Source organism: Streptomyces sp. NPDC002676 (genome assembly GCF_053592455.1).
Genome location: NZ_JBSFVT010000007.1, coordinates 57,475 through 108,949, shown reverse-complemented (window position 1 = coordinate 108,949; position 51,475 = coordinate 57,475). Strand labels below are relative to the sequence as shown.

The window sequence follows — 51,475 nt, the reverse complement described above, 5'->3', positions numbered from 1 at the left end:
GAACCCGCCACAGCCTCCGCCCAACCAAGCCCCCCCGACAACACCCGCCAGCCCCGCCGAGGCCGACCCAGAGCACAGCCCACGCCGAACCCGCCACAGCCTCCGCCCAACCCAGCCCGACCCAGCGACACCCGCCAGCCCCGCCGAGGTCGATCCAGGCACAGGCCACGCTGGGCCCGCTGCGGCTTCTGCCCGCCGAGCCCGACCTGGCGATCCCCGCCGGTCCCGCTCGGGCCGACCCGGGGGCCCCACCACCTGAGCCCGCGCGAGGCCCGGCCTCGCCGAGGCCACGCGGGGCCGTCGGCCGCCTGAGCCTCATCTGGCGAAGGTCCGGTGCCGCCGAGCTCAGCCCACGCGGACCTCTGGCCGCCCGGGGCCCCAGCCACACTGAGCCGGCCCGGCTGATCGCTCGGGCCGGTCCTGGTTGGATGGGTGTATGGACCCCGCTGAGGAGATTCTCGACGTCGTCGACGAGCAGGACCGGGTCGTCGGGCAGGCGCCGCGTGGTGAGGTGTATGCCAGGGGGCTGCGGCACCGGTGTGTCTTCGTGCAGGCGCGGGACGCGGACGGGCGGCTCTTCGTGCATCGGCGCACGGCGACCAAGCTGGTGTTCCCCTCGCTGTACGACATGTTCGTCGGCGGGGTCGTGGGCGCCGGCGAGTCCTACGACGAGGCGGCGCTGCGGGAGGCCGAGGAGGAGCTGGGCGTACAGGGGCTGGCCCGGCCGGAGCACCTCTTCACGTTCCTGTACGACAACGGGGACGGGCAGAGCTGGTGGTCGGCGGTGTACGAGGTGCGCTGCGAGCTGCCGGTGCGCCCGCAGGCGGAGGAGGTCCAGTGGTACGGCTTCCTGCCCGAGGAGGAGGTCGAGCGGCGGCTCGGCGACTGGGAGTGGGTGCCGGACGGGCTCGCGGCGTACGAGCGGCTGCGGGCGTTCCGGGCGGCCCGCTGACCCGCCGGTAGGGTCCTGAGGCGTGATGGGATTCGTACGGAACCTGCGGCTGTGGTTCGCACCGGAGCAGGTGCGGGCGGAGGGCGGTACGCCCGACTACCGCTTCTCCCTGGCCAACGAGCGCACGTTCCTGGCCTGGCTGCGCACCGCGCTCGCGCTGATCGGCGGCGGGTTCGCGGTGGACCAGTTCCTGCCGCACCTGCGCTGGGCCTGGCGGGCCGGGCTGGCCCTCGCACTGCTCGGCGCCGGGGTGCTGTGCTCCCTGCGCGCGGTGAACCACTGGGTGCGCTGCGAGCAGGCCATGCGGCGCGGCGAGGATCTGCCCGCCTCCCGCTTCCCCGCGATGCTGAGCCTGGTTGTCGCCGTGGTCGCCCTCGCGATGGTCGTCGTGGTGCTGGCCGGATGGGCGGGGTAGCCCCGGCGGGCGGCCGGGACCCCGGGCTGCAGCCCGAGCGCACCCGGCTGGCCTGGCGTCGTACGACCCTGTCCGCCTCCGTAGCCGCCGTACTCGCCGGGAAGACCGCGCTGCACGGCGGTGCGACGCCCCTCGGCGTCGTGATGTGCGCGCTGATCTCCGTGCTCTGGCTGGGCTTCCTGTGGGTGGCCCACCGCCGGATCCACGCCCTCGCCGCACACCCCCGGCCGCCCGTGCTGTCGCCCCGGTACGCGACGGCGGCGGTGCTGTGCACGGTGGCGACGGGGGTCTGCGCCGCCGTACTCGTGATCTAGCTCATGGTGCGGGCCGTACTCGTGCGCTCAGTCCTCCCACTCGACCGTCACGACGATCTTGCCGCGGGTCCGGCCCTCCTGGCTCACGCGGTGCGCGTCCGCCGTCCGGTCCAGCGGGAAGGTCTCCTGGACGTGCACGGACACGACTCCCTGTTCCGCCAGCTCGGACAGGTGCCGCAGGTCCTCGGCGTCGGGGCGGACGAAGCAGTAGCGACCGCCGTGGCCCACCACGTCCGGGTCGGCGATCGAAGCCATCCGGCCCTCGGGGGCGAGCAGCTCGGCCGAGACCCTCAGCGTCTCGCCGCCGACCGAGTCGAAGACCGCGTCCACGCCGCCGGGCGCGAGGCCGCGCACGCGGTCGGCCAGGCCGTCGCCGTAGGTCACCGGCTCGCCGCCGAGCTGCCGTACGAAGTCGTGGTTGCGCTCGCTCGCCGTGCCGATGACCCGGGCGCCGAGGTGGGCGGCGATCTGGACGGCCAGGGAGCCGACCCCGCCGGCCGCCGCGTGCACCAGCACGGTCTCGCCGCGTCGGAGCTCCAGCGCCTTGACGAGCACCTGGTAGGCGGTGAGCCCGGCCAGCGGCAGTCCGGCGGCCTCCTCGAAGGAGAGGTTGCGCGGCTTGCGGGCGAGAGTGCGCAGGGGCGCGGCGACGTACTCGGCGAAGGTGCCCCGGGACAGGAAGTCCTCGCGGACGTAGCCGATGACCTCGTCGCCGACGGCGAACTCCGTGACGGCGGCGCCCGGCTGCACCACCACACCGCTGACGTCCCAGCCGGGGATCACCGGGAAGACGGCGTCGAGGAAGGGGTCGAGATAGCCCTCGCGGCACTTCCAGTCGACCGGGTTGACGCCCGCCGCGCGCACCTTGACCAGCACCTGGTCGGGGCCGACCTTCGGGTCGCGCACCTCGCCGTAGTCCAGCACCTCGGGTCCGCCGTAGTGGCTGTAGCTGATGGCCCTCATGGTCTCGACCCTCCGGGGTCGGCGCATGTCACGCAACCGGTGTGCCCCGGAGTACGGCCGTCATGTACGCCGTCGGCCTATCGTGGCCCCGGTCACGTTTGCCGTCCTGTTCGCCTCGCCCACTGGACGGCATACCGACCGGTCGGCATCATGAGTCGGGTCGTGTACACCCGTCCGTAGGAGTGATGTATGAGCGCCGACCACCCGCCCGGGCTCGATCTCGACCGGCTGCGCGCCCTGCTCGACCGTGAGCGGCCCGGCCTGGTGAACGGCCCGCTGACCGGACGGCTGATCGAGGGCGGACGGTCGAACCTCACCTACATGCTCTCCGACGGCACGTCCCGGTGGGTCGTACGGCGCCCGCCGCTCGGACATGTCCTGGCCACCGCACACGACATGAAGCGCGAGCACCGGGTGATCAGCGCGCTGCACCCCACGCAGGTGCCCGTCCCGCGTCCGGTGCTGCTGTGCGAGGACGAGGAGGTGCTCGGGGCGCCGTTCTACGTCATGGAGTTCGTCGAGGGCACCCCGTACCGCACGGCCCAGCAGCTCGCCCCGCTGGGCGAGGAGCGCACCCGGAACGCGGTGCTGTCCCTGGTGGACACGCTGGTCGAGCTGCACGCGGTGGACCCCGCCGAGGTGGGCCTCGCGGACTTCGGCCGGCCCGAGGGCTTCCTCGACCGCCAGCTGCGCCGCTGGGGCAAGCAGCTGGACGCCTCCCGCAACCGCGAGCTGGCCGGCATCGACGAGCTGCACGCGGCCCTCGGCCGCGCCCTGCCCACCTCCCCGGCCCCGGCCGTCGTCCACGGCGACTACCGCCTCGACAACGTCCTGATCGGCGCGGACGACCAGATCAAGGCCATCCTCGACTGGGAGATGTCGACGCTAGGCGACCCGCTCACCGACCTGGGCCTGCTGGTGATGTACTCCGCCCCGCTGGGCCTGCTCGACTCGCCCGTCTCCACCACCGCCGAGGCCCCGGGGCACCCCTCCCCGCGGGAGCTGGTCGAGCGGTACGCCGCGCGCTCGGGGCGCGACGTCTCGGCCGTCTCCTGGTACACCGCGTTCGCCTGGTTCAAGCTCGCGGTGATCCTGGAGGGCATCCACTACCGCTACACGCAGGGCAAGACGGTCGGAGGCGGCTTCGACCGGATCGGCGAGCTGGTGCCCGTCTTCATCGACCACGGACTGACCACGCTGCAGGAAGGCTGACGGACATGCACTTCGCGTTCGACGCGCGCACCGAGGAACTGCGCGCCAAGCTCCTCGCCTTCATGGACGAGCACGTCTACCCGGCCGAGGCCGTGGCGGAGGAGCAGCGGGCCGCGCTCGCCTCCCCCTGGGACACCCCGGCCGTGGTCGAGGAGCTGAAGGCCGAGGCCCGCAGGCAGGGCCTGTGGAACCTGTTCCTGCCGGACGCCGAGTACGGCGCCGGGCTGACGAACCTCCAGTACGCACCGCTCGCCGAGATCACCGGCCGCTCCCCGCACCTGGCGCCCACCGCGACGAACTGCGCGGCGCCCGACACCGGGAACATGGAGGTGCTGGCGCAGTTCGGCAGCGAGCAGCAGAAGAAGCAGTGGCTGGAGCCGCTGCTGGCCGGTGAGATCCGCTCGGCGTTCGCGATGACCGAGCCGGAGGTCGCCTCCTCGGACGCCACCAACATCACCACGCGGATCGAGCGAGCCTCCGACGGCACGGACGAGTACGTCATCACCGGCCGCAAGTGGTACATCTCCGGGGCGATGAACCCGGACTGCAAGATCTTCATCGTGATGGGCAAGACGGACCCGGACGGTGCGGACATCCGCCGCCAGCAGTCCATGGTCCTGGTCCCGCGCGACACCCCGGGCGTCACCGTGAAGCGCGCGATGCAGGTCTTCGGCTACGAGGACCACTCGCACGGCGGCCACGCCGAGGTGATCTTCGACCAGGTGCGCGTGCCGATGTCTAACCTGATCGGCGAGGAGGGCGGCGGCTTCGCCATCGCGCAGGCCCGGCTCGGCCCCGGCCGCATCCACCACTGCATGCGGCTGATCGGCATGGCCGAGCGGGCCATCGAGCTGATGTGCCGGCGCGCGGTGTCCCGTAACGCCTTCGGCAAGGCGCTGGCCCAGCAGGGCGTGGTCCAGGAGTGGATCGCCGACGCCCGGGTGACGGTGGAGCAGCTGCGGCTGCTGGTGCTGAAGACGGCCTGGCTGATGGACACCGTCGGCAACAAGGGCGCCCACACCGAGATCCAGGCCATCAAGATCGCCACGCCCCGGGCGGTCACCGCCATCCTCGACCAGGCGATCCAGCTGTACGGCGCGGGCGGCGTGAGCCAGGACTTCCCGCTGGCCGAGCTGTACGCGGCGGCGCGCACCCTGCGGCTCGCCGACGGCCCGGACGAGGTGCACCAGCGGTCGCTGGCGCGGCGGGAGCTGAAGAAGTACCTCTGACGTCCGCTACGGGCGCAGGGCCCGCATGAGCAGGTCGGCCAGGTGGTCGGCGACCTCCTGCGGGCTGAGCGGGCCGTCGGGGCGGTACCAGGTCGACAGGTGGTGGACGGATCCGAAGTGGTAGTCCACCACCAGGTCGGCGGGGGTCGCGGTGGAGAAGACGCCCTCGCGCTGGCCCTCCTCGACGAGCGCGCGGAAGCGTTCGTGGTAGCGCCGGCGCTCGGCGCGCACCTGCTTGCTCTTCTCCGGGCTCAGGTGGTGCATCGAGTAGAAGAAGATCATCGTGTCGTCGAGGTTCTCGATCGTCGTGACGACGACGTCCGCCGCCGCGTCCCTGAGCCTCTTCTCCACGGGCGCGTCGGCGTTCGCGAACATGTCCAGCCGCTCCTGCTGGAGGCGCAGCACGCGCGCGTACACCTCGTGCAGCAGGTCGTCCTTGGAGCCGAAGTAGTGGTACAGCGCCCCCTTGGTGACGCCGGCCGCCTCCACGATCTCCTGCACCGAGGTGCGGTCGTAGCCCCACTCGGCGAAGAGGCGGGTGGCGGCGGCCAGCAGCCGCTGCGGAACAGGCGTCCCGTCTCCGTCCGTCATCCTGGGCACTGCCGCCACCTGCCTTTCCGTGAGTTTCTGCCGAGCGTGGTCTACGAGGTCGGCCGATCGTCGTGCGCGCGGGAACGCAGTTCCCGTCGGAGGATCTTCCCACTCGCCGTCATGGGCGGGTCGGGCAGGATCTCCGCCTGACGCGGGTACGTGTATGCGGCCAGTCTCTCCCTGCAGTACACCGCGAGTTCATCCGGGTCCGCCCCGGGGCCCGGACGGGCTCACCGGGCTGCCTCCCACTTCTGCTGGATGTGGTTCATGTTCGCCAGCCAGCGGTCGGGAGTGCCGGCCCGCGCCTGGTAGTACTCGGCGACCTCGGGGTGCGGCAGGATCAGGAAGCGGTCCTCCGCCATGCCCCGGAACAGGGCCTCGGCGACGTCCTCCGGCTCGATCGCGGTGGGCCGCAGGACCAGGTCGCCGACGGTGCCGGTGGCGGCCAGCATGTCGGTGCGCACGCCCTGCGGGCAGATCGCGTGGACGCTGACGCCCCGGTGGCGGTACGTCAGCGACAGCCACTCGGCGAAGGCCAGCGCGCCGTGCTTGGTGACGCTGTAGGAGGGGGCGCCGATCATGGTGAGGAGTCCGGCGGCCGACACGGTGGACACGAACCGGCCCCGGCCGCGCTCCAGCCAGTCCGGCAGCAGGGCGTGGGCCGCGCGCACGTGCGCCATGACGTTGACGTCCCAGGACAGCGCCCAGGACTTCTCGTCGAGGGGCTCACCGGGGCCCTGGTCCTCGAAGGCGACGCCGGCGTTGGCGCAGTAGACGTCCACGGTGCCGCCGAGCGCGTCGCGGGCGGCGCCGACGACAGCGGAGGCGTCCCCGGGCACGGCGATCCCGCCGATCTCCTCGGCGACCGCCTTCGCCCTGTCCCCGTCCAGGTCGTTCACGACGACCCGGGCCCCTTCCTCGGCGAACCGTCGCGCCAGCGCGGCCCCGATCCCCCCACCGGCTCCGGTGACGACCACTCCCGCGTCCTGCACGGCTTCCACCATCGGTCTCCTTACGACACGAGCTCGCGCGACGCTCGACGCGCGACGACTGTGGCGGCCCAGACTAACCAGTCGGTATGTCGCTGGGGAAGGGTTGACACCCCGGGGCGCGGGGCTGTGTCGATATGCGGCTCCGCCGCGCGGGCAGGACCAACCACATACGGCCCGCACGTTCCCACACACGGAGGTCCCCCCATGCACCTGTCCCGACGGAGCCTTCTCGCCTCGGCAACGATGACGGCCCTGCCGGCAACACGCGCCACGGCCGAACCACGCGAGCGACTGCACACCGGCTTCGAGCGCCTCTCGGCCGACGGCTACTCCCTCCTCGACGGCCAAAAGGTCGGAATCGTCACCAACCCCACCGGCATCACCCGCGACGTCCACCACATCGTCGACGTGATGCACGCCGACCCCCACGTCAAGCTCACGGCGGTGTTCGGCCCCGAGCACGGCTTCCGCGGCACCGCCCAGGCCGGCGGTTCCGAGGGCCGTTACGACGACCCGGCGACCGGACTGCCCGTCTACGACACGTACTTGAAGAGCGGCAGCGCTCTCGCCGACGTGTTCACCGCCTCCGGCGTCGACACGGTCGTCTTCGACATCCAGGACGTGGGCGCCCGCTTCTACACGTACATCTGGACCCTGTACGACTGCATGGAGGCGGCCCGGCTCGCGGGCAGGCGGTTCGTCGTGCTCGACCGGCCGAACCCGGTGACCGGCCGCTCCGCCCAAGGGCCGGTCCTGCACAAGGAGTTCGCGACCTTCGTCGGCCGGCAGCCGATCGCGCAGGCGCACGGCATGACGGTGGCCGAGCTGGCCCGGCTGTTCAACGGGGAGTTCCTGGGCACGCCCGTGCAGCTGGAGACCGTACTGATGACGGGCTGGAAGCGCGATCACTTCTACGACGCCTCCGGGCTGCCCTGGGTGCCGCCGAGTCCCAACATGCCCACCCCCGACACGGCGTTGGTGTACTCCGGCACCTGCCTCTTCGAGGGCACCAACCTGTCGGAGGGGCGGGGCACGACCAGGCCCTTCGAACTACTCGGCGCCGAGGGCATCGACGGACGCTGGGCCGCCGCCGTCGGCGAACTCGGGCTGCCGGGCGTGCGGTTCAGAGAGGCGTACTTCGCTCCGGCCTTCTCCAAGTTCCAGGGCAGGACGGTCGGGGGCGTACAGATCCATGTGCACGACCGGGCCGCCTACGACCCCGTACGCACCGGGATCGCGCTGCTCGTGACCGCGAAGAGGGTGTGGAGCGGGTTCGCCTGGCGCTCGGACAACTGGATCGACAAGCTCACCGGTTCCGCCGGGGTACGCACGATGATCGACGCGGGAGCGGGCACGGACGAGGTGGTCGGCGCCTGGCAGGAGGAACTGGCCGCGTTCCGGAGGGTTCGAAAGGAATATCTCCTGTACAGCTGAGCCGTACTGTATGGCCAACCTCGCCCCGCCGCGGGACGATGCGCCCACAACGCACCGTTTGCGGGGTCGAGGGAGCCTGGCATGGCGGATCCGGGAATGAGCGTGACTCCCTACTGGGAGCTGACCTTCGATGCGGACGGGGACGTCGACGGCCCCGAACGCGACCAGCTGCTGGCGCAGGTCACGGGCCGCGGTGTCCGTGACCTGATCGTCTTCGCGCACGGCTGGAACAACGACCGTTCGGACGCGACCGCGCTGTACCGCGCCTTCTTCGCGCCGATCCCCGCGCTCGCGCCGAATGCGCGGATCGGGTACGCGGGCGTGATCTGGCCGTCGATGCGGTTCTGCGACGAGCCGATCCCGAACTTCCCCAGGTCCACGGTGGCCGCTCAGGCGGTGCCGGGCCCGGCGCTGGACGCGGACACCCGGCAGGCGCTGGCGGCGGCCTTCCCGGGCCGGGCCGGCGTACTCGACCAGGTGGCCCGGCTGCTGGTCGAACAGCCGCGTGGGGACGCCGCGTTGGACGAGTTCGGGCGGCTGGTGCGGCAGCTGGTCGAGCCCGCGGCGGACGGCCCGCGCGTGATGGGCGCGGCGGACACGGCGGGGCCCGCCGAGGAGGGCGAGCCGGCCGTGCTCCGCGGGGACGCGGCGGCTGTGTGCGAGACGTTCGCGCAGGCCCTCACCGGTCTCGAATCCGCGGGCGCGACGGCCGAGTTCAGCCTGCCGAACCCCTGGGAGGGGGCCAAGGAGGTGCTGCGGCAGGCGACGTACTACGCGATGAAGCGGCGCGCGGGGACCGTGGGCGAGCGCGGACTCGGGGCGTTCATCGGACGGTTGGCCGCTGCGGCGCCCGGGGTCCGGGTGCATCTGGTCGGGCACAGCTTCGGCGGGCGGCTGGTGTCGTTCGCGCTGCGCGGGCTGCCCGACGGGGTGCGCACGGTGAAGTCCGTCACGCTGCTCCAAGGGGCCTTCTCGCACTACGCGTTCGCGCAGCGGCTGCCGCAGGACGCGGACACGGCCGGTGCCCTCAAGGACTGGCAGCGGCGGATCGACGGACCGCTGGTGTGCTGTCACTCGCACTTCGACCAGGCGCTCGGCACCTTCTACCCGCTGGCCTCGCGGCTGGCGGACGACGACCGGTCCCTCGCCGGGGAGCTCGTCGGCGAGGTGCTGGGCGCCCGGTGGGGCGCCATGGGCCACGACGGGGTGCAGGCGGTGCCGGGCACCACCGGCATCGACCTCGCCGCGGCCCTGAACGGCGGGCTGCCCGCGTCCGGCTGTGTGAACGTCGACGCCGCCGCGGTCGTCCGGCGCGGCGGCCCGCCGAGCGGGGCGCACAGCGACATCGTGCACCCGGAGCTGGCGCGGGTGGTGCTGGCGGCGGGCCGTATCGCCTGACCCGCCGCCGGCACCGGCACCGGCTGGTACGTCACCGGTGTGAGGTGTACTCCACGACCTGCTGGAAGGTCGGCCGGTTCTGCCAGCTGATCCTGCCGTGCTTGATGCCGCCCAGGACGCGCTGGGCGATGGAGTCGGCGCACCACTGGTCGCCCGCCGAGCACTGGTCGTCGCCCGGGTAGACCTGGGCGGCGGTCAGGCCGGCGGCCTGCTTCAGGGTGCTGATCAGCGTGTCCCGGCAGGCGCTGAGGCTGCCGTCGCCGCAGTACTCGTGGGCCAGGCCGCCCTGGACGTTCTCACCGAGCACGGCCCGGATGTCCTTGTCGACATAGCTCCACCAGCCGTACTGGAAGGCGCTTCCGGCGTGCGAGCCGGTGGGGCCGTGGCCGGCGGACGGGGACTCGTCCACGGGCAGGTTGCCGGTGAACGCGCTGTACAGGTCGCTGCCCAGGCCGGGTTCGAACTCGGCCTTCACCAGCAGCGGCCACCAGGCGTCCAGGATGCGGATCGCGTCGGCGTTGGCGTACGCCTTCGAACCCGCGGAGGTCTCCGTGCGCTTGGCGCCCGCGGTCAGCCACGCCTGGAGCTTGTTCACGGCGTCGGCCGCGCTGGTGTCGGTCACGGGCGAGGAGTTGATCACCTTCAGCAGCTTCGGCAGCACGTCCTCGGCGCGCAGGTCGGCGAGGGCCGCGTCCGCCATGGCCTGCACCAGCTTGGCCCGGGTCACGCCGCCGGCCGCGACCAGCTTCTTCACCCGGTCCTCCAGCAGGTTCCCGCGGTGCACGGAGCCGTCGCCCCAGGATGCGGTCGTGTAGTCCCTGGCCTGCTTGTTGTTCCAGGAGATGTAGTAGTCCTGGTCGATGGAGTTGGGGTGGCTGGCGGGAGAGGTGTAGTCGGCGGTGTTGGTGGCCGGGTTCCAGTTCCGCCACTCGTACGCGGGCTGCGCCCAGACCGGGAACTCGGCGTCGACGCCGCTCGCCCGGACCGGGTTGTCACCGCTGTTGTAGTACGCGGTGTGCTGGGAGTCGGCGTAGAACCAGTTGAAGGTGTAGTTGATGTGCTGGGCCGCGCTCTGGAAGTCCTTCGGGCCCTTGACGTAGTCGGGGTCGTTCAGCATCTGAAAGCCGATGATGGAGTCGGCCTCGTGCAGGTAGGAGGAGCGCAGGGTGGTGTAGGCGACCTTCTTGCCGCCGACGGTCGCGCGGTACTCCACCGGCCCGTACTTCGTGCGCCATACGCGCATCGTGTACGACCCCGCGGGCGTGCCGTCGGCCGTGGTCGGTGACCAGGAGTTCTTCTGCTCGACCTGGTCCATGGCCGTGCAGGTGCCGTGGTACAGGTAGTGGTAGTCGTCCTGGCACAGCTCGACGGCGTAGGTGTCGATGATGTCCTGGCCGGAGGTGGTCGCACTCCAGGAGTAGTCCTGGCCGCGGCCGAGTTCGACGTACATGCTCAGGCCCGCGAAGGAGGCGCCGCGGGCGCTGATGCCCGGGCCCTGGATCTCCTGGAGCAGGAGGAGTTGCGGGGCGAAGTAACCGGTCTGGGGGCCGAAGACGGCGATGGGGTGGCCGCCGGCGGTGTACTTGCCGCTGACCACGAGGGCGTTGGACATGCCGCGCCGGGCGGAGCCGAGGGTCGCCTTGGCCGCCGTGGTGGAGGTCTTCTTGGCGCTCGCGGTGGCTGCGCTGCCGGTGCGGTCGTAGACGAGCGGTTCCTGGGTCACCGAGCCGGCGTCGGGCAGGGCCTGGCCCTGTGCGGTGGCGGGCTTGGCGCCGTACGGGAAGCTCTCGCCGTTGTGCAGGGTGAGGACGGCCTCGGGGTCGTTGCGCTCGCGGAAGGACTCCCAGACCTTGGTGCCCTCCTCGACGCCGTACTTGGACTGGGCGGCGAGCAGGGACATGGCGTTGCTGACCTCGCCGCCGCCTCCGGAGCCGAAAAGGGAGCCGATGACGGAGGCCAGCGCCACCAGGTCGGTGACCTTGAAGTGGGCGATGGTGCCGGCGTTGGTGATCGGGTCCTTGTGGCCGGTCAGGTCGTACTCGCCGGGGAAGTAACGGCCGCTGTCGGAGGCGTCGATGTAGGAGTTGATGCCGGCGAGGTAGGCGTTGACGTCCGCGAGGGCCTGCTGGCCGCGGGCGCCGTTGTTCGCGACGGCATTGTCGATCTGCGCCTGGAGGTCGGCCTCGGTGTACGGCGCGTTCCGGTAGAACTCCTGCTCAAGGCCCTGGTTGGCCGCCGCGCCGCCCGCGAAGGAGGTCAGCTGGCCGCGGCCCACGTGCCGGAAGACGTCCATCAGCCACAGCCGGTCCTCGGCCGCCGCGTATCCGGCGCCGAACTCGGTGCCGTACCGGGTGGTGCCTGTGATGTGCGGCACACCGGCCTTCTTGTCGCGGACGATCGTCACGTCGCTGCGGCCGGCCGGCTTCTCGGTGGAGGCGACCTGGTCGGAGGGGACACCGAACGAGGCGTCGTTGAAGAAGGTGTTGACCGTCGAGTCGGTGAGGCCCTTGTAGCCCGTGGCCAGGTTGGCGTACGGGCCGAGCTGGTCCTCGGCGTGCGAGGGCTGGGTGCCGAACATCTGGTTCAGCAGGATCTGGGCGAGGGTCGCGTTGCCGTTCTCGCCGGGCGGCAGGATGTCCGAACACTGGCCGCCGCAGTAGTCGTTGGAGGCCGTTGCGGTGGCGGCGGAGGCCGCCGCCTGGCCGAGCGGGGAGAGCAGACCGGCGACGAGGACACATACGGACGCGGTTTTCAGGAACCCGGGGAATCTGCGAGACGTTCTCAGTCCGTCAAGGGCGATGCGTGGGGTTCGCCGTGGCATGGCAGCTCCTACCGACGTGGGGTGCGCAGACGTTACCGCCGGTATCCCCGAGTTTGAAGATGAACATGCGTCATGTTTTTGGAGTCGACGAAAGAAGAGGAAGAACAGATGGAGCCGAATCGCCTGTCGATACGTCTATTCGCCGACGTCGTGCGAAGTCCGTGCAATGACGCCGAAGTGACCGAAGTACAGGTGCAGGTGTAACGGAGGTGCAAGGCGATGGCCGGTTTCCGGAGTCTGGCGAGACAGGTACGCGACCCGGACTGTGATCTGGCGCTGCGGCGGTACTCCCTGCGCAAGTGCCTTGAGAAGTTCGCCCCTTACGGGCATCGGGCGACCTGGGACCATCTGTGCTCCCGGGCGGGTTTCGACCCCGAGGACCGCTCCCCCAACCCCGTGCGGCTGGTGGCCGCGCTCGAGGAGCTGGAGGAGGCGCGTACCGTCTGGCTCGCCTACGAGACCGAGTTCACCGAGCGCCGCAGGCGAGAGAAGCACGACGGGCTGCGGCGGCCGGGCAGCGTGGACGACTGGCACCGGCTGACCTGGGGCGGGTTCGGGGTCGCCTGGTGCGACGATCCGCGGGTGCATCCCGACGAACCCCTGGCTGAGGTGCTGCGCCGGCTGATCGCCGCCCTGCGGCGGGTACCGGGCGCGTGCTGCCCGGTGTGCGGCGGCGAGCGCCTCACCTGGAAGTACGGCCTGGACCACGAGCCTTCGTCCGGTCCGGTCTGCACGGACTGCGGAATCCTGGTTCCCCGTCCCGTGCTCACACCCCAAGCCCTGGCCTACGCCAGGCATGAACGGCTGCTGATGTCCGCCTGACCAGCGGATGGAACCGGGGGTGCGCCGGGGGAGGCACCCCTTGTCAGCGGTGTCCTTGTCAGTGCTGTCCGGCACCATCGAGTCATGGTGCAGGTATGTCTCAACGGCCGCCGCACGGCCGCCGACGGCGCGCGGGTGCCGTTGTCCCCGCAGCACATGGCCGGGTCGGCGGCGGAGGCCGTCGCGGCCGGGGCCACGGAGATCCATGTCCACCCCAAGACGCCCTGCGGACACGACAGTATGTCCCCGCGGGTGCTCGCACCGACGCTCGACGCGCTACGGGCGCGGGTGCGCGTGCCGGTCGGGGTGACCACCGGCGCCTGGGCCGAGCCCGACCCGGACGCACGGCTCGCCAGAGTGCGCGGCTGGTCCGTGCTGCCCGACTTCGCCTCGGTCAACTGGCATGAGCCGGGCGCCGAGAAGCTGGCCGAGGAGCTGCTCCGCCTGGGCATCGGCGTCGAGGCGGGCCTCAGATCCGGCACCGACGGGGCGGAGCGGTTCGCGCGCTCACCGCTGGCACCGAGGATGCTGCGGGTGCTGGCGCAGGTGAGCGACCCGGACCCGGCGACCGCCGAGGCCTCGGCCCACGCCCTGCTGGCCGCCATCGGCACGGCACACGGCCGCCCGCTGCTGCTGCACGGCGAGGAGGGCGGCACCTGGCCGGTGCTGAGGCTGGCCGGACGCCTGGGCCTGGCCACGCGCATCGGCCTGGAGGACACCCTGGTCCTGCCGGACGGCCGACCGGCCCGGTCCAACGCCGAGTTGGTGAGGGAGGCGCTGGCGCCTAGGCTCTGTCGTCGCGGGGCAGGCGGGAATTTGACGACAGAGCCTACCCCTCCACCATGAGCCGCGACCCGGACTGCCGTTCACCGAACACGTCGTCCGGGTTGGACAGGACACAGGTGTCCAGGGACAGGCACCCGCAGCCGATGCAGTCCGTCAGGTGGTTGCGCAGGCGGTTGAGCTGCTTGATGCGCTCGTCGAGTTCCGAGCGCCACACCTCGGAGAGACGGGCCCAGTCCTCACGGGTGGGGGTGCGCTCCTCGGGGAGCTGGGCGAGGGCCTCGCGAATCGTGGCCAAGGGGATCCCGACCCGCTGAGCCGCCCGGACGAAGGCCACCCGGCGCAGGGTGTCACGGCTGTAGCGACGCTGGTTGCCGGAGGTGCGGCGACTGCGGATCAGGCCCTTGGCCTCATAGAAGTGCAGGGCGGACACGGCGACGCCACTGCGCGCGGACAACTGGCCGACGGTCAGCTCGTGGATCTTCTCGGGAAGCTGGGGCACTCCTCCAAGACTACCCACCGGTTCGGGCGAAGAGCCGTTGACATCGACCCCCCACCCGAGCATGCTAAGCAGTCGCTTAGAGATGCGAGCGCGAGCGAGAGGCCGGGAAGATGGCAGAACCGAGGACCTTCACCTCCCCCGACGAGCTGAAGGCCGCCGTGGGCGAGCAACTGGGCTACACGGACTGGCTGGAGGTCGACCAGAAGCGGATCGATCTGTTCGCCGAGGCCACCGGGGACCACCAGTGGATCCACGTGGACCCGGAGAAGGCCGCCGCGGGGCCGTTCAGGACGACCATCGCGCACGGCTACCTCACCCTCTCCCTGCTGCCGATCTTCGGCCCGCAGCTGATGCAGGTCGAGGGCGTGAAGATGGGCGTCAACTACGGGACGAACAAAGTCCGTTTCCCCGCCCCCGTCCCCGTGGGCTCCCGGCTGCGCTCCACCGCGACGATCACCGGCGTCGAGGAGGTGAAGGGCGGCGTCCAGGTGACCGTCACCTTCACCGTGGAGCGCGAGGGCGGCGACAAGCCCGTCTGTGTCGCGGAGTCGGTGGTCCGGTACTACGTCTGAGGGGCGGCCTGGCTCGACCCCACCATCCGCAGCACGAGGTCGGCGTAGAGCGCGCCGACCTCCTCGGGGGTGCGCGGGCCGTCCACGGTGAACCAGCGGGCCACGTCGATGCACAGCGACAGCACGGCGAGCGTCGTGCCGTGCACGTCCAGCACGTCGAATTCGCCCGAGGCCACGCCGTCCTCGATGATCCCGCGCACCTCGGCGTCGACCTGGCGACGCAGCGCGACGATCTCCGCGCGGGCCTCCGGGCCGAGCGCGTCCAGCTCGTACTGGACGACCCGCGCAGTGGTGCGCCGTCCGGCGTGCCAGCGGACGAAGGAGCTGACGGCGTCGGTCAGCCGCTCGGTGGCGCTGCCCTCGCGCCGCGCGGCCGTGCGCAGGATGTCGAGGGCCTTGTCGTGGCCGATCCGGCTGATCCGGTGGAGCAGCTCTTCCTTGGTCTTGTAGTGGATGTAGAGCGCCGCCGGGCTCATGCCGGCGCGGCCGGCGATGTCACGGGTCGTCGTCGCGTGGTAGCCGCGCTCGGCGAAGGCCTCCACCGCGGCGACGAGCAGCCGCCGGGCCGCGTCAGGGGTGACCTCGTCCCACGGCTCGACCTCGCCGCCGGTCGTCTCCTCCGCCGTACTCATCGCTCGCTCGCCCCTCTCGGTCAGGAGCACCACCATACCGCCGAAGGTGAGCGGGCGCTTAGCGTGGCCGCCGGGAGCGAGGCGAAAAGATCACCCAATACGTGTCGGAGCCTTCAGATCTTTTCGAAGGGGTCGTGCTCGGCGAGGAGCTTCTCCAGCCGCGCCTGGTCGACGCGGCTGGCGATCTGCCCGGCCTCCTGGCGGTCGCGGATCACCTTGGCGAGGGTGAAGGCGGACGTGACGAGGTAGAGGACGGCGATGGCCAGGAAGGCGCGCACCCAGGCGTCGGCGCTCAGCTGGTAGATGCCGACGGCGGTGGCGGCCATGGCGACCGAGAAGGACGCGACGGCCTGACCGTAGAAGGCGGCCGTGTTCTGCTGCTTGACGGGTGTGTCACTCATGGGACGAGCATCCGCCGGACGTGGCCCTCGCCACATCCGCCGGGATACTCAGACACGTACTCAAGTACTCACGCACTCACCTGCTCAGAACGCCGAAACCCCGGTCAGGGAACGCCCGATGAGGAGCTTCTGGATCTGGCTGGTGCCCTCGTAGAGGGTCATCACGCGGGCGTCGCGCAGGAGTTTGCCGGCCGGGTACTCGTCGATGTAGCCGTAACCGCCGAAGACCTGAAGGGCGTTGTTGGCGGCGCGGACGGCGGCCTCGGAGGCGAACAGCTTGGCCTTGGACGACTCGACGGCGAACGGCTGCGCGCGGTCGATCAGATCGGCGACCCGCCAGGTCAGCAGGCGCGCCGCGTCCACGTCGACGGCGATGTCGCTGATCAGCTCCTGCACCAGCTGGTGGTGGGCGATGGGCTTGCCGAACTGCTCCCGCTGCCCGGCGTACCGGACGGCCGCGTCCAGCGCGGCCTGGGCCAGGCCGACACAGCCCGCGGCCACCGACATCCGCCCCTTGGCGAGCGCGGACATGGCGACGGAGAAGCCCTTGCCCTCCTCGCCGAGCAGCGCCGAGGCGGGCACCCGGACGTCCTCCAGCACCAGTTCGGCGGTGGCCTGGCCTCGCAGCCCGAGCTTGCCGTGGATGGCGCGGCGGCTGAGGCCGGGGGTGGCGGTGGGCACGAGGAAGGCGGAGACGCCCTTGTGACCGGGGGCGTCCGTGGAGCGGGCGAAGAGTACGACGACGTCGGCCCAGGTGCCGTTCGTGATGAACATCTTGCTGCCGTTGATGACGTAGTCGTCGCCGTCGCGCACCGCGCGGGTGGTGAGGTTGCCCGCGTCGGAGCCGGTGCCGGGCTCGGTGAGCCCGAAGCAGCCGACGTAGGCGCCGGCGGTCAGCCCCGGCAGCCACCGCCGCTTCTGTTCCTCGCTGCCCCAGGCGGCGACGGTCTTGGCGACGAGGCCGAGGGAGACGGACACGATCCCGCGCACCGACGAATCCCCGCGGCCCAGCTCCTCGGTCACCAGGCAGTACGCGAGGTGGTCGCCGCCGGAGCCGCCGTACTCCTCGTCGATGGTCAGGCCGAGGAAGCCGACCTCGCCGAGCTTCTTCACGATGCCGCGGTCGACCTCCTCGGCGCGGTCCCAGGCGACGACGTGCGGGGCGATCTCGCGCTCCACGAAGTCCCGGGCGAGCTGCCGGACGGCGGCCTGCTCCTCGCTCAGCTCCAGGTTCACCACGTGATCACCCCACACCAGACGATCTTGAAAGCCGGACATTTAAATTAGCACTGCTAGTTTGCGTGTGCAGCCCTACTATGTGCGCCATGGCCCGACCACGCAAGCCCCTCCTCAGCACCGACCGGATCGTCGAGACGGCACGGGAACTCGTGGACACGGAGGGCCTGGCGGCCGTCTCCACCCGGCGGCTCGCCGCCGAGCTGGGGGTGAGCGGGCCCTCGCTGTACAACCACTTCCGCACCAAGGACGAGATCCTGGAAGCGGTCGCCGACTCGGTGAGTGCACAAGTCGACCTGTCGATGTTCGAGGACGGCCGGAACTGGCGGACCGCGCTGCACGACTGGGCCGTCTCCTACCGGGCCGCCCTGCGTGACCACCCGAACATCGTCCCGGTCCTCGCCCGGGGTCCCGGCCGCCGTCCCGCCGCGCTGCGCCTCGCCGACGCGGTGTACGGCGCGATGGTCGAGGCGGGCTGGCCGGCCGCCCAGGCGACCTCCATCGGCGCGCTGATGCGGTACTTCATCATGGGCTCCGCGCTCAGCTCCTTCGCGGGCGGCTTCGTGGACGACGCGAGCGCGTACGACCCCGCCGACTACCCCCACCTCGGGCAGGCGCACCTGCTGGCCGAGCAGCAGGAGAAGATCGACGCCCGCGCCTTCGAGACGGGGCTGACGGCGCTGCTGGACGGGCTGGCGCAGCAGTACGAGCAGGTACGGCAGGGCGGGTAGCCGCCGTCACGAAAATCCGGCGACCGCCGAAGTGTCCGTACCCCATGCTGGGGCGCATGACCGCCAAGACGAACGCCGCCCCACGTCAGTCGATCCTCGCCGCCGGTGCGGCAGTTGTCTCCGTCCTACTGTGGGCCTCCGCCTTCGTGGCGATCCGCAGCGCGGGGGACGTCTATTCGCCCGGCGCGCTGGCGCTCGGGCGGCTGCTCGCGGGGAGCCTGGCGCTGGGGGTCATGTGCCTCGTACGGCGGGAGGGGTGGCCGCCGAGGTCCGCGTGGCGGGGCATCGGGGTGTCCGGGGTGCTGTGGTTCGGGGTCTACATGGTTGTCCTGAACTGGGGCGAGCAGCAGGTGGACGCCGGTACGGCGGCGCTCGTCGTGAACGTCGGGCCGCTGCTGATAGCCCTGCTCGGCGCCCGGTTGCTCGGGGATCCGATGCCGCCCCGGCTGCTGGCGGGGATGGCCGTGTCGTTCGCCGGTGCCGTGACCGTGGGGCTGTCGATGTCGGCCGGGGGCGGGTCCTCGGTGCTCGGGGTGGTGCTGTGTCTGCTCGCGGCGGTGACGTACGCCGCCGGGGTCGTCGCGCAGAAGCCCGCCCTGGGGGAGGCCGGCGCCCTGCAGGTGACGACCTTCGGGTGTCTCGTCGGGGCCGTCGTCTGTCTGCCGTTCGCCGGGCAGTTGGTGAGCGAGGCGGCCCACGCGCCCGCGTCGGCGACCCTCGACATGGTGTATCTGGGCATCTTTCCGACCGCTCTCGCCTTCACGACCTGGGCCTACGCCCTGGCCCGGACCACCGCCAGCCGGCTGGGCGCGACGACGTACGCCGTTCCGGCGCTGGTGGTGCTGATGTCCTGGCTGGCGCTCGGCGAGGTGCCGAAGGCGCTCACCCTCGCGGGCGGGGTGCTGTGTCTCGCGGGCGTGGCGGTGTCCCGGTCCCGGGCGGGCGGGCAGGAGCGGCGGGTCGCGGCCGGGGAGCCGCGACCCGAGAAGGTGTCCTGAGCCGTCAGAACACCACCAGCGCCCGGCCGCCCTTGCCCGCGAGCATGTTGTCGAAGGCGGCCGGGATGCCCTCCAGGCCGATGCGTTCGGTGACCAGGGCGGACAGGTCGAGGCGGCCCTCGCGCACGTGCTCGGCGAGCACCGGAACGTCGCGGGCCGGGTCGGTGTTGCCGTAGACGCAGCCGGACAGGGTGCGGCCCCAGTGGAAGAGCTCCAGGGCGTTGAAGGTGACCTCCTGGTCCTTGCCGCCGATGCCGACGACGGTCGTACGGCCGCCCCGGCGCGTGGAGTCCCAGGCGGCGCGGATGCTGACCGCCCGGCCGACGCACTCCACGGCGACGTCCACACCCTGCTTGCCGGTGAGGGCGCGGATCTCGCGCGCGGTGTTCTCGGAGGCGAGCACGAAGTCGGTGGCGCCGGCCGCGCGGGCCAGCTCCTCCTTCGCGGGGGAGACGTCGACCGCGATGATCCGGGACGCGCCGGCGATACGCGCCGACTGGAGGGTGGCCAGGCCGACACCGCCGACGCCGAACACCGCGACCGTCTCGCCGGGTTGGACCCGCGCCGAGTAATGGACGGCGCCGTAGCCGGTGAGGACGGCGCAGCCGAGGAGGGCGGCGTCGGTGAGCGGCACCCCGTCCGGCAGGGGCAGCACGCAGGACGCGGCGACCACCGTCTCCTCGGCGAACGCGGCGACGTTCAGGCCGGGGTGGAGGTCGGTTCCGTCGGTGGTGCGGGCGTAGACGTCGGCGGCACCGTTCATCGCGTTGGCGCACAGCCAGACCTCGCCGAGCCCGCAGGCGTGGCAACGCCCGCAGGAAGGCGCCCAGTTGAGGACCACGGGGGCGCCGGGGGCCACGTCCGTGACCCCCTCCCCCACGGCCACGACGGTGCCGGCGCCCTCGTGGCCGAGGACCGCCGGGACCGGCACCCGCATGGTGCCGTTGGACAGGGACAGGTCGGAGTGGCAGACCCCGGCGGCGGCGAGGCGGACCCGGACCTGTCCGGGGCCCGGGTCGGGCAGCTCGATGCCGGTGATTTCCAGCGGGGCGCCGATGGCGGGCAGGACGGCGGCTCGTACGGCCATGGCTCGCGGACTTCCTTAGAACTGGAGGGACTTGGTCTGGAGGTACTCGGCGAGTCCGTGCGCGCCGAGTTCCCGGCCGACTCCGGACTGCTTGTAACCGCCGAAGGGGGCAAGGGGGTTGAACCGGCCGCCGTTGATGTCGACCTGGCCGGTGTCCATGCGCCGGGCGAACGCCACGGCCTCGGCCTCCTCGCCGGCCCAGACGGCGCCGGCGAGGCCGTAGACGGTGTCGTTGGCGATGCGCAGGGCCTCGTCCTCGTCCTCGTAGCGGATGATGCTGAGGACCGGGCCGAAGATCTCCTCCTGCGCGATCGTCATGCCGGGTGTCACGTCGGCGAAGACCGTCGGGCTGACGAAGTAGCCCTGCTCGCGGGGTGATTCGGGGCCGCCGGCAACCAGGCGGGCGCCCTCGGCGATGCCCTTCTCGATGTAACCGCGCACGCGGGCCTGCTGCTTGGCGCTGACGACCGGGCCGATGCGGTCGCCGTACTTGGCGGCGGCGGCCACGGCCAGCTCGACCGCCTCGTCGTACCGGTCGGTGTGGACCAGCATGCGGGTCCAGGCGCTGCATGTCTGGCCGGAGTTGGACATCACGTTGGCGACGCCGACGTTCACCGCCTTGGCGAGGTCGGCGCTCGGCAGGATCACGTTCGCGGACTTGCCGCCGAGTTCGAGGGCGACCTTCTTCACGGCCGCCCCCGCCACCGCGCCGATCTGCCGGCCGACCGCCGTGGAGCCGGTGAAGGAGACCAGGTCGACGCCCGGGTGCTCGGCGAGCGCCTGCCCGGCGACCGGGCCGTACCCGGTGACCAGGTTGAACACACCGGCCGGGACGCCCGCCTCGTGCACGGCCTCGGCGAAGAGCTGGGCGGTGAGGGGGGTGTCCTCGGCGGGCTTGAGGACGATCGTGCAGCCCGCGGCGAGCGCCGGGGCGACCTTGGCGACGATCTGGTGCAACGGGTAGTTCCAGGGGGTGATCGCGCCGACGACGCCGATCGGCTCGTGCAGAACGGTCGAGTTGCCGACCCGCTCCTCGAAGGAGTGGGCCGCGGCCAGTTCGGCGTAGGAGCCCGCGACGGCGATCGGCACGCCCGCGTGCACGGTCTGCGAGAACGGGAGCGGGGAGCCGAGTTCGGCGGTGACGGTCTCGGCGATCTCGTCCTTGCGTGCCACGAGCGCGTCCCGCAGCGCAGCCAGGCGGGCGGCCCGCTCGGCAGGGGGCGTGGCCGTCCAGCCGGGCAGCGCGGCGCGCGCCGCGCGTACGGCGGTGTCGACGTCCAGGGCGCCGCCCGCCGGGACCCGTGCGATGACCTGTTCGTCGGCCGGGTTCACGACCTCGATCACGTCCCGGCTCTCGGCGGGTCGCCAGGCGCCGTCGATGTACAGCCCGTCGTGTGCCTTCATGCTGCTTTCCTCCCGGCGTGCTCACCTCGTCCGACACATAAACTAGCGACGATAGTTTTTCTGCGCCAGACGTACCAGGCCATCATCGCCAGGGCGCCGGGCGATCACTCCTCGGGGTGGGGTTTCAGTGTGCGCCCGCCGCGCGGACGGCCACGAGGTGGGCGAAGACGACCACAGTGCCGGCGTGGCCGGTGCGGCGGTGGTAGGTGCCGCCGCAGGTGATCAGCCGCAGTTCGGGGCGGCCCCGGTCGCCGTAGACCTCACGGTCGGGGAAGTGCGACCTCTCGAAGGTGCGGACGGCGTCCACGGCGTAGACGGCGGTACGGCCGTCGGCACGCCGGACCTCGATGACGCGACCGGGGCTCAGCCGGGACAGGCCCGCGAAGACGGCGGGTCCGGTGTCGGTGTCGAGATGGCCGACGGCGACGGCGGTGCCCCGCTCGCCCGGTGAGGGGCCGTCCTGATACCAGCCGACCAGCTTCGGATCGTCGTCCGGCGGGGCAGTCATGCGGCGCTCACGGTCGAGGCGGAGGCCCAAGACCCGGGCCTGGACGCTCAGATAGGGGATGGCGAGGGCGCTGGCGCGGGAGCGGGGCAGGGGGCGGGGACTGGGGGTGGGGGTGGGGGTGGGGGGACGAGGGGCCGGCGTGGCGGGGGCGGTACTTGGCCGCCCGGCGGGGGTCGCGCTCGCCTGCCCGGTCGGTGCGGGGTCCCGCGGAGGTTGCTCACCGCCCCGGGCGTCCGCGCGGACGGTCGCGCCGGAGTCCGCGGCTGGGCCGTCGCCGCCGCCCGCGCACCGGGCGCCGCTCACCACCAGGACGACGGTCAGGGCGGCCGTGCGGGCCAGGCGGTAGGCGCGCGTCCGGTGCCACGGCCTGCGAACCGGACTACGCGGCGCCATGCGGGCGGCGGCGGAGCCGGAAATGGTCCAGGTGACCTGCTGGTTCCGGTCGAAGTCGAAGGCGTCGGGTCATCGACGGGGTCGGCATGAACCACACTCCGAATCAGGCGATTTTCATACAATCTGCCTTGCCTGACTCTGTGTCACCGGACCTTCGCCCGCCCGGAAGCGGTGCCGAGTCCCCGTCAGAAACCGCTCGGATATCGCTCTTCCGGCTCAACGACGAGCGCGCCCCCGATCCGCTCCCCGGTCCGCTCCCCGGCCCGCCCTCCGCTCCGCCTCCGCCGCCTCCCGGCCCGCGGCGGGCTTCTTCGGCGACCGCAGCGCCACACCCGAGGACAGCAGAAGCAACGCCCCCAGCATCACGAACGGCGCCGCGACCCCGGCCACTCCCGCGACCATGCCGGCGGCGGCCGGGGCGGCGACCTGGCCGAGCCGGTTTCCGGTCAGGCGCAGCGCGAGCGCGGTGGACCGGGCGTCCTCGGGGGCGGCCTGCACGACCGTCGTCATGGACAGCGGCTGCCCCACCCCGAGACAGAAGCCGAGCGCGGTGAGCAGGACCCCGAGCACCCACACCGGCACGGGCAGCGCGACCCCCGCGCACAGCAGGGCCGCGAGGAGACAGGTCACGGTGAGCAGCGCGGGCCGGCCGAGCAGCCGTAGCAACGGGGACAGGACGAGCCGGCAGGCGATCGTCGCACCCGCGCGCAGGCTGAGCAGGACGCCGATCACCGCGGGCGCGATGCCCCGGTGCTCGCCGACCACCGGGAGGTAGGCGGTGAGGACGTCGGTGGCGGACAGCACGGACAGGCTGATGAGCATCCCCGCGGGCACGCCCCGGGCGCGAAGGATCCGTCCGACCGGCACGCGCCCGCCGCGCGGGGGACGGGGGCCCGCGACCGTACGGTCCTCGATGCGCCACAGCGAGGTGAACGCCACGGCGGCGCCCGCCCCCGCCACCACGAGCGCGAGCGCGCTGCTGCGGGCCATGTCGGGGCCGCCGATCAGGGCGCCCGCGGCGGCCGGGCCGATCAGCTGGCCGAGGGAGGCGCCGATGGTGAAGTGGCCGAAGTTGCGGTCCTGTTCGTGCGGCGCGGACCGGCGGGCCACCAGGGACTGCGCACCGATCACGAAGCAGAGGTGGCCGAGCCCCATCACCCCGCTCCACAGAGCCATCCCCCAGAGGGATTTCACGAGCCCGCTCAGCACGCAGCCGCCGGAGATGAGGACCACGCCCAGCGGGAGCAGGGGCGCGCACCGGCCGTGGTCGGTACGGCGGCCGAGCGGTACGGCGGCGAAGAGCGGCAGCAGGGCGTACACCCCGGCGATGACGCCGACCGCGCGCTCGTCGGCGCCCAGCGCGAGGGCCCGGTAGGACACGGCGGGCCGGGCCATCGACACCGCCCCCTGCGCGAAGCCGAAGGCGATGACGAGGCGGAGCAGCCAGCCGCGGTTCCCGCCGGGCCTCATGAGTCCATCCTCCCCCTTGTGCGTCCTGCGGCGCGCCGAGGACGACCAGCGAGGTCAGCGCCGCCCGCAAATAGGCGCAGAACTCCAGGTCACGGCCTTGCGGTGAGTGCGGCGACCTCGACGGGCACCCCGTTGAGGACCGCGTTGCCCGACAGCGGGTCGAGCAGGCTGCCGTCGAGGAGCTGGTTGACGTTGACGCCCGGGTCGGTGGCCGCGTGGGTCAGGCGGGTGCCGGGGCGGTCGTGGCCCCAGCCGTGCGGCACGCTCACCACGCCCGGCCGGACGCCGTCGGTGACCTCGGCCGGTGCGATCACCTCTCCCCCGGCGCCCTTCACGCGTACGTCCGCCCCGTCCTGGACGCCGAGGCGTGCCGCGTCCTCGGGGTGGATGTGCACGGTGCAGCGGTTGCTGCCGCCGGTCAGGGCGGGCACGTTGTGCATCCAGCTGTTGTTGGAGCGCAGATGGCGGCGGCCGACGAGGAGCAGCCCGGCGGGGCGTTCGCGCAGGGCCGCGTGCAGCCGGGGCAGGTCGCCGGCGATCGGTCCGGGCAGCAGCTCTATCTTGCCGCTCACGGTCTTCAGCGGCTGCGGCAGGCGCGGGCGCAGCGGGCCGAGGTCGATGCCGTGCGGGTGGGCGAGCAGCTTGTCCAGGGTCAGCCCGTCGGGCCGGGCGCCGAAGCCGTCGCCGTACGGGCCGAGGCGCAGCATCAGGTCGAGCCGCCGCTCGGGACCGGTGTCGCCGGTGAGCTGCGCGGCCAGCTCCTTCGGGTCGCGGCCGTGCACCGGGGAGTGGGACTCCCGGACGGCCTTGCCGAGGGTCTGGTCGATCACCATCGCGTCGACGGCGGCCGGGTCGGCGCCGTGCATGCCCGTAGCGGCCAGGATCAGCCGGGCGAGGATCTCGGACTCGGCCATGCGGCCGGGCTCCAGCGGGACGGCGGACCGGGTGTAGCGGACCTGGTTGCGCACGGCGAGGGTGCTGAAGGCGAAGTCGTGGTGCGGGCTCTGGGAGGGCGGGGGCGGCGGCAGGACGACGTCCGCGTGGCGCGAGGTCTCGTTCAGGTACGGGTCGACGCTGACCATGAAGTCCAGTGAGCCCAGGGCCTTGTCGAGGCGGTCGCCGTCGGGCGCGGACAGCACCGGGTTGGCGGCGAGGACGATGAGCGCGCGGACCGGCTCGCCCTCGTCGCTCGCGGTGTCGATCTCCTCGGCCAGCGCGGAGAGCGGCAACTCGCCCTTGGCCTCGGGGTGTTGCCGTACCCGGGAGTGCCAGCGGCCGAGCGTGAAGCCGCGGCCGGGGCCGGCCGGGCGGGGCGTCTTGTCGGTGGCGGCCTGCGGGAAGAGGGCGCCGCCGGGCCGGTCGAGGTTGCCGGTGAGGATGTTGAGGACGTCGACCAGCCAGCTGGCCAGGGTGCCGTGCGGGACGGTGCAGCTGCCGATGCGGGCGTAGACGGCGGCGGTGGGGGCGGCGGCGAGTTCGCGGGCGAGGGTGCGGATGAGGTCCGCGTCGACGTCGCAGGCACCGGCGACGGCCTCGGGGGTGAACTCCCGCAGGGCGTCTTGTACTTCGTCCACTCCCTGCACGTGCGGTGCGAGGTCCTTGAGGTCGGCCAGGTTCTCCTCGAAGAGCACGGTGGCCATCGCGGCGAGCAGCAGGGCGTCGGTGCCCGGGCGGATCGCGAGGTGCCGGTCGGCGAGTTTCGCCGTGCGGGTACGGCGCGGGTCGATGACGGTGAGGGTGCCGCCGCGCGCCCTGAGCGCCTTGAGCTTGCCGGGGAAGTCGGGCGCGGTGCACAGACTCCCGTTGGATTCCAGAGGGTTGGCGCCGATCAGGAGCAGATGGTCGGTGTGGTCCAGGTCGGGCACCGCGATGGCGTTGGCGTCGCCGAACAGCAGCCCGCTGGAGACGTGTTTGGGCATCTGGTCGACCGTGGAGGCGGTGAACAGGCTGCGGGTGCGCAGCGCGCCGAGCAGGACCGGCGGGTAGAGGGCGCCGGCCATGGTGTGCACGTTGGGGTTGCCGAGGACCACGCCCACGGAGTCGGCGCCGCACCCCTCCAGGACCGGGCGCAGCCCGGCGGCGACGGCGTCGAAGGCCTCCTCCCAGGTGGCCTCGCGCAGGGCGCCGTCCTCGCGGACGAGCGGGGTGCGCAGCCGGTCGGGGTCGCCGTCGACGGCGCCGAAGGAGGCACCCTTCGGGCAGATGAACCCCTTGCTGAAGACGTCCTCGCGGTCGCCGCGGGCTCCGGTGACGCGGGTGCCCTCGATGGTGAGGGTCAGCCCGCAGGTGGCCTCGCACAGGGGGCAGATTCGCAGGGCGGTGCGGGACACGGGTCCTCCCGGTTGTCGGCGGCGGTGCCGGGCGAGCACGTTCAGGCAGGCTCGGGGGTGAGCATACCGACCAGTAGGCATGGAGGGGAGCCCCTGCAGCCACCCCGCGCAGAGGCTCAGTCGAGGACGCGCCCCAGGTACGCCCGCAGCAGCTCCCGCGTCTCGCCGATGATCGCCTCGTCCCCCTGGGGGTCGAGGCGGAACGCGAGCTGCACCAGGGTGTCCGCGCTCTCCACGGCGACGAGGAAGACGCGGCGCAGGTCCTCGTCCGGGGTGCGGCCGAGGTAGCCGGAGAGCAGTTCGGTGAGGCGGTCGGCGACCCGGATGTTGGGCTCGGCCAGCCGGACGCCGACCGGGATCTGGTTGCCGAAGTCCACGAGGCAGAAGCCGGGCGCGGTGCGTTTCATGGTCAGGTACTCGTCCAGCACCGCGTCCATGGCGGCCCGCCAGTCGCCGTCGCGCACCTCCTTCAGGCGCTCGGTGACCCGCTCCGCGTACCGCTCCAGGTTGCGCTGGGCGAGGGCGTCGGCCATCTGCCGTTTATTGCCGAAGAAGCGGTAGACGGAGCCTATGGGCACTCCGGCGCGCTGGGCGACGGCCCGGGTGCTCAGGGCGTCGTAACCGACCTCGTCCAGCAGGTCGGCACAGGCGTCGAGGATTCTGGTCAGCCGCTCGGCGCTGCGGCGTTGGACGGGGGCGCGGCGGAGCGAGGTGGCGTCGGACACGGACCTCATGATGCCTTTCCGCCGGGATCCGGTGAACCTCGTCCCAGAGGGTGAACCGGATCCGCGTCCGCGCCGGACGCCGTTATGTCGGCGGTGCTCTCGACCTTCCTGCCGTGCACGGCCCACACGGTGTCGTCGTCGGCGTACAGGCGGGCGGTGACGTGGTGGGTACCGCGCGGGACCAGGCGGCCGGCCAGGTGGAATTCGGGGGTGTGCAGCCGGGCTACGCGTCGGCCGTCGACGAAGAGGCAGGCGAGGCCGCGCCCGGACACCGCCTTCGGCTTCGCGCCGGTGGCGGAGAAGCGGAAGTGCTGGAACGTCAGCCGGACGTCCCAGCCGCCGACGGAGTCGGGGGTGACCTCGACGCCGACCTCGGGCGCGTCGTGCTTGCCGACCTCGCGCAGGTGCCGGCCGGTCTCGTCGGTGTCGTCCAGGACCTTGCCCACCGGTGAGGAGGACACGGCGCCGCCGCTCCCGTGCGCCTCGCCGGTCCCGCAGCCCGCCGCGCCGAACGGCAGCAGGAGGCAGACCGCGAGCACGGTGAGGGAGCTACGGGTCCATGACGTCCATGACATGCACCGGAGACTAGAACACCCCTCCGACACCCGAATCCCCCTGAAGTCTGGTTCTCCTCCTACCCCGGAGGGAGGAGCAGAGGTCCTCTTGCGTCCGCACTCCTACATTCCTACGGTGATACATAGGAATCAGTCAGGTATCACCGTCGCAAGGTCGCAAGGGAGCGAGCATGAGCGCGGACGCGCGGAAGACCGCCGAGGGACTGTCGTATCTGTCCGGGTTCGGCAATGAACACGCCTCGGAGGCGGTGCCGGGCGCCCTGCCCGAGGGCCGCAACTCGCCGCAGCGCGCGCCGCTCGGCCTGTACGCGGAGCAGCTGAGCGGTACGGCGTTCACCGAGCCGCGCGCACACAACCGCCGGTCCTGGCTGTACCGCATCCGCCCGTCGGCCGCGCACCCGGCGTTCACCCGCACCGACAACGGCGCGATCCGCACGGCCCCCTTCACGGAGGCGGTGCCCGACCCGAACCGGCTGCGCTGGAACCCGCTGCCGGAGCCGCCCGCGGGGACCGACTTCGTCGGCGGTCTGTGGACGCTGGGCGGCAACGGCGACGCGGCCCAGCGCACCGGCATCGCCGTGCACCTGTACCACGCCAACTCGTCGATGGAGCGCGTGTTCAGCGACGCCGACGGCGAGCTGCTGATCGTGCCGGAGCGCGGCGGGCTGCTGCTGCGCACCGAGTTCGGCCTGCTCCACGTGGAGCCTGCCCATGTGGCGCTGATCCCGCGTGGGGTGCGCTTCCGTGTGGAGCTGCTCGATGAGTCGGCTCGCGGTTATGTGTGCGAGAACTATGGGGCGCCGTTCCAGCTCCCCGATCTCGGGCCGATCGGCGCCAACGGGCTCGCCAACGCCCGCGATTTCCGGGCGCCGGTCGCCGCGTACGAGGACGTGGAGGGCCCGGTGGAGGTGGTGAACAAGTTCTGCGGCAATCTGTGGACGGCCACGTACGACCACTCCCCCCTCGATGTGGTCGCCTGGCACGGCAACCATGTGCCGTACGTCTATGATCTGCGCCGTTTCAATGTGATCGGCACCATCTCGTACGACCACCCGGACCCGTCCATCTTCACGGTCCTGACGTCCCCGTCCGACACCCCGGGGCTGGCCGGCGTCGACTTCGTGGTCTTCGCGCCGCGCTGGCTGGTGGGCGAGGACACGTTCCGGCCGCCGTACTTCCACCGGAACGTGATGAGCGAGTACATGGGCCTGATCGAGGGCGCCTACGACGCGAAGGCCGAGGGCTTCGTGCCGGGCGGCGGCTCGCTGCACAACATGATGTCGGCGCACGGCCCGGACCGCGAGACCTTCGACCGGGCGAGCGCGGCCGAGCTGAAGCCGCAGAAGATCGACGACGGCCTGGCGTTCATGTTCGAGACCCGCTGGCCGGTGACCCTCACCCCGCAGGCCGCCGGGGCGGACCACCTCCAGCAGCGCTACGACGACGTGTGGCAGGGTCTCGAACGGCACTTCCGCATGCCGTGACCACTCCGTCCGCCGGCATTGCGCTGACCGTTCTTCACCAGATACGGATAGCCCAGTGACCTCATTCGCTCCGGATTCGATCGTCCTGAACCGCAAGCTGCCGCTCTGGTATCAGGTGTCGCAGTCGCTGCGCGCCTCGATCCTCGGCCGCTCCCCCCGGGACCCGCTGCGCCTGCCCACCGAGGAGCAGCTGGCGGAGCACTACGGCGTCAGCGTGCTGACCATGCGGCAGGCGCTGAAGGAGCTGGAGGACGAGGGGCTGATCAGCCGGCACCGGCGGCGTGGCACGTTCATCGAGCCCGACGTCCGGCGCGCCGCCCCCGTGCGGCTGCTGGGCTCGGTGGACGCGATCGTGGCCCAGCAGTCCGGGATGACGACCGAGCTGCTGGACCACGGCACGGCCCCCGTGCCGGGCGAACTCACCGAGTACTTCCCGGACCTCGCGGAGGTGGCGACGTACCACCGGCTGCGCAGCGACGAGAAGACCGGCGAGCCGACCAACCACGCCGTCAACCACGTCCGCCCCCAACTGGCCGCGCGCATCGACCTGGAGGATCTGGTCCGCTGGCCGATGACCAAGGTGCTGCGGGACGTCGTCAAGGCGGACATCAGCCGCATCACGGACACCGTGGAGGCCCGGCTCGCCGACCCGGAGACCGCCCGGCTGCTCCAAGTGCCGCTGCTCAGCCCGATCCTGCACTACACGGGCGTGACGTACGACACCGACGGGCGGGTGCTGGACGTGGCAGTCATCCATTATCGGGGCGACCGCTTCTCCTTCACGGTCACGCTGGACGCCACCTGATCCCGCGGCGCAGTCAGGCCTTACCATGCCCAGCGTGACGCACGACGACGCTCCGCCGCTGGCGGACCTCATGCCGTGGTCCGTCGCACCCATGCGGCCGGGCCGCGCCTGGCCGCTGGCACCCGACCCGGCTTCCCTGAAGGCCCGCTGGGACGCCCTGCTGAAGGCCGAAGGCCCGGACCGGGAGGTCCTGTTCGGGCCGACCCGCGCCCGCACGCTCCACTCGGCGGTGGGCCAGCTGCCGGGCCGCTCCGGTGGAACGGAGCGGCTGGCACGCGCCGAGGGCCCCTGCGCCGAGCCGGTACGGGTCCTGGCGGCGCCCTTCGACGAGCAGTGGCTGATCCCCGACCACCGGCTGATCGACTCGGCCCGGCCGGAGCTGTGGCGGGTGGCCGACGGGCAGCAGGTGTTCGTCGCCGAGACGGCCGGCGAGGAGCCGGTGCTCGCGACCGCGCTGCTCCCCACCCTCCGCACCGGCCGCGTCCGCCCGCTGTACCGCCGCCCCGGCGGCACGGAACCCAACCTGGCGCCGGGCCTGCTGGACCACCTGACGGCCAGGCTGGGCGGGCCGGTGACACCACCGGACGTGCTGGCCTGGATCCTCACCGCGATCCGCCCCGACCTCTCCGTCCCGCTCACCGGGGACGCCGAACTCTGGGCGAGCGGCGTGGAGTTGGGCCACCGCACACTGTGGCTGCTGCGCCGTGACGGCGAACGCCCCAAGCTGCCCGGTGGCCGCCGCCCCTACGTCCGTGCACCCCTGCCCACGCTTCCTTCGACCCTCCACTACGACCGCGACGAGGAGGCCCTGCACCTGGACGAGGGCCGCGTCTCCCCCGTCCCGCCGACGGCCTGGGACTACGAGGTGGCCGGAGTCCGCGTCCTGGAGGCCTGGTTCGCGGCGCGCACGGCCCCCGCCGAGCCGGGCACCCTCGCCGCGATCCGCCCCGCGACCTGGCCGCAGACCTGGACGTCGGAACTCCTGGAACTGATCACGGTCCTGGCCCTGCTGGCGGAACTGCGCCCCCTGAGGGCGGAGTTGCAGGCGAAGACGACCTCGACCCTCACGACGACCGAACTGAGCCGCGCCGGCATCCTCCCCCCGCCGGACTCGTCCCGCCGCCCCGCCTCGGTCCTCGACCACCCCGAGGAGGGCCCGGAGGGCCAGTTCGCGTTGCTCTAGCGGCTGCGCAGGGCGGCCTCCAGCCGGGCGATGTCCTCGGCGTCCTTGGCGCGGCGGGGCCGGGAGGGATCCCAGACCGGCATCATGCGCTTGATCTCGATCTGGGCGTGCGGGCTGACGATCGGCACCACCAGCTCGCCGATACGCCCCGGCCCGGCGTCGAGCAGCCCGTCCGGCCAGGGCGTTCCGGCCCAGGGGCCGCCGGCGACCGTCACGCGGCCCGCGGCGCCCCGGTCCAGCAGGGTGAAGCTGCTGTCCAGGCCGTCCCTTACGAAGTCGAGCTGGAGGTCGGCGGGCGGGCCGGGCACCGGGCGGTGGCCGAGGCCGGTCAGGGCCGCGCGCAGGGGTGCCGCGTCCAGGGCCCAGGCGAACCAGTCGATGTCGCCGTGCTCGCGCGTGACCTCGCCGAGGAAGAAGTCCATCGCCCAGCCGCCGCGCAGCCACAGCTCGATGCCGCAGCGGCGGGCGGCCTCCAACGTCTCCGCGATCAACGCGAGTTGACGACCGGAGCGGTCCTGGCTCACCGAGCTCCCCGCTCCGGGTCGAACCCGTCGAGGACCCGTTCCAGCGCCCGCTGGAACACCGCCTCCATGTCGACCGGACCGGGGTCCGCCGTGAACGCCGCCGCCAACCTCGGATACGCGCCGGAGGCGATCTGGCTGCCCAGGTAGGCCATCCGGGCCGCGCTCTCCTCCTCCTCGGACCACGGCAGGGCGCGGACCCGTTCGGCGGTGTCGAGTTCGTTGCGGACATAGGCCGTCACGACACCGTTGAGCATCGCGATCAGTTCCAACTTGGCACCGGAGGACGCCTTCAGCGGGTCGAGGCAGGCCAGGCAGTGCTCCAGGTAGCGCAGAGCGTGCGGACTGAAGCCGTAGACCGGGGACATCAGGCGCGGCAGCCACGGGTGGCGGTGCATCAGCGCGCGGGTCTGGTGCGCGACGCGGAGCAGGTCGGCCCGCCAGTCGCCGCTCGGCTCCCACGGGGCGTGCTCCGCGCTGACCGCGTCCACCATCAGCTCGTACAGGTCCTCCTTGCGGGGGACGTAGTTGTACAGCGACATGGTGCCGCAGCCCAGTTCGGCCGCCACGTGCCGCATCGACACCGCGTCGAGCCCCTGCGCGTCGGCGATCCGGACGGCCGCTGCGGCGATGTCGTCGCGCGTGTACGCCGGCTTTGGCCCCCTGCCCGTGCGCTCGGGGCGGGCCCAGATCACCTCGGGTACGGCCCCTCGGACTGCCATCGGTCATCACCTCGGCCACCATCGTAGTTACGTACACCGTACGTAGTGCGCTATGGTCACCCCATGACTACTACGTACGCTGTACTTAGTGAAGGGCTGGAGAAGCGCTTCGGCGCTGTGCGGGCCGTGCAGGGCCTGGATCTGGCCGTGGCCCGGGGCACGGTGTGCGGGCTGCTCGGGCCGAACGGGGCGGGGAAGACGACGGCCGTGCGGCTGCTGACCACGCTGCTGCGGCCGGACGGGGGCTCGGCCCGGGTGGCGGGGCGCGATCTGGTGCGGCAGGCGGCGGCCGTACGGGAGCGGATCGGGGTCACGGGGCAGTACGCCTCGGTCGACGGGGACCTCACCGGCCGGGAGAACCTGCGCCTGTTCGCGCGGCTGCACCGGGTCCGGGGGCCTGCCGAGCGCGCCGGTGAGCTGCTGGAGCGCTTCGGGCTCACCGAGGCGGCGGACCGGAAGGCGGCCACCTACTCCGGCGGCATGCGGCGCCGGCTGGACCTCGCAGCGAGTCTGATCCGGCGGCCCGAGGTGCTCTTCCTGGACGAACCGACCACCGGACTCGACCCGGCCAGCCGCAACCGTATTCACGAGGCGGTCCGGGAGCTGAAGGCGGACGGAACGACCGTGGTGCTGACCACGCAGTACCTGGAGGAGACCGACCAACTGGCCGACGACATAGCCCTGATGGACCGGGGCCGGATCGCGCACACCGGCTCGCCCAGCGAACTCAAGGCGCTCATCGGGTCGTTCGCCCAGGCCGTCGTCGCCCATCCCGAGGCGCTGGTGCGGGCAGCCGCCGTGCTCGATCAACTCACGGGCAGCGAGCCGGTGTTCGACCGCGAGCGCAACTCCGTCGGCGTGAACACCACCGATCCGACCCTGACCCTGCCCCGGCTGGTGCGCGAACTCGACGCGGCCGGTGTGCCGTTGCTGGACGCGAGCCTGCGCCCGCCCACCCTCGACGACGTCTTCCTCCGGCTCACCGGCGAACCGGCCGACGGCACGGAGCACGGCAGCAAGGAGCGTGCGGCATGAGCGCGTTGGCGTACGACGGTCTCGCGATGACCGGACGGCAGCTGCGGCGGGTCCGCAACAGTCCGGGGCTGGCCGTCCTGACCCAGATGATGCCGATCAACATGCTGCTGTTCTTCGGCTATGTGTTCGGCAGCGCGCTGGCGATGCCCGGCCGCGAGTACCGCTCCTTCCTGGTCCCCGGTCTGCTGGTGGCGACGGCGGCCGGCGGGCTGATGACCGGCATGTTCCAGGCCGCCCAGGACACGCACCGGGGGGTGATGGACCGGTTCCGCACGATGCCGGTGAGCCGGGCCGCCATCCCCCTCGGGCAGGCGGTCGCGGACCTCGTCGTCACGACCGTGGGCACCGTCCCGCTGCTGCTGGCCGGGCTCGCCGTGGGGTGGCGGATCGAGGGGTCCGCGCTCGCGGCGGCCGGGGCGGTGGGGCTGCTGCTGCTCTTCCGGTTCGCCTGCACCTGCGCCGGGATCTTCCTGGGGCTGCTCACCCGCAGCGAGGAGGCGGCGGGCCAGCTCGGCTCCTCCTCCTTCGTGCTGCCCCTGCTGTCCAACGCGTACATCCCGACCGGCAACCTCCCCGCCTGGCTGCGCACGCTCGCCGAGTGGAACCCGATCAGCGCGGTGACGACGGCCCTGCGGCACCTGTTCGGCAACACGCCTGTCCCGGCGGACTCGGCCTGGCCTGTGGCGCACCCGGTCGCCGGGTCGCTGGCGTGGAGTCTCGCGCTCATCGCCGTGTTCCTGCCGCTCGCGGTGCGCCGGTACGCACACGGCGAACGCTGACGCTGACGCGAGCACGGGCACGGGCACGGGCACGGGCACGGGCACGGGCACGGGCACGGGCAGGCGGTGAGGCGTACCGCACGCGGTACTGACAAGGGCGCCGGTCGCGGGACATGATCCAGCGCATGGAACAGGCCATGGATCATGTCCCGCTGCCCCTGGAGGGCATCACCGTCGTCGCCGTCGAGCAGGCCGTCTCCGCACCCTTCGCGACCCGGCAGCTCGCCGATCTGGGGGCCCGGGTCGTCAAGGTGGAGCGGGTCGACGGCGGCGACTTCGCGCGCGGCTACGACACCGCGGCCCGCGGTCTCGCCTCGCACTTCGTGTGGTGCAACCGGGGCAAGGAGTCCATCGCCCTCGACCTGAAGGACCCGCGCGGCCTCGATGTCGTACGGCGGCTGATCGCGGACGCGGACGTGTTCGTGCAGAACCTCGCCCATGGCGCGGCGGCCCGGCTCGGGCTGGACGCGGCCACGCTGTGTGCCGCGCATCCGCGGCTGATCGCCGTGGACATCTCGGGCTACGGCGGCTCGGGACCGTACGCGGACAAGCGGGCGTACGACATGCTCGTGCAGTGCGAGGCCGGGCTGGTGTCGGTGACCGGGACGCCCGGGCAGCCGGTGAAGGCAGGGATTCCGGCGGCGGACATCGCGGCGGCCATGTACGCGTTCTCCGGGGTGCTGGCCGCGCTGGTGCGGCGCGGCACGACCGGGCGGGGCGGGCCAGTGGAGGTGTCGATGCTGGAGGCGCTGGCCGAGTGGATGGGGCACCCACTGCACCACGCGATGCACGGGGGCGAGCCCCCGGCCCGTACCGGGCTCGCGCACGCCGTCATCGCGCCGTACGACGCCTATGCGACGGCGGACGGCGGACGGGTGCTGCTGTCGGTGCAGAACGACCGGGAGTGGCGGCGGCTGGCCGAACAGGTCATGGGCAGGCCGGAACTGGGGACGGATCCGGCATACGCGACGAACGCGGCACGGGTGGCGAACCGGGAGCGCACCGACGAGCTGGTCGCGGGGGCACTGGGCGCACTGGACGCCGAGGAGGCGCTGGCGCGGCTGGAGAAGGCGGGCATCGCGTGCGCCCGGCTCCGGGATCTGCCCGAGCTGGCGGCGCATCCGCAGCTCGCGGCCAGGGAGCGGTGGCGCGAGGTGGGTTCGCCGGTCGGGCCGTTGCGGGCGCTACTGCCTCCCATCACACTGCCGGGCGGGGACGAGGCACGGATGGGTGATGTGCCCGCGCTCGGACAGCACACCGAGGCGCTGCTGCGTGCCGTGGGGATGACGGACGAGGAGATCGCAGCGCTGCGCCGGGACGGCGTGGCGGCCTGAGCGCGGGCCCCTCAGTGGCCGCCGAACAGCGAACGGCGCAGTCGGCGCAGCGGCGCGAACAGGGAGACCCCGCGGACACGCGTACCCCGGTCGCTGTGCTGACGCACCGTGTCACGTGCGGTCAGCTCGAGCATCAGCGACGTCGCCTCGATCGTCTTCTGCTGCGGTATGGCGGGACCCGCCAGCACCGACAGATGACGGTCCAGACGCGAACTGGTCGCGCTGCTCCCGCAGGTGATAGCAGGGACCCTCGCCCTGCTGCGCATCGTTATCTGCTCCATGTCACTCCCCACCCGTACGAGTCCACCCGGCCCGGGCAGAGTAACCCTATCGCCTGGGCGGAGCACGCGTGTATCACGGTCACAGGATTCACCTTCCCTGTAAGGCGGTTGACCAACCCGCTATGGCTACTCTCCGAATCCGACCGATTTCAAGGTGAGTTGGACAACCGGCTGACCAGTTGGCCGCACTGAGCCACCATCAGGCTCGACGGTTACGGCGAGTGACATCGAGGACTTCTCCAGCCCCTTGGCGACCAAGGGCGTGTCCCCCGCGAGGAGCCCGAGGGAGCGCGGTTGCACATGGGGGCGCAGGAGCCACAGCTGACGGACGCGGCCGGCGGGCGCGGTGCCGTATCCGCTCAGGGTGACGACGGCCCGTCCTTGCGATACGGAAGCAATCACTCCGATCTTGCGGCCGCGGGCGTCCTCGCTGCCGGCGGCGCGGGCGTCGGGAGCGGCGAGAACGTGGGCGATCTCACGTGCCTGAGCCCGCTCGGCGTCGAGCCGGTCCTGGGTGCGGTGCGCCTGGACCGCGAAGAGGGAGGCGACGACGAGGGCCGCCGCGGCGGTCGCCGTGGCGAGCGGCACGAACAGGGGGCGCGTCCGGGGCGTACGGGGGCGTGACGGCGGAGGCTGGGTGCCCCAGACGTGCGGCGGCAGTCGCCGGGCGCGCCCGCGGGCCGGGGTCTGCTTCCGGGCGGGCTCCCGGGCGGGTGTCTGCTCCGGCGAGTCCTGCGGGGTGGTGCGTACGGCGGCCAGGACGCGGTCGCGCAGTGCGGGCGGGGCCGGCGCCGCCGTGGACCAGGCGAGGCGCACCGCGTCCTCGGACAGGGCCCGCACGTCGGCGGCGCAGCGCTCGCAGCGGGCGAGGTGCTTCTCGAAGCGGCGCCGCTCGCCGGGTTCGAGGGCGTCGAGGGCGTAGGGCGCGGCGAGGGAGTGCGGATCCTCCCGGCGCAGCAGCCGGCCGAGGACGCTCATGCGGCACCTCCCAGGCACTCGCGCAGCCGCGTGAGTCCGTCGCGCATCCGGGTCTTGACCGTGCCCAGCGGCAGCGAGAGCCGCTCGGCCACCTCACGGTAGGTGTAGCCGTCGTAGTAGGCGAGGGTGACGGACTGACGTTGCAGGGCGGTGAGCCGCTCCAGGCAGCGGCGCACCCATTCGCGTTCCAGCCCGGCCTCGACCTCCTCGGCGACCTGGTCGAAGGCGGGTTCACCGGCGCGCAGGGCCTCGCGCTGCTCGCGTTCGCCGGCCGCGCGGGCGCTGCGCACCCGGTCGACGGCCCGCCGGTGGGCGAGGGTGAGGACCCAGGACAGGGCGCTGCCCCGGCGGGGGTCGAACCGCGCGGCGGAGCGCCAGAGTTCGAGCAGCACCTCCTGCGCGACCTCCTCGGACTGGGCGGGGTCGCGCAGGACCCGCCGTACGAGCCCGTACACCGGGCCGGACACCAGTCCGTACAGGTCCTCGAAGGCTTTCTGGTCGCCGCCCGCCACGAGCACCAGAAGCTCGTCCGCCTCCACCCGTGCCCCCTCTCCGTGGCCGCAGCCGGCCCGTCCTCTGATCCCACGCATCCGCACCGAACGCACACCTCCCGCGGGTGATACGGATCAGCGGGCCGAAACCGCGGGTGCGGCGTGCGAAAAGAAAAATTCCGAGACCGGCCAATCCGGCCCCGCGCCGGCTCCGAATCCCCGGGCGTCAGGCAAGTTGGCACTGAGGACGGACGGCATGACACCTCTCTTCTCCAGGCTCCTGTCCAGGAGCGGCGCGGGACGCAAGGCACTGGTCCCGCTCCTGTGCGGTGCGCTGGCCGCCGGGGGGCTCGCAGCCGCCGGCGTCGCCACGCTGGAACCCGGGGCGGCCTCCGCCTCCTCGCACCGGGAGGCCCCGCTGATCTCGGGGACCCCGCAGTACGACAACACGGACCTGTACGCGTTCGTCAGCCCGGACAAGCCGGACACGACCACCATCGTGGCCGACTGGATCCCGTTCGAGGAGCCCGCGGGCGGCCCCAACTTCTACACGTTCGCGGACGACGCGCAGTACGACATCCACATCGACAACAACGGTGACGCGCAGGGCGAGTTGCTCTTCCGCTACACCTTCAGCACGCACACCAAGAACGGGAAGACCGTCCTGTACAACACCGGCCCGGTCACCAGCCTGGCCGACCCCGACCTCAACGTCACGCAGACGTACGACCTCGACCTGATCCGGCTGAAGAACCAGCACGTGGTGTCGAAGACCAAGCTCGCCGACGACGTGCCGGTGGCGCCGTCCAACGTGGGCAAGGCGTCCATGCCGGACTACGGCAAGCTGCGCGCGCAGGCCGTGTACCGGACGGCCGGCGGGGCCACCACCTTCGCCGGGCAGGCGGACGACCCCTTCTTCCTGGACCTGCGGGTCTTCGACCTGCTGTACGGCGGCAACCTCACCGAGGTCGGCCGGGACACGCTCAAGGGCTACAACGTCAACACCATCGCCCTCCAGGTCCCGAACGACCTGATCCGCGAGTCGTCCGGGCAGCCCGTCGTGGGCATCTGGTCCACCACCCAGCGCCGGAACGCGCAGGGGTACTACTCGCAGGTCTCGCGCCTCGGCAACCCGCTGGTCAACGAGGTGGTCAACCCGCAGCAGGACAAGGACCGGTTCAACGCGTCGCAGCCCTGGTACGACGGGCAGTTCCTGAAGAACGTCACCAACCCCGAACTGCCGAAGCTGATCGAGTCCATCTACAAGATCAAGGCGCCCGCGGAGCCCCGCAACGACCTGGTCGACGTCTTCCTCAAGGGCGTCAAGGGCCTCAACCAGCCCCCGAACGTGCGTCCTTCGGAGGAGTTGCGCCTCAACACCTCGATCAAACCGAGCATGCATCCGAAGCGGCTCGGGGTGCTGGACGGCGACAACGCGGGCTTCCCGAACGGCCGCCGGCTCACCGACGACGTGGTGGACGAGGCCCTGCAGGTCGTCGAAGGCGAACTGGTCGGTTCCAAGAACGACTTGGGCGACGCGGTGGACCAGAACGACAAGAAGTTCGAGAAGTACTTCCCGTACGTCGCCGAGCCCACCTCCGGCTCGCGCGGCCCGCTCGCCAAGGGCACGACCTCGGGTACGGACGTGCGCAGCCAGCTCGGTGACGCGTTGCGGCCGGCGGCCGGGACGTCCTCGGGCGGTACGAGCGACACCGTGCTGATCGCGGGCTCGGCGGCCTCCGGCGCGGCCGGAATCCTGCTGATCGGCACTGCCTTCGCCTGGTGGCGCCGGCGCATGCACCGCCCGTACTGACCCCCCACCCCACCGACCGGCGCGGCCCGTACCCACTCCCCCACGGCGGGCCGCGCCATTCCCCCTTCCGACCACCACCAGGCGATCCAGGAGCAGGCATGGCACCGCGTACGAGAGACGAGGAGACCGGCGGGCGACGGTGGCGCCGTCTTCAACTCGCCAGCACAGCAGTACTGTTGGCCGTGGCGCTGACGGGCGGGGCCATCGCCGTCGGGGCCGCGCGGGACGCGGCGCCCGCAGCCGCGGTGACCGCCTCCGGTGCCGTCGATCCCGCGCTGCTGAGCGGCGGCGACCTGGACGCCGGTATCGCCGCGCTGCAGACGCATCTCCGTGCCCAGCCGAGGGACTCCGGCGGCTGGGCCACGCTCGGCCTGGCCTACGTCGAGCAGGCGCGGACCAAGGGTGACCCGTCCCGGTACCCCCAGGCGGAGAAGGCGTTGCGGCGGTCCCTGACGCTGACCCCGGACAACGACCAGGCGCTGGCGGGCCGGGCCGCCCTCGCCGCCGCCCGGCACGACTTCCGGGGCGCCCTGACCTACGCCGACCGGGCCCTGAAGCGGAACCCGTACAGCGAGCGCGCACTGTCCTCCCGTATCGACGCCCTGGTCGAACTCGGCCGCTACGACGAGGCGTCGAAGGCCGCCGGGACCGCCGACGCGCGCAGGCCCGGGGTCCCCGTGTTCACGCGGTACGCGTACGTGCGCGAGCTTCGCGGCGACGTGGCGACGGCTCGGCGCGTGCTCAAGCAGGCCCTGTCCGCCGCGACTTCGCACGGAGACACGGCGTACGTCGCCACCCAGCTCGGCCAACTCGCCTGGACCCAGGGCGAATACGGGACCGCGCTCGGCTACTACTCCCGCGCCCTGGCCGCCGACGACGGCTATGTCCCGGCGCTCGAAGGCCGGGCCCGCGCCCAGGCGGCGAGCGGGCGGCGGGCCGAGGCCGTCAAGGGCATGGAGGCCGTGGTGGCCCGCTATCCGCTGCCCGGCCCGCTCGTGGAACTCGGCGAGCTGTACGAGGCGCGCGGCGCGGCGGGCGACCGGGCCAGGGCCCGCGAGCAGTACGCCCTGGTGGCCGCCTGGACCGCTCTGGCCCGCGCCAACGGCGTCGACGTCGACCTCGACACCGCGCTGGCCGCCGCCGACCACGGCGACCGGGCGACCGCGCTGCACGCGGCCCGCGCCGAGTGGGCCCGGCGTCACACCGTGCACACCGCGGACGCCCTCGCCTGGGCACTGCACGTCAACGGCCGCGACCGGGAGGCCCTTGCGTACGCGCGCCGGGCCACGGCCACCGGCTACCGCAACGCGTCCTTCCGCTACCACCGCGGCATGATCGAGCTGGCCACGGGCCACCGGGCGGACGGCCGCGCCTGGCTGGCGGCGGCCCTGCGGCTGAACCCCGGCTTCTCCCCGCTGGGCGCCGCCGAGGCCCGCAGGGCGCTGGGAGGCGCGCGGTGAGGCTGCGGCTCGTGTTCGTGCTCGCCGCCGTGGGTGTCCTCGCGCTCCTTCCCGCCGGCACCGCGAGCGCGCATCCCCTCGGGAACTTCACCGTCAACCGGTACGACGGCCTCGTCGCCGCCCCCGGCACCCTCCGCGTCGACCATGTCGAGGACCTCGCCGAGATCCCGGCGACGCAGGCCAGGCCGGACATCGAGCGGCTGGGGATCGCCGAGTGGGCCCGGCGGCGGTGCACACAGGCCGCGCGGCGCAGCGAGGTGACCGTCGACGGGCGCGCTGCCCCGCTCACGGTGCGCGGCAGCCGGGCCGCCCTGCGCCCCGGCCAGGCGGGCCTCAACACCCTGCGCGTGGAGTGCCGTTCGACCGCTGCGCTCCCCAGGGGCCGCTCGCTCGCCCTCGGCTTCCACAGCGCGGTGACCTGGTCGGGACCCGGCTGGCGGGAGATCACCGCGCGCGGGGACCGGATGACGCTCACCGCGTCGGACGTACCGAAGACATCCGTCTCCCGCGAACTCACCTCCTACCCCAGAGACTTGCTGTCGTCCCCGGCCGACAGCTCCACCGCGTCGCTGCGCATCCGCCCCGGCGGTCCCGCCCTCGCCGCGCGGCAGCAGGACGCCCCGGCCGCCTCCGTGCTGCCCCGGGGCGCCGACCGCTGGACGCGGGCCCTGGACGACCTGGTCGCCCGGCGTGACCTCACCCTGGGTTTCGCCGCCCTCGCCCTGCTCGTCGCGGTGGGCCTCGGCGCGCTGCACGCCCTGGCGCCGGGCCACGGCAAGACGCTGATGGCGGCGACCGCGGCGGCCCGTGGCGGCAGGGCCCGGCCCCGGGACGTACTGCCGCTCGCCGCCTCCGTCACGGTGACCCACACCCTCGGCGTCGTCACCCTCGGCCTGCTCGTCACCGCCGGGTCCGCCGCCACGCCGTCGGTGATCGGCTGGCTGGGGCTCGCGAGCGGCGCCCTGGTCCTCGCGACGGGCGCCCACCTCGTACGCCGGGCCTGGCGCAACCGCGCGCACGAACACGCGCACGAACACCACCACGCCGCGGAGCACACTCATGGCAGCCACACCCATGGCGGACACACCCACGGCGGGCACACCCACACCCACCCCGCCGTCCCCTCCCTGCGCGGCACGATCCTGCTCGGGTTCGCGGGCGGGCTGGTGCCCAGCCCGTCGGCCGTGGTCGTACTGGTCGGTGCCACGGCGCTCGGGCAGGCCTGGTTCGGGCTGCTGCTCGTCGTGGCGTACGGGGTGGGGCTGGCGCTGACGCTGACGGCGGCCGGGTTCGCCGTGGTCCGGCTGGGGTCGAAGGTGACCCGGATGCTGGAGCGGCGCCCACGCCTGACCGCTCACCGGCCGGTCGCGCTGCTCCGCCGGACCGCGCCGCTCGCCTCCGCGCTGACCGTGCTGGCCCTGGGTGCCGGATTGGTGCTCAGGGGGGCCGCATCCGCCCTCGGCTGAGCTACTTTTGTGGAGAAATCACGCGAGATGCCTTGGGGGGCGCCCGTGTCCGAGGAACCGGGCCGTGAACGTGTGATCGCGGGCCGCTACCGCCTGCTGTCCGCGCTGGGCGAGGGCGGCATGGGGACTGTGTGGCGGGCCCGTGACGAGGTGCTGCACCGCGAGGTGGCCGTCAAGGAGGTGCGGGCCCCGGCCGGGCTGCCGGCCTCGGAGGTGGAGCGGCTGTATGCCCGTCTGGAGCGCGAGGCGTGGGCCGCGGCCCGGGTCGCACACCGCAATGGGGTCACGGTGTACGACGTGGCGGCGGAGGCGGGCCGCCCGTGGATCGTGATGGAGCTGGTGCGCGGACTGTCGCTGGCGGACCAGTTGGCGGCGGAGGGTCCGCTGTCCCCGCAGCGGGCCGCGTACATCGGTGCCGAGGTGCTGGCCGCGCTGCGCGCCGCGCACGCCGCCGGGGTGCTGCACCGGGACGTGAAGCCGGCCAATGTGCTGCTGGCCAACGACGGCCGGGTGGTCCTGACCGACTTCGGTATCGCCTCCGTGGAGGGCAGCTCCGCGCTGACCATGACCGGCGAGGTGGTCGGCTCGCCGGAATTCCTCGCGCCCGAGCGGGCGTTGGGGCGTACACCGGGCCCGGAGTCGGACCTCTGGTCGCTCGGGGTGCTGCTGTACGCGGCCGTCGAGGGCGGCTCGCCGTTCCGCCATGACACCCCGATCAGCACCCTGCGCGCGGTGGTGGAGGACGAGTTGCCGCCGCCGCGCCGGGCCGGGCCGCTGGCCGGTGTCATCGCGGGGCTGCTGCGCAAGGATCCCGCCGGGCGGCTCTCCGCCGAGCGGGCCGAGCGGGAACTGCGGCTGGTCGCCGCGGGCGGCGCTCCCCGGGCGGACCCCGCGCCGTACACCTCCTCGCCGTACACCGCGCCGACGGTCATGGCCCCGCCACAACAGCCGTACTCCACACCGCCGTTGCCGCTGCGGTCCGGGGCGCCCACGGAGCCGCCGTACGGGCCCGACGAGCCTCGGCGTGAACGCCGGGCCGGCATGGTGCTGATCGCGGGGGTGCTCGCGGTCTTCCTCGCGCTGGCGGGGCTGGCGTACGCGCTGCTCCACCACGGCAACGGCAGTGACCATGCGGCCAGTGGCGGCAGCTCGCCGGCTGCCGGTGCGAACTCATCGGCAGCGGGTGGCAGTTCGGCTTCGTCGAGTACGACGCCGTCATCGCCGCACGCCGGCACCTCGGAGAGCAGTCGGCCCGCCGCCCCGTCCGTGCGGGTGACGCTGACCGGCGCGCACACCGCGTACTCCGGGACCTGTCCGCCGCCGGACGCCCAGGCGCCCGCGTTCACGGCGACATTCACGGTGGGGCAGGTGCCCGCGCAGGTGGAGTACCGGTGGGTGCTGGACCACGGCTCGGTCTCCGACCCGGGATGGAAGACGCTGTCGTTCCCGGCGGGCGGCGCGTCGACCCGGCAGGAACAGCTGATCGTGACGGCGTACGAGGACGGCGGGACGGTCGAGAACGCGGTCAGTGTGGAGGTGCGCAGTCCGGTGCGGACGACGTCCGATGCGGTGCCGCTCTCGGTGACCTGCACGACGGGCACCGCAACGGCGACGGAGGCCCCGCCGTCCGGCGGGGCCTCCGTTTCATCCGGTCCAACTCCCTGACGGGTCAGGCATTGTTGGTGAAGACCGGGAGGTAGCCGCCGGAGTGTCCGGCCGCGGTCGGGTGGTACGACACGCCGATGTCCAGCCAGTTGAGACTGTGCAGCCAGGAGTCGCCGGAGCAGATCTCGTGGGCGGAGAACGCGGGACGGACGTCACCCCAGACGAAGCTGTGGGCCAGGGCACGCTTCTGGATGGCGTTGTCGATGTAGTCGGCCGCGCTGTTGATCGCGGTGCGCTTGGTGTCCGAGAGGCCGACGCAGATCTGGCCGGTCAGGTAGAGGCGGGGGTAGCCGATCACGACCACGCGGGCGTTGGGGGCCTTGGACCTGATGGCGTTGTAGACGGTGTCGAGCTTGCCGGGGAGCGTCGAGTCGACGTACGCCTCGGCGGTGGCGACGTCGGACAGGCAGTCGCTGTCCGACCCGAGCACACAGTCCGTCATGACGTTGGAGAACCCGGCGTCGTTGCCGCCGATCGTGATGGACACCAGTGAGGTGGAGGAGTTCAGCGAGCCGAGCTGGTTGGCCATCACGTCGTCCGTCTTGGCGCCCGAGCAGGCGTTGAAGGCGAACGAGGCCGGGGAGTGGGCCGCGTTCCACAGGTAGGGGTACGCGTTGGTGCTGCGGTCGCAGCTGCCGCTGGAGCTGATGTAGCTGCCCGCTCCGACTCCCGAGGAGTAGGAGTCGCCGAGTGCAACGTAGCCGCCGGTCGCGGCCGTTGTCGCCTGTGCGGTGGCGGCCCCGGAGAGGCCGAGGCCGGCGGCAAGGAGGAGCGAAGTAACTAATCCGGTAAGTCGGAAACGTCTCATGGTGCCTCCCTATAGCAGGATCTCTGCCGCAACTTTGGTAGCAGCTACGCGTGTTGAGTGGAAGTGTTCATGCCAAAACTGTTGCGATCTCAACCGGCTCGACCCGAGACGTTTCCACCCAGACTGTTACATGTTCATGTCATTCAAGTTGACAGGCCTTCAGCCCTGAGGGCGGGACGGGTTGCGGGGAGCGGGCAGGACTCGGGAACACCCGGAACAAGGTGCGGAAATGCCGTGCACGCGGCGCACCTGTGCCCGATCATGGCGGCATGTCTGCGAACCCACACGACGCTCTGCCGATCCGGCTCAACGTCGACGACTCCGACTCGCCGTCCGACGTCGTCGACGCGCTGTTCCTCGGCCGCTTCGCGACGGGCGAGCAACCGTACTCGCACGCGGCGAACATCGACCGCGTGCGCTCCGCCGCGACCCTGCTGCCGGACGGCGCCCGCGTGCTGCGCATCGCCCGCGACGACGACCGCAGCGCGACCCTCGCCGAGGGTGACGGCTGGACCCTGCTGGTCTCGCGCTGGAACCGGGGCGCGGACGTCACGGTCACCGCGACGACCGCCGAACTGGCGAAGCAGGTCCTCGACCAGGCCACGGACGGCGCGGCGGACGAGCCCGAACCGCAGCCGGAGAACGTGTCGATGGGCTTCTGGTACGTCTCCCCGAGGCGCGGCCCGTACCGCACCACCCGGCAGATCTCCGCGGGCACCTGGGACGAGATCCGCCCCAACTACACGGCTCCGGTGGCGGATGCGATGGACCGCCTGATGAAGACGACCCCGGAGGACATCGCCGGCCGGCTGCTCCTGCTGCACGGCCCGCCCGGCACCGGCAAGACCTCCGCGCTGCGCACGCTGGCCCGCTCCTGGCGGGACTGGTGCCAGGTGGACTGCGTCCTCGACCCCGAGCGGCTCTTCTCCGACGTCGGCTATCTGATGGACATCGCGATCGGCGAGGAGGATGCGGCCGGCAAGGGCCGCTGGCGTCTGCTCCTGCTGGAGGACTGCGACGAGCTGATCCGCGGCGAGGCCCGGCACACCGCGGGCCAGGCCCTGTCCCGGCTGCTCAACCTCACCGACGGCCTGCTCGGCCAGGGCCGCAACGTCCTGGTCGGCGTCACGACCAACGAGGACCTGGAGCGGCTGCACCCGGCCGTCGTCCGCCCCGGCCGCTGTCTGGCCCGTATCGAGGTGGGCCCGCTGACCCGCCGCGAGGCGGCGAACTGGCTCGGCACCGAGGAGGGCATCGGCCGGGAGGGGGCGACGCTGGCCGAGCTGTACGCCCTGCGCCGGGGCACGGCGCCGACGTCGGTGCCGGGCGCGCGGGAGGGGGCGGACGCGGGGCTGTACCTGTAGGACTGCCGCTCGGGTGCTTTGATAGAGGTATGCCCCTGTTCGTCGGCACGTCGGGGTGGCAGTACAAGGACTGGCGGGGCGTCCTGTACCCGGCCGACCGTCCGACCCGGCTGTGGCTGGAGGAGTACGCGGCCCGCTTCGCCACGGTGGAGATCAACAACGCGTTCTACCGGCTGCCGACGCGGGAGAACTTCGAGGCGTGGCGGGACCGTGTGCCCGAGGACTTCGTGGTCGCGGTCAAGGCCAGCCGCTTTCTGACCCACATCAAGCGCCTGAAGGACCCCGCGGAACCGGTCCACCGCCTGATGACCCACGCGGCCGGCCTGGGCGACCGCCTGGGCCCGGTCCTCCTCCAGCTCCCGCCCACGTTGCGCGTGGACCCGCCCCTGCTGGACGCCTGCCTGGCCTGCTTCCCGTCCGGTACGAGGGTCGCGGTGGAACCCCGCCACGACTCCTGGTGGACGCCGGAGGTGCGCGACGTCCTGGCGTCCCGGGGAGCGGCCCTGTGCTGGGCTGACGTCCAGGCCCACCCGGTCACCCCGCTCTGGCGCACCACCGACTGGGGCTACGTCCGCTTCCACGAGGGCCGCGCCACCCCGTGGCCCCGCTACGGCCGCCGGTCCCTGGAGACGTGGGTGGACCGCATCGCGACCACCTGGTCCGACAAGCACGACGTGTACGCGTACTTCAACAACGACCCCGGCGGGGCGGCGGTGGCGGACGCGGTGACGTTCGGGAGGACGGCGGGGAGGGCGGGTCTGACGGTGACACGCATTCCGGAGCCCGCCGTACACCGCTGATTCGCTCAGCCCTCCCCATAAGCGGCCCGCAGCGCATCCCGCACAGCGGCCAGCGCATCCTTCTCGTCCAGCCCAAGTCGCCGCACCCGCTCCACATAGGCCTGCGCAGCAGCAGCAGCCTCCCGCTCCGCGGCCGAGCCGGCGGCAGCCACGAACGTTCCGTTGCGGCCCCGCGTCTCGATCACCCCGTCCGTCTCCAGCGCCCGGTATGCCTTGGCCACGGTGTTCACCGCGAGACCCAGCGACTCGGCCAGCCCCCGCACGGTCGGCAGCCGGTACCCCACCGGCAGCGCCCCGCTCCGCGCCAGCTCGGAAATCTGCGCCCGCACCTGCTCGTACGGCGGCGCGCTGTCATCGATGTGGATCTTCAGGCTCACAGGCCGATTGTCCCGCACCCGCCGGAAAACCGAGAGACGGAAAGCGGGAGACGGAAAATGGGAGGCACCCTGACGGCTCGCTGCGTACGGTGCCTGCACATGACCGTGATCGTGCGCGCTCTGCGCCCTGACGTCACAGCCGAGACCGAGGGTTTCACCCAGGTCCGTCGGCTCGCCCTGCCGTTCATCCTGACCACCCCGGACTCGGTCCGCCACAACGCCACCCACATGCACCCCGACGCCCGCTTCCGTCCGCTCCTTGCGGAGGAGGACGGCGAGGTGATCGGCACGGCACAGGTGCACCTGGCCTACGACAGCCCCGAGCCGGGGCAGGGCTACGTGAACGTGTACGTGCGCCCGGACCGCACCCACCGCGGCGCGGGCCGGCTCCTGGTGAAGGCCGCCGAGGAGTACCTGGCCGCGCAGGGAGCCACCAAGCTGTTCAGCTGGGTCCTCGACGAGCCGGCCAACCGCGCCTTCGCCGAGCGGCACGGCTACACGAGCAGCCGTTCCGCCCACTTCCTCCGGCTGGACCTGGAGAACGGCACCCTGCCCCCGCTGCCGGACGTCCCTCCCGGCGTCGAACTGCGCACCGCGGCCGACTTCGCGGACGACCCCCGGCCGCTGTTCGAGCTGGACGCGGAGACGGTGTCGGACGAACCGGGCGACGTCGCGATCGAGTTCACTGACTACGACACCTGGGTCGAGGAGAGCTGGAAGCACCCGCTGCTGAACCGGGAGCTGACCATGGCCGCGGTCGTCGACGGCCGCCCGGTCGCGTTCAGCGTGGCGTACACGGACGGCCTCGGCCACTACGCGTCCGCGATGACCGGCACCGCCCGCGCCTACCGGGGCCGTGGCCTGGCCAAGCTCGCCAAGATCCACTCCCTGTACCGGGCCCGCGCCGCCGGTGTCACCGAGGCGTTCACGGGCAACGACACCGGGAACGGCCCCATGATCGCGATCAACAAGTGGCTCGGATACGAGATCTGTGCGACGGAGGTGCGCTATGTCCGCGAACTCGGCTGAGACGCCGGTCGAGGTGGAGGTCGTCCTGGTCAAGGCCGGCCGTACGAAGATCCGTTACGCCGCGCAGCTGATCGACGACGACGGTACCCGCGTGTCGGTCCGGGCTCCCTGGGCGGGCGAGGGCGTCCGGGACTTCGGCTTCGTGCGCTTCGAGCCGGGCGATGTGTTCACCGAGCACTACTGGCGGGACCGCTGGTACTCCGTGAAGGAGGTGCGCGCGGCGGACGGCTCGGTCAAGGGCTGGTACTGCGACATCACCCGGCCCGCGGTCCTCTCCGGCGCGGAGCTGGTGGTGGAGGACCTCGACCTGGACCTGTGGCGCTCGGCCGACGGCAGGGACGTACGACGCCTGGACGAGGACGAGTTCGCCGCGAGCGGGCTGGCGGAGTCGGACCCGGAGGCCGCGTCCGCTGCCATGGCCGCCCTCGACGAACTGGAGGCGCTGGCCCTGGGCGGCGACTTCGAGAAGCTGCTGCCCTGATCCCGGCACCGGCCCGGGCCTCCCGCCAGTGCCGCAGGGCGCGGGCGGGGTCGGGGGCGGGCAGCGTCCACAGCACATGCCGGACGAGCACGACGTCGTCTCGCTCGTCATGTCCGAAGAGTGACACCCGCCACTGACAATCCGGCATCGATGAGGAACCCTCGCCGAAAGGGTCTACCTCCGTGACCGTCCGGATCTCGGGTAGGCACTGAAGGAGGCAGCCATGCGCCGGATGACCGTGCAGAAGCCCCTGAAGAAGACCGACAGCCGCCGGATCCGCGAGACCCGCGAGGCGGCGGAAGAACGTCCCACGGGACGCCCCGAGGTGCGGGGTGACATCGCACGCACCTGGTGGCCGGACGGCTGACGCCTCCGCCGCGCCCCTCAGCCCAGCCGCTTGCGGTAGTGGATGCGGTCGTAGGGGCCGTCGACGCGGCGTTCCACGACCTCGTAGCCGTACCGCGGATAGATCTTCTGGTTCTCCCACATCAGCGCGTTGGTGTAGAGCCTGATCTCGCCGAGCCCCAGCTCCCGCGCGCGTACGTCCACGAAGTGCAGCAGCCGCCGTCCCACCCCCTGGCCGTGCGCGTCGGGGTGGACGGCGATGCTGTCGAGGAACAGGTGGTCGTCGTGGGCCTCGATGACGACGAGCCCGGTCACCGGCTCGCCCGTGACGAACACCTTCTCCGCGGCCACGTTCACCGTGTGGTCCGCCTCCATGGGCTGCGGCACCACACCGATGCGCTCGATGTAGTGGTGGTACGCCGCGTCGGTCACGGACTTCACGGCCGGTACGTCGGCGGGGCCGGCCGGGCGGATCAGGTCGTCTGTCATGCCGCGCACGGTACCTACCTGAGCGCAGCCTCAGCACTCCCTTAAGCCGGCCATAAGCAGGGGATTTCACGGTTCCTGGGGGCTACCTTCGTCTCACCCCAAGGGATTCGGCCGCGGGGCCTGTCCGGCGGCTCAGGCCGGACAGGCCCCGGGCGCGAGTAGTCCCGAGGTCAGCTGAAGACCGACGCGCAGGTGGTGGCGGAGGCGCCCGCCGGGTCGAGCGCGTTGGCCACCTCGTGGAAGGCGATGCGGTCGATCGTGCCGATCGCCACGTGCTCGGTCAGGTCGAGCGGACACAGGTCCTGGAGCAGGACGTTGTGGACGTCCGGGCCGTTCAGGTACTGGCTCTGCCAGGGCGTGGCCACCTCGTCGTACTTGGTGGCGATGACCGTGTAGTGCACTCCGGGGACGGTGTCGCCGCCCGCGTTGAGCTTGGTGAGGAAGTCGGAGCCGGGGATCTGGTCGGCGAGGCCGGGGGTGGTGGCCTTGATCAGGTCTCCCGCACCGGGGAAGTACGGCAGGAGGTTGGTCAGACCGCTGAGGGTGGCGCCGTGGTTGTCGGGGGCGAGGCCGACGAGAGCGTTCACCTTGGCGGCCCCGCCGAGGAACTTCAGGTAGTAGCGGGGCATCATGCCGCCCTGCGAGTGGCCGACCAGGTCCGCCTTGGGGGCTCCGGTCGCGGCGAGCACCTTGTCGACGAAGTCGGACAGCTGCTGCGCCGACTTGTCGATGGGGCCGAGGCCGTAGAAGACGGGGACGCCGGGCAGTTGGCCGTAGTCGAAGGAGTAGACGCAGTATCCGCGGCTCTCCAGGTACGGGGCGAGGGACAGCCAGTTGTCCCAGGAGTTGCCCAGCGTGCCGTGGACGAGCACGACCGGACGGGGGTGTGCGGCGGAGGGCTGGCAGGACCAGTCGTTCCAGCCCTTGCTCGGGGCCGCGTCGGCGGCGTGCGCGGTGGCGGCGGGTACGGCGGCGACGGCGGCGGTCAGCAGCAGCGCGGCAAGCGGTCTGAAGAGTCGCTTCCAGGGCAGCATCGAGTGATCTCCTTGCGGCTCAAGGGAGGTGGGGCGGCTCAACCCAGTGATCCGGATCACGTGGATGCTGTTCACTCGTCAAGTTACGGGCGAGTAGTACGGATGTGAAGTTACGCGTCGGTAAAAACTGCGGGTAACATCCGGAGGCGCTCTTGCCACCTGCGCATCACTGATGTTCAGTCACCGGACTTACCAGGCGGGCCTGATCGGACCATAGGGGGCGATGCGCGCCAAACGGTCCCCCAACGCGCGCACTTCACCCTCGCCCAGCAGTTCGGCCCACGCCCCCACGACCTCGGCAGCCGCCGCCTCCGCCGCGCGAGTACAGGCCCACCCCTGCTCGGTCAGCACGATCAGCCGGGCCCGCGCATCCTCGGGATGCGGCCGCCGCTCGGCGTAGCCCTTGCGTACGATCTCGTCCACCAGCTGGCTGGCGGCCTGCTTGGTCACCCCGAGGTGCGCGGCGAGATCGGTGACGGTGGCGCCGTCCGGGGCGAGCCGCGCGAAGGCGAAACCGTGGGCGGGCCGGATGTCCGTGAAACCGCGGGCCACGACCCCGTCATTGATGCGTTGCGTCAGGTCGCCGGCTGCGGCGAGCAGGGCGGCGGACAGGGCCATGGCTTCGGAGTTGTACACAGAGGCAATGAAACACCCTTGACGGATTAGTCAAGCAGCTTGACCATAGAGGGTGGATAGTCAAGCAACTTGACCAATCGAACGGAGTTCACCGTCATGCCCGTCGTCCGCGCATCGGAGTCCGTGACCCACGAGATCCACGGCGCCCGCTTCGTCTCGTACGCCTCCCCGCTCACCGGCAGCAAGGAACTGTGCGCCTGGCGCGGGGAGATCCCCGCGGGCACCAAGGCGCCCGCCCACACCGTCAGCCGGGAGGAGATCTTCCATCTGCTCCTCGGAGAACTGCTGATCACCCTCGACGGCCGCACCGAGCGGATCTCCGCGGGAGACACGGTGATCATCAACCCGGGCGCGACCCTCGCCGTCGAGAACCCGACCGACCACACGGCGATCTCCTGGGTCACCACCTCCGTCGGCCTCACGGCGGAAATGGCCGACGGCACCCGCATCACGCCGCCGTGGGCCAACTGACCGCCGACCGAAAGGAGTTAAGCGGCCAGCGTGCCCGGCAGCACCGCCCGCGGTCCGAACTTCGCCCGCGCGCGGTCCGCGACCTCCTCGATGCGGCGGACCTTCTCGTCCACGGGGTCGAGGGTGAGCTGGTA

At 72.1% G+C, this 51,475-nt stretch carries 54 protein-coding genes (1 of these 54 cut by a window edge); 28 read left to right on the top strand and 26 right to left on the bottom strand.

All coding sequences use genetic code 11. The annotated features are described in order from the left end of the window. The first annotated feature begins 436 nt into the window (after nt 1–436). Genes ACWD3E_RS21175 through ACWD3E_RS21165 form a run of 3 tightly spaced genes read left to right on the top strand, consistent with a single transcriptional unit; the run spans nt 437 to nt 1,681 of the window. Complete coding sequence (locus ACWD3E_RS21175; RefSeq protein ID WP_451389087.1) at nt 437–952, top strand: NUDIX domain-containing protein; 516 nt, start codon at nt 437–439, stop codon at nt 950–952. Nucleotides 953–974: 22 nt separating this feature from the next. Then, nucleotides 975–1,367, top strand: coding sequence for a YidH family protein (locus ACWD3E_RS21170; protein ID WP_451389086.1), 393 nt, complete (start codon nt 975–977; stop codon nt 1,365–1,367). Beyond that, nucleotides 1,355–1,681, top strand: a complete 327-nt coding sequence (locus tag ACWD3E_RS21165) for a DUF202 domain-containing protein (protein ID WP_451389085.1) — start codon at nt 1,355–1,357, stop codon at nt 1,679–1,681. The genes ACWD3E_RS21170 and ACWD3E_RS21165 overlap by 13 nt, the downstream gene beginning before the upstream one ends. Nucleotides 1,682–1,708: 27 nt before the next feature. On the opposite strand, the gene ACWD3E_RS21160 is transcribed toward ACWD3E_RS21165, so the two are convergent. Continuing rightward, nucleotides 1,709–2,644, bottom strand: a complete 936-nt coding sequence (locus ACWD3E_RS21160; RefSeq protein WP_451389084.1) for an NADP-dependent oxidoreductase — start codon at nt 2,642–2,644, stop codon at nt 1,709–1,711. A gap of 189 nt (nt 2,645–2,833) precedes the next feature. Here ACWD3E_RS21160 and ACWD3E_RS21155 point away from each other — a divergent pair, with 189 nt between their 5' ends. Next, entirely contained in the window at nt 2,834–3,856 is a 1,023-nt protein-coding gene (locus ACWD3E_RS21155; RefSeq protein ID WP_451389083.1) for a phosphotransferase family protein, read from the top strand. Nucleotides 3,857–3,861: 5 nt separating this feature from the next. Next, the gene (locus ACWD3E_RS21150) at nt 3,862–5,085 is read left to right on the top strand and encodes an acyl-CoA dehydrogenase family protein (protein ID WP_451389082.1); all 1,224 of its coding nucleotides are present in this window, start codon (nt 3,862–3,864) and stop codon (nt 5,083–5,085) included. A 6-nt stretch (nt 5,086–5,091) separates the two neighbouring features. Here the strand turns inward: ACWD3E_RS21150 and ACWD3E_RS21145 are convergent, their stop codons facing one another. Together ACWD3E_RS21145 and ACWD3E_RS21140 are read right to left on the bottom strand one after the other, a co-directional pair. Continuing rightward, nucleotides 5,092–5,685, bottom strand: a complete 594-nt coding sequence (locus ACWD3E_RS21145; protein ID WP_451389081.1) for a TetR/AcrR family transcriptional regulator — start codon at nt 5,683–5,685, stop codon at nt 5,092–5,094. Between the two features lie 221 nt (nt 5,686–5,906). Beyond that, nucleotides 5,907–6,680: an SDR family oxidoreductase gene (locus tag ACWD3E_RS21140; RefSeq protein WP_451389080.1), complete on the bottom strand. Its 774-nt coding sequence runs from the start codon at nt 6,678–6,680 to the stop codon at nt 5,907–5,909. Between the two features lie 192 nt (nt 6,681–6,872). Here ACWD3E_RS21140 and ACWD3E_RS21135 point away from each other — a divergent pair, with 192 nt between their 5' ends. Both ACWD3E_RS21135 and ACWD3E_RS21130 read left to right on the top strand, forming a co-directional pair. After that, nucleotides 6,873–8,102: an exo-beta-N-acetylmuramidase NamZ family protein gene (locus ACWD3E_RS21135; protein WP_451389079.1), complete on the top strand. Its 1,230-nt coding sequence runs from the start codon at nt 6,873–6,875 to the stop codon at nt 8,100–8,102. 81 nt (nt 8,103–8,183) lie between these two features. Beyond that, entirely contained in the window at nt 8,184–9,500 is a 1,317-nt protein-coding gene (locus ACWD3E_RS21130) for a serine-threonine protein kinase (RefSeq protein ID WP_451389078.1), read from the top strand. Nucleotides 9,501–9,531: 31 nt separating this feature from the next. Here ACWD3E_RS21130 and ACWD3E_RS21125 read toward each other — a convergent pair whose 3' ends face one another. Then, complete coding sequence (locus ACWD3E_RS21125) at nt 9,532–12,321, bottom strand: penicillin acylase family protein (RefSeq protein WP_451389077.1); 2,790 nt, start codon at nt 12,319–12,321, stop codon at nt 9,532–9,534. Nucleotides 12,322–12,540: 219 nt separating this feature from the next. Here ACWD3E_RS21125 and ACWD3E_RS21120 point away from each other — a divergent pair, with 219 nt between their 5' ends. Together ACWD3E_RS21120 and ACWD3E_RS21115 are read left to right on the top strand one after the other, a co-directional pair. Next, nucleotides 12,541–13,143, top strand: a complete 603-nt coding sequence (locus ACWD3E_RS21120) for a hypothetical protein (protein WP_451389076.1) — start codon at nt 12,541–12,543, stop codon at nt 13,141–13,143. Nucleotides 13,144–13,227: 84 nt separating this feature from the next. Then, complete coding sequence (locus ACWD3E_RS21115; protein ID WP_451389075.1) at nt 13,228–13,989, top strand: 3-keto-5-aminohexanoate cleavage protein; 762 nt, start codon at nt 13,228–13,230, stop codon at nt 13,987–13,989. Here ACWD3E_RS21115 and soxR read toward each other — a convergent pair. Then, nucleotides 13,973–14,428: a redox-sensitive transcriptional activator SoxR gene (gene soxR, locus ACWD3E_RS21110; RefSeq protein ID WP_451389074.1), complete on the bottom strand. Its 456-nt coding sequence runs from the start codon at nt 14,426–14,428 to the stop codon at nt 13,973–13,975. The two genes, ACWD3E_RS21115 and soxR, sit on opposite strands and share 17 nt — an antisense overlap. Nucleotides 14,429–14,538: 110 nt before the next feature. Between soxR and ACWD3E_RS21105 the strand changes: the two genes are divergently transcribed. Further along, nucleotides 14,539–15,000, top strand: a complete 462-nt coding sequence (locus tag ACWD3E_RS21105) for a MaoC family dehydratase (RefSeq protein ID WP_451389073.1) — start codon at nt 14,539–14,541, stop codon at nt 14,998–15,000. On the opposite strand, the gene ACWD3E_RS21100 is transcribed toward ACWD3E_RS21105, so the two are convergent. The 3 genes from ACWD3E_RS21100 to ACWD3E_RS21090 all read right to left on the bottom strand — a co-directional run bounded on the left by ACWD3E_RS21100 (nt 14,991) and on the right by ACWD3E_RS21090 (nt 17,269). Further along, nucleotides 14,991–15,632 carry a TetR/AcrR family transcriptional regulator gene (locus ACWD3E_RS21100; protein ID WP_451389367.1) on the bottom strand — a complete coding sequence of 214 codons (642 nt, stop codon included), beginning with the start codon at nt 15,630–15,632 and terminating at the stop codon, nt 14,991–14,993. The two genes, ACWD3E_RS21105 and ACWD3E_RS21100, sit on opposite strands and share 10 nt — an antisense overlap. A 113-nt stretch (nt 15,633–15,745) precedes the next feature. Next, nucleotides 15,746–16,033 (bottom strand): YiaA/YiaB family inner membrane protein, encoded by a 288-nt coding sequence (locus ACWD3E_RS21095; RefSeq protein ID WP_451389072.1) that lies wholly within the window; start codon nt 16,031–16,033, stop codon nt 15,746–15,748. An 84-nt stretch (nt 16,034–16,117) separates the two neighbouring features. Continuing rightward, nucleotides 16,118–17,269, bottom strand: a complete 1,152-nt coding sequence (locus ACWD3E_RS21090; protein WP_451389366.1) for an acyl-CoA dehydrogenase family protein — start codon at nt 17,267–17,269, stop codon at nt 16,118–16,120. An 89-nt stretch (nt 17,270–17,358) separates the two neighbouring features. On the opposite strand from ACWD3E_RS21090, the gene ACWD3E_RS21085 reads away from it, so the two are divergent. Then, entirely contained in the window at nt 17,359–18,000 is a 642-nt protein-coding gene (locus tag ACWD3E_RS21085) for a TetR/AcrR family transcriptional regulator (protein ID WP_451389071.1), read from the top strand. Nucleotides 18,001–18,056: 56 nt separating this feature from the next. Beyond that, nucleotides 18,057–18,998 carry a DMT family transporter gene (locus ACWD3E_RS21080; protein ID WP_451389070.1) on the top strand — a complete coding sequence of 314 codons (942 nt, stop codon included), beginning with the start codon at nt 18,057–18,059 and terminating at the stop codon, nt 18,996–18,998. Between the two features lie 4 nt (nt 18,999–19,002). On the opposite strand, the gene ACWD3E_RS21075 is transcribed toward ACWD3E_RS21080, so the two are convergent. From ACWD3E_RS21075 to ACWD3E_RS21045, 7 genes are all read right to left on the bottom strand, one after another. Then, nucleotides 19,003–20,085 carry a Zn-dependent alcohol dehydrogenase gene (locus ACWD3E_RS21075; RefSeq protein WP_451389069.1) on the bottom strand — a complete coding sequence of 361 codons (1,083 nt, stop codon included), beginning with the start codon at nt 20,083–20,085 and terminating at the stop codon, nt 19,003–19,005. A gap of 15 nt (nt 20,086–20,100) precedes the next feature. Beyond that, nucleotides 20,101–21,489, bottom strand: coding sequence for an aldehyde dehydrogenase family protein (locus ACWD3E_RS21070; protein WP_451389068.1), 1,389 nt, complete (start codon nt 21,487–21,489; stop codon nt 20,101–20,103). Between the two features lie 124 nt (nt 21,490–21,613). Beyond that, the gene (locus ACWD3E_RS21065) at nt 21,614–22,390 is read right to left on the bottom strand and encodes a class F sortase (RefSeq protein WP_451389067.1); all 777 of its coding nucleotides are present in this window, start codon (nt 22,388–22,390) and stop codon (nt 21,614–21,616) included. A gap of 216 nt (nt 22,391–22,606) precedes the next feature. Next, complete coding sequence (locus ACWD3E_RS21060) at nt 22,607–23,860, bottom strand: MFS transporter (RefSeq protein WP_451389066.1); 1,254 nt, start codon at nt 23,858–23,860, stop codon at nt 22,607–22,609. A gap of 89 nt (nt 23,861–23,949) precedes the next feature. Next, entirely contained in the window at nt 23,950–26,190 is a 2,241-nt protein-coding gene (locus tag ACWD3E_RS21055) for a molybdopterin oxidoreductase family protein (RefSeq protein ID WP_451389065.1), read from the bottom strand. Between the two features lie 116 nt (nt 26,191–26,306). Beyond that, nucleotides 26,307–26,924, bottom strand: a complete 618-nt coding sequence (locus ACWD3E_RS21050) for a TetR family transcriptional regulator (RefSeq protein WP_451389064.1) — start codon at nt 26,922–26,924, stop codon at nt 26,307–26,309. After that, a complete protein-coding gene (locus ACWD3E_RS21045; RefSeq protein ID WP_451389063.1) occupies nt 26,921–27,490 on the bottom strand; it encodes a hypothetical protein in 570 nt (189 codons plus the stop codon). Before ACWD3E_RS21045 ends, ACWD3E_RS21050 begins: the two co-directional genes overlap by 4 nt. 170 nt (nt 27,491–27,660) lie before the next feature. Between ACWD3E_RS21045 and hmgA the strand changes: the two genes are divergently transcribed. The 3 genes from hmgA to ACWD3E_RS21030 are packed head-to-tail and all read left to right on the top strand — an operon-like array spanning nt 27,661 to nt 30,962. Continuing rightward, on the top strand, nt 27,661–28,974 hold the full coding sequence (gene hmgA / locus ACWD3E_RS21040; RefSeq protein WP_451389062.1) for a homogentisate 1,2-dioxygenase: 1,314 nt from the start codon (nt 27,661–27,663) through the stop codon (nt 28,972–28,974). 55 nt (nt 28,975–29,029) lie between these two features. After that, the gene (locus ACWD3E_RS21035; protein ID WP_451389061.1) at nt 29,030–29,779 is read left to right on the top strand and encodes a GntR family transcriptional regulator; all 750 of its coding nucleotides are present in this window, start codon (nt 29,030–29,032) and stop codon (nt 29,777–29,779) included. A gap of 25 nt (nt 29,780–29,804) precedes the next feature. Beyond that, entirely contained in the window at nt 29,805–30,962 is a 1,158-nt protein-coding gene (locus ACWD3E_RS21030) for a type ISP restriction/modification enzyme (protein WP_451389060.1), read from the top strand. On the opposite strand, the gene ACWD3E_RS21025 is transcribed toward ACWD3E_RS21030, so the two are convergent. Beyond that, on the bottom strand, nt 30,959–31,486 hold the full coding sequence (locus ACWD3E_RS21025; protein WP_451389059.1) for a nucleotidyltransferase domain-containing protein: 528 nt from the start codon (nt 31,484–31,486) through the stop codon (nt 30,959–30,961). The genes ACWD3E_RS21030 and ACWD3E_RS21025 overlap by 4 nt on opposite strands. Then, complete coding sequence (locus tag ACWD3E_RS21020; protein ID WP_451389058.1) at nt 31,483–32,205, bottom strand: TetR/AcrR family transcriptional regulator C-terminal domain-containing protein; 723 nt, start codon at nt 32,203–32,205, stop codon at nt 31,483–31,485. Before ACWD3E_RS21020 ends, ACWD3E_RS21025 begins: the two co-directional genes overlap by 4 nt. A 63-nt stretch (nt 32,206–32,268) precedes the next feature. Here ACWD3E_RS21020 and ACWD3E_RS21015 point away from each other — a divergent pair, with 63 nt between their 5' ends. The 3 genes from ACWD3E_RS21015 (at nt 32,269) to ACWD3E_RS21005 (ending at nt 35,353) form a co-directional block, all read left to right on the top strand. Then, on the top strand, nt 32,269–33,240 hold the full coding sequence (locus tag ACWD3E_RS21015) for an ATP-binding cassette domain-containing protein (RefSeq protein WP_451389057.1): 972 nt from the start codon (nt 32,269–32,271) through the stop codon (nt 33,238–33,240). Then, nucleotides 33,237–34,019, top strand: a complete 783-nt coding sequence (locus tag ACWD3E_RS21010) for an ABC transporter permease (protein WP_451389056.1) — start codon at nt 33,237–33,239, stop codon at nt 34,017–34,019. Before ACWD3E_RS21015 ends, ACWD3E_RS21010 begins: the two co-directional genes overlap by 4 nt. A gap of 137 nt (nt 34,020–34,156) precedes the next feature. Beyond that, on the top strand, nt 34,157–35,353 hold the full coding sequence (locus ACWD3E_RS21005) for a CaiB/BaiF CoA transferase family protein (RefSeq protein WP_451389365.1): 1,197 nt from the start codon (nt 34,157–34,159) through the stop codon (nt 35,351–35,353). Nucleotides 35,354–35,364: 11 nt separating this feature from the next. On the opposite strand, the gene ACWD3E_RS21000 is transcribed toward ACWD3E_RS21005, so the two are convergent. The 3 genes from ACWD3E_RS21000 to ACWD3E_RS20990 form a co-directional block, all read right to left on the bottom strand. Then, complete coding sequence (locus tag ACWD3E_RS21000) at nt 35,365–35,634, bottom strand: hypothetical protein (protein ID WP_451389055.1); 270 nt, start codon at nt 35,632–35,634, stop codon at nt 35,365–35,367. A gap of 126 nt (nt 35,635–35,760) precedes the next feature. After that, nucleotides 35,761–36,612, bottom strand: coding sequence for an anti-sigma factor (locus tag ACWD3E_RS20995; RefSeq protein ID WP_451389054.1), 852 nt, complete (start codon nt 36,610–36,612; stop codon nt 35,761–35,763). Continuing rightward, nucleotides 36,609–37,151 carry a sigma-70 family RNA polymerase sigma factor gene (locus ACWD3E_RS20990; protein ID WP_451389053.1) on the bottom strand — a complete coding sequence of 181 codons (543 nt, stop codon included), beginning with the start codon at nt 37,149–37,151 and terminating at the stop codon, nt 36,609–36,611. The genes ACWD3E_RS20995 and ACWD3E_RS20990 overlap by 4 nt, the downstream gene beginning before the upstream one ends. A gap of 208 nt (nt 37,152–37,359) precedes the next feature. On the opposite strand from ACWD3E_RS20990, the gene ACWD3E_RS20985 reads away from it, so the two are divergent. From ACWD3E_RS20985 to ACWD3E_RS20970, 4 genes are all read left to right on the top strand, one after another. Beyond that, nucleotides 37,360–38,916 (top strand): DUF4331 domain-containing protein, encoded by a 1,557-nt coding sequence (locus tag ACWD3E_RS20985; RefSeq protein WP_451389052.1) that lies wholly within the window; start codon nt 37,360–37,362, stop codon nt 38,914–38,916. Between the two features lie 98 nt (nt 38,917–39,014). Further along, entirely contained in the window at nt 39,015–40,376 is a 1,362-nt protein-coding gene (locus tag ACWD3E_RS20980; RefSeq protein WP_451389051.1) for a tetratricopeptide repeat protein, read from the top strand. Then, the gene (locus tag ACWD3E_RS20975) at nt 40,373–41,842 is read left to right on the top strand and encodes a nickel transporter (protein ID WP_451389050.1); all 1,470 of its coding nucleotides are present in this window, start codon (nt 40,373–40,375) and stop codon (nt 41,840–41,842) included. The genes ACWD3E_RS20980 and ACWD3E_RS20975 overlap by 4 nt, the downstream gene beginning before the upstream one ends. 27 nt (nt 41,843–41,869) lie before the next feature. Then, on the top strand, nt 41,870–43,507 hold the full coding sequence (locus ACWD3E_RS20970; RefSeq protein ID WP_451389049.1) for a serine/threonine-protein kinase: 1,638 nt from the start codon (nt 41,870–41,872) through the stop codon (nt 43,505–43,507). A gap of 4 nt (nt 43,508–43,511) precedes the next feature. Here ACWD3E_RS20970 and ACWD3E_RS20965 read toward each other — a convergent pair whose 3' ends face one another. Continuing rightward, on the bottom strand, nt 43,512–44,315 hold the full coding sequence (locus ACWD3E_RS20965; RefSeq protein WP_451389048.1) for an SGNH/GDSL hydrolase family protein: 804 nt from the start codon (nt 44,313–44,315) through the stop codon (nt 43,512–43,514). 269 nt (nt 44,316–44,584) lie between these two features. Between ACWD3E_RS20965 and ACWD3E_RS20960 the strand changes: the two genes are divergently transcribed. Further along, a complete protein-coding gene (locus ACWD3E_RS20960; protein WP_451389047.1) occupies nt 44,585–45,679 on the top strand; it encodes a DUF5925 domain-containing protein in 1,095 nt (364 codons plus the stop codon). A gap of 29 nt (nt 45,680–45,708) precedes the next feature. After that, nucleotides 45,709–46,479: a DUF72 domain-containing protein gene (locus tag ACWD3E_RS20955; RefSeq protein WP_451389046.1), complete on the top strand. Its 771-nt coding sequence runs from the start codon at nt 45,709–45,711 to the stop codon at nt 46,477–46,479. Between the two features lie 5 nt (nt 46,480–46,484). Here the strand turns inward: ACWD3E_RS20955 and ACWD3E_RS20950 are convergent, their stop codons facing one another. Beyond that, on the bottom strand, nt 46,485–46,856 hold the full coding sequence (locus tag ACWD3E_RS20950; RefSeq protein ID WP_451389045.1) for a GntR family transcriptional regulator: 372 nt from the start codon (nt 46,854–46,856) through the stop codon (nt 46,485–46,487). 99 nt (nt 46,857–46,955) lie between these two features. Between ACWD3E_RS20950 and ACWD3E_RS20945 the strand changes: the two genes are divergently transcribed. The 3 genes from ACWD3E_RS20945 (at nt 46,956) to ACWD3E_RS20935 (ending at nt 48,733) form a co-directional block, all read left to right on the top strand. After that, nucleotides 46,956–47,885: a GNAT family N-acetyltransferase gene (locus ACWD3E_RS20945; RefSeq protein WP_451389044.1), complete on the top strand. Its 930-nt coding sequence runs from the start codon at nt 46,956–46,958 to the stop codon at nt 47,883–47,885. Continuing rightward, nucleotides 47,866–48,366: a DUF402 domain-containing protein gene (locus tag ACWD3E_RS20940; RefSeq protein WP_451389043.1), complete on the top strand. Its 501-nt coding sequence runs from the start codon at nt 47,866–47,868 to the stop codon at nt 48,364–48,366. The genes ACWD3E_RS20945 and ACWD3E_RS20940 overlap by 20 nt, the downstream gene beginning before the upstream one ends. Before the next feature lie 223 nt (nt 48,367–48,589). After that, nucleotides 48,590–48,733: a hypothetical protein gene (locus ACWD3E_RS20935; RefSeq protein ID WP_451349647.1), complete on the top strand. Its 144-nt coding sequence runs from the start codon at nt 48,590–48,592 to the stop codon at nt 48,731–48,733. A gap of 17 nt (nt 48,734–48,750) precedes the next feature. Here ACWD3E_RS20935 and ACWD3E_RS20930 read toward each other — a convergent pair whose 3' ends face one another. From ACWD3E_RS20930 to ACWD3E_RS20920, 3 genes are all read right to left on the bottom strand, one after another. Then, the gene (locus ACWD3E_RS20930; protein WP_451389042.1) at nt 48,751–49,200 is read right to left on the bottom strand and encodes a GNAT family N-acetyltransferase; all 450 of its coding nucleotides are present in this window, start codon (nt 49,198–49,200) and stop codon (nt 48,751–48,753) included. A 170-nt stretch (nt 49,201–49,370) separates the two neighbouring features. Next, the gene (locus tag ACWD3E_RS20925) at nt 49,371–50,234 is read right to left on the bottom strand and encodes an esterase/lipase family protein (RefSeq protein ID WP_451389041.1); all 864 of its coding nucleotides are present in this window, start codon (nt 50,232–50,234) and stop codon (nt 49,371–49,373) included. Nucleotides 50,235–50,423: 189 nt separating this feature from the next. Next, nucleotides 50,424–50,870, bottom strand: a complete 447-nt coding sequence (locus tag ACWD3E_RS20920) for a MarR family winged helix-turn-helix transcriptional regulator (RefSeq protein ID WP_451389040.1) — start codon at nt 50,868–50,870, stop codon at nt 50,424–50,426. 96 nt (nt 50,871–50,966) lie between these two features. On the opposite strand from ACWD3E_RS20920, the gene ACWD3E_RS20915 reads away from it, so the two are divergent. Further along, nucleotides 50,967–51,341 (top strand): cupin domain-containing protein, encoded by a 375-nt coding sequence (locus ACWD3E_RS20915; protein WP_451389364.1) that lies wholly within the window; start codon nt 50,967–50,969, stop codon nt 51,339–51,341. A gap of 17 nt (nt 51,342–51,358) precedes the next feature. Here the strand turns inward: ACWD3E_RS20915 and ACWD3E_RS20910 are convergent, their stop codons facing one another. Next, nucleotides 51,359–51,475: the final stretch of a DNA polymerase Y family protein gene (locus tag ACWD3E_RS20910; protein WP_451389039.1), read on the bottom strand. Its footprint extends 894 nt past the window's final position; the window shows 117 of its 1,011 coding nt (coding positions 895–1,011); the start codon falls outside the window, past its right edge; the stop codon is at nt 51,359–51,361.

What these genes read in the sequence shown, in the direction of transcription:
- ACWD3E_RS21175 (WP_451389087.1), top strand. Translation starts at nt 437, where the DNA reads ATGGACCCCGCTGAGGAGATTCTCGACGTCGTCGACGAGCAGGACCGG.
- ACWD3E_RS21165 (WP_451389085.1), top strand. Translation starts at nt 1,355, where the DNA reads ATGGGCGGGGTAGCCCCGGCGGGCGGCCGGGACCCCGGGCTGCAGCCC.
- ACWD3E_RS21160 (WP_451389084.1), bottom strand. Translation starts at nt 2,644, where the DNA reads ATGAGGGCCATCAGCTACAGCCACTACGGCGGACCCGAGGTGCTGGAC.
- ACWD3E_RS21155 (WP_451389083.1), top strand. Translation starts at nt 2,834, where the DNA reads ATGAGCGCCGACCACCCGCCCGGGCTCGATCTCGACCGGCTGCGCGCC.
- ACWD3E_RS21150 (WP_451389082.1), top strand. Translation starts at nt 3,862, where the DNA reads ATGCACTTCGCGTTCGACGCGCGCACCGAGGAACTGCGCGCCAAGCTC.
- ACWD3E_RS21140 (WP_451389080.1), bottom strand. Translation starts at nt 6,680, where the DNA reads ATGGTGGAAGCCGTGCAGGACGCGGGAGTGGTCGTCACCGGAGCCGGT.
- ACWD3E_RS21135 (WP_451389079.1), top strand. Translation starts at nt 6,873, where the DNA reads ATGCACCTGTCCCGACGGAGCCTTCTCGCCTCGGCAACGATGACGGCC.
- ACWD3E_RS21130 (WP_451389078.1), top strand. Translation starts at nt 8,184, where the DNA reads ATGGCGGATCCGGGAATGAGCGTGACTCCCTACTGGGAGCTGACCTTC.
- ACWD3E_RS21125 (WP_451389077.1), bottom strand. Translation starts at nt 12,321, where the DNA reads ATGCCACGGCGAACCCCACGCATCGCCCTTGACGGACTGAGAACGTCT.
- ACWD3E_RS21120 (WP_451389076.1), top strand. Translation starts at nt 12,541, where the DNA reads ATGGCCGGTTTCCGGAGTCTGGCGAGACAGGTACGCGACCCGGACTGT.
- ACWD3E_RS21115 (WP_451389075.1), top strand. Translation starts at nt 13,228, where the DNA reads ATGGTGCAGGTATGTCTCAACGGCCGCCGCACGGCCGCCGACGGCGCG.
- ACWD3E_RS21105 (WP_451389073.1), top strand. Translation starts at nt 14,539, where the DNA reads ATGGCAGAACCGAGGACCTTCACCTCCCCCGACGAGCTGAAGGCCGCC.
- ACWD3E_RS21100 (WP_451389367.1), bottom strand. Translation starts at nt 15,632, where the DNA reads ATGAGTACGGCGGAGGAGACGACCGGCGGCGAGGTCGAGCCGTGGGAC.
- ACWD3E_RS21095 (WP_451389072.1), bottom strand. Translation starts at nt 16,033, where the DNA reads ATGAGTGACACACCCGTCAAGCAGCAGAACACGGCCGCCTTCTACGGT.
- ACWD3E_RS21085 (WP_451389071.1), top strand. Translation starts at nt 17,359, where the DNA reads ATGGCCCGACCACGCAAGCCCCTCCTCAGCACCGACCGGATCGTCGAG.
- ACWD3E_RS21080 (WP_451389070.1), top strand. Translation starts at nt 18,057, where the DNA reads ATGACCGCCAAGACGAACGCCGCCCCACGTCAGTCGATCCTCGCCGCC.
- ACWD3E_RS21075 (WP_451389069.1), bottom strand. Translation starts at nt 20,085, where the DNA reads ATGGCCGTACGAGCCGCCGTCCTGCCCGCCATCGGCGCCCCGCTGGAA.
- ACWD3E_RS21070 (WP_451389068.1), bottom strand. Translation starts at nt 21,489, where the DNA reads ATGAAGGCACACGACGGGCTGTACATCGACGGCGCCTGGCGACCCGCC.
- ACWD3E_RS21065 (WP_451389067.1), bottom strand. Translation starts at nt 22,390, where the DNA reads ATGGCGCCGCGTAGTCCGGTTCGCAGGCCGTGGCACCGGACGCGCGCC.
- ACWD3E_RS21060 (WP_451389066.1), bottom strand. Translation starts at nt 23,860, where the DNA reads ATGAGGCCCGGCGGGAACCGCGGCTGGCTGCTCCGCCTCGTCATCGCC.
- ACWD3E_RS21050 (WP_451389064.1), bottom strand. Translation starts at nt 26,924, where the DNA reads ATGAGGTCCGTGTCCGACGCCACCTCGCTCCGCCGCGCCCCCGTCCAA.
- ACWD3E_RS21045 (WP_451389063.1), bottom strand. Translation starts at nt 27,490, where the DNA reads ATGTCATGGACGTCATGGACCCGTAGCTCCCTCACCGTGCTCGCGGTC.
- hmgA (WP_451389062.1), top strand. Translation starts at nt 27,661, where the DNA reads ATGAGCGCGGACGCGCGGAAGACCGCCGAGGGACTGTCGTATCTGTCC.
- ACWD3E_RS21030 (WP_451389060.1), top strand. Translation starts at nt 29,805, where the DNA reads ATGCCCAGCGTGACGCACGACGACGCTCCGCCGCTGGCGGACCTCATG.
- ACWD3E_RS21020 (WP_451389058.1), bottom strand. Translation starts at nt 32,205, where the DNA reads ATGGCAGTCCGAGGGGCCGTACCCGAGGTGATCTGGGCCCGCCCCGAG.
- ACWD3E_RS21015 (WP_451389057.1), top strand. Translation starts at nt 32,269, where the DNA reads ATGACTACTACGTACGCTGTACTTAGTGAAGGGCTGGAGAAGCGCTTC.
- ACWD3E_RS21010 (WP_451389056.1), top strand. Translation starts at nt 33,237, where the DNA reads ATGAGCGCGTTGGCGTACGACGGTCTCGCGATGACCGGACGGCAGCTG.
- ACWD3E_RS21005 (WP_451389365.1), top strand. Translation starts at nt 34,157, where the DNA reads ATGGATCATGTCCCGCTGCCCCTGGAGGGCATCACCGTCGTCGCCGTC.
- ACWD3E_RS21000 (WP_451389055.1), bottom strand. Translation starts at nt 35,634, where the DNA reads ATGGAGCAGATAACGATGCGCAGCAGGGCGAGGGTCCCTGCTATCACC.
- ACWD3E_RS20995 (WP_451389054.1), bottom strand. Translation starts at nt 36,612, where the DNA reads ATGAGCGTCCTCGGCCGGCTGCTGCGCCGGGAGGATCCGCACTCCCTC.
- ACWD3E_RS20985 (WP_451389052.1), top strand. Translation starts at nt 37,360, where the DNA reads ATGACACCTCTCTTCTCCAGGCTCCTGTCCAGGAGCGGCGCGGGACGC.
- ACWD3E_RS20980 (WP_451389051.1), top strand. Translation starts at nt 39,015, where the DNA reads ATGGCACCGCGTACGAGAGACGAGGAGACCGGCGGGCGACGGTGGCGC.
- ACWD3E_RS20970 (WP_451389049.1), top strand. Translation starts at nt 41,870, where the DNA reads ATGCCTTGGGGGGCGCCCGTGTCCGAGGAACCGGGCCGTGAACGTGTG.
- ACWD3E_RS20965 (WP_451389048.1), bottom strand. Translation starts at nt 44,315, where the DNA reads ATGAGACGTTTCCGACTTACCGGATTAGTTACTTCGCTCCTCCTTGCC.
- ACWD3E_RS20960 (WP_451389047.1), top strand. Translation starts at nt 44,585, where the DNA reads ATGTCTGCGAACCCACACGACGCTCTGCCGATCCGGCTCAACGTCGAC.
- ACWD3E_RS20955 (WP_451389046.1), top strand. Translation starts at nt 45,709, where the DNA reads ATGCCCCTGTTCGTCGGCACGTCGGGGTGGCAGTACAAGGACTGGCGG.
- ACWD3E_RS20945 (WP_451389044.1), top strand. Translation starts at nt 46,956, where the DNA reads ATGACCGTGATCGTGCGCGCTCTGCGCCCTGACGTCACAGCCGAGACC.
- ACWD3E_RS20940 (WP_451389043.1), top strand. Translation starts at nt 47,866, where the DNA reads ATGTCCGCGAACTCGGCTGAGACGCCGGTCGAGGTGGAGGTCGTCCTG.
- ACWD3E_RS20935 (WP_451349647.1), top strand. Translation starts at nt 48,590, where the DNA reads ATGCGCCGGATGACCGTGCAGAAGCCCCTGAAGAAGACCGACAGCCGC.
- ACWD3E_RS20930 (WP_451389042.1), bottom strand. Translation starts at nt 49,200, where the DNA reads ATGACAGACGACCTGATCCGCCCGGCCGGCCCCGCCGACGTACCGGCC.
- ACWD3E_RS20925 (WP_451389041.1), bottom strand. Translation starts at nt 50,234, where the DNA reads ATGCTGCCCTGGAAGCGACTCTTCAGACCGCTTGCCGCGCTGCTGCTG.
- ACWD3E_RS20915 (WP_451389364.1), top strand. Translation starts at nt 50,967, where the DNA reads ATGCCCGTCGTCCGCGCATCGGAGTCCGTGACCCACGAGATCCACGGC.